We start from the raw sequence: 57,671 nt of genomic DNA on the forward strand, positions 1-57,671 counted from the left end.
GCTAAGCGGGTGCAAATATAAAACCCTTTTTTAACTCTCACAATAATTATTTAACTTTTATTTTAAAAAGATTTAATACCTCTCTAACATAATTACCAAACAATATACTTATGAACTTTCTAGCTAACTACGTTGCCGTTTTTAGCGGCTGCAAACTTACAACCTTTTCTGAAACTCACAATGTTTTTTTGACTCTTTTTTTAAAAGTTTTTTACCGCCTTTAAAATCTTAATCAATCAACCTGTTTATGAACGTTACCCGTTTAAAGTTTTACCTTTTTTAGCGGGGTGCAAATATAGATTCCTTTTTGGTTCTGACAACCTTTTTAACGAAGTATTTTTGATTATTATTCGAAAGTATTTTAATTAATTGATTTTTAATATTTTACAACACTTCTTTTTTATTAGATTTTACTGTGATTTATATATTTAGCTGGATAACACTTTACATCTCCATTAATATAGCGCCATTTGCTGTAATCCTTACTTGTATATTTTGTTACTTCTATTCAATTAAACTTGAGTTTTATTTCATTTTTTATGCTTTAAGCAATAAAATCCTCTTATGTGATAGAGAAAACAAATACAATCTATTTATTTTTCTTCTTCTATAATATGTTATACATATATTTTGCAGTAAAACTTACTACTATATAGATATCCTTTTTTAAGGATCTTATACTCTATCAACTTTAAAATTCATGTTCCTTATATATTGCAACATTATTAAAGACTAGATACCTCAACAGATTTAAAATTCACTTTTGAAGAAAACAAGCTTAACGGCCCAGCTCTGCGTTAGGGATTGAACGGCATGTTTGAGCTCTTTTTGTGTGGTTGCACCTATGCAACACAAAAAAGCGAGTAGTGAAAGCCCGACTCTTGATGCACGACTAAGGGTGCAGCAAGAGTAACGCCCAAATTATTCTAAAAGAAATATATCTATATATAATGACTAGGTTTAATATATTTACCGCATGTTTATGAATTCGACTTTTTTAAAACTTAATAAGCAGTCGTTGCTCCTTGCCCTTTTCTCTGTTTTACTCTATTGGGCTTTTGCTTATAGTTTGGTACGGACCGATTATGTTAAGCTTATTGGACTCTATGTTGCCTTGTTTGCGTTGTTTTACCGTTTGGTATCTGTTTTTAAAGACAACATTAGGCTTTTAACTTACTTGGCTTTTGGATTTAGGGTGATTTTTATTTTAGCTATACCGAACTTATCTCAAGATTTTTATCGTTTTATTTGGGATGGACGGATGATTTTAGCTGGTTTTAACCCGTATCTCTTTACTCCTGAATCGTTTATAAACTCAGGACAATTACCTGTGGCGCAAGCCGAGGCTTTGTATGCGGGAATGGGAGTACTTAATGGTAGCCATTTTACAAATTACCCACCGATTAATCAACTTTGTTTTTTTATTGCTGCCCTTTTTTCAGGAAAAAGCATTCTAGGTTCAGTGGCTGTTTTTAAGTTCCTTATTATAGCAGCAGATTTCGGAACGTTTTTTTATGGCAGCAAATTACTGAAACGACTCAATATTCCTGTTTATAATATTTTCTGGTATATTTTAAATCCGTTTATAATTATTGAACTTACCGGGAATTTACACTTTGAGGGTGTGATGATTTTCTTTTTAGTATGGAGTTTGTATTTACTGCATTGTGGAAGATGGCAATTTGCTGCCATAATTTTGGCTTTATCGATTAGTGTTAAGTTGATTCCTTTAATATTTTTACCATTGTTTTTTAAATGGTTTTTATTGAATACTGATGATGGTGCTATAAAAAAACCAAATTGGCTCAGCGGTTTTTGGAAGCTGACTGGATTTTACAGTATTGTTTTAATTACTACGCTCTTATTATTCTCGCCCTTTTTATCTGAAGCGTTTTTTAGAAACTATGCCAAAACGGTTGGCTTGTGGTTTCAGAACTTTGAATTTAACGCAAGTCTCTACTATATAGCTCGTGAAATTGGATATACGTTTAGAGGTTATAATGAAATTGGTACTATAGGAAAGGTGACTCCTGTTTTGGTTATTCTATTTATTTTGATTGTTACTTTTTTTAGGAAGAACAAAACTATGGTTGAGTTAATTTCGGCTATGTTGCTTGTTTTATCTTTTTATTACTTTACAGCAACTACTATACACCCTTGGTATGTTGCAACCCTTTTAATTTTGAGCGTTTTTACTAAATATAAGTTTCCGTTAGTATGGAGTTTTGTAATTATACTGAGCTATTTGGCTTATGTAAATATTGACAAAGCTGATAAATCGGAAAATTTATGGGTAATAGCTATAGAATATATTGTTGTGTACGCTGTTTTTATTTGGGAAGTATTCCTGAAGAAGGACATTAAAAAACTTAAAGCAACTTAAGAAGCTGTCTTTATTGTATGTTTTGATTCTGATTTTTGAATAAAAAAAATATCGATCACCATTTTCATGATGACCGATATAGTATGTTGAACAAGCTAAATACTTGTTTTAATTTATTCCTTATAATGTTTTAGCAACAGTATTTATTGCTGCAATAGTAAAATCTAAATCTTCGTAACTTAAGGCATCTGTAATAAACCAAGTTTCGAAAGCACTTGGCGCAATGTAAACACCTGCATTTAGTAAACCGTGAAAAAACGCTTTAAAAATATCGTTGTTTCCTTTTGCTGCTGAATTAAAATCGACAACCTCAGCGTCATCAAAATGAATAGAAATCATAGATCCTACTCTATTAATGGTGTGCGTGATATTATTTTCAGTTAAAACCTTAGCGATACCCGTATGCAAGTAAGCTGTTTTCTCTGCTAAACTTGTGAAAATTTCAGGCTTGTTGTTCAACTCAGTTAACATTGCTAAACCTGCAGCCATAGCCAACGGGTTTCCGCTTAATGTTCCTGCTTGATAAACGGGACCTATTGGCGCTAGGTAATTCATGATTTCGTTTCGAGCAGCAAAAGCCCCTACAGGTAAACCACCTCCTATTACTTTACCAAAACATGCAATATCTGCCTTGATATTATATAATTCTTGAGCACCACCTTTAGCTAAACGGAAGCCCGTCATGACTTCATCAAAAATTAAAAGGATATTGTTTGCAGTACAAACCGTTCTTAAAGCTTCTAAAAAACCTTTTGTTGGAGGTATACACCCCATATTACCAGCTACAGGTTCTATAATAACACAAGCAATTTCATTTTTATTCGCTTCTACTAATGCTTTAACATTTTCGATATCATTATAAGTAGCCAATAAGGTGTCTTTTGCCGTACCTTTTGTAACCCCAGGACTATTAGGCGTACCAAAAGTACTTGCTCCACTTCCAGCTTGAATTAAAAATGAATCGGAATGTCCATGATAACATCCCGCGAATTTTATAATTTTATCTTTCCCTGTAAAGCCACGTGCTAAACGCACTGCACTCATACAAGCTTCGGTACCAGAATTTACAAACCTAATTTTATCAATATTTGGCACCATAGAAACCGCTAATTCTGCAATTTGTGTTTCTATTTCGGTAGGCATCCCGAAAGATGTGCCTTTTTTAGCCTTTTCGATTACCGCATTTACAACAGGTTCGTGGGCGTGCCCTAAAATCATAGGGCCCCAAGAATTAATATAGTCTATTAATCGGTTGCCATCTTCATCATATAAATAAGCTCCTTTTGCTTCTTTTACAAAAATTGGCGTTCCACCAACACCATTAAACGCTCTAACCGGAGAGTTTACACCTCCAGGAATTACTTTTTCTGCCTCAGCAAACAAGGCGCTACTTCGTTTATAAATCATATATATTATTTTGGACTCACTGTTAAAATTTGTCCTATTTTTATGTTATTATCTTCTAGATCATTTAGTGTTTTTAACTCTTCAACGCTAATATTATGCATTTTGGATATATAATATAAGGTATCTCCCTTTACAACAACATGCGTTACTTGTTTTGGAACCTCGCGAATACTAACCACATTAGTTTTTGCGTTCACTTCAATTTTATTTCTTTCTTTTAAATTTGAAGAAGCTTTTCTACTATCATATTTATCCAAATTATAACGTTCGATTAAACTAATTAATTTAGCAGGATATTTAGGATCGGTTGCATAACCCGCAGCTTTTAAGCCCTTAGCCCAACCTTTGTAATCGTTTTTTTTCAATTTGAATAAACCAGCATAACGACTACGTTCTGATAAAAATAATGAGTGATCACGGAAAGAATTGCTAGCATCGTCATATTTTCTAAAACATTCTTGTGCGGCATCATCATCATGATAAATTCTATCTCCATCCCAAGTATGGCATTTTATACCAAAATGATTATTGGCTTCTTTAGCAAGACGTCCATTTCCTGAGGCCGATTCTAATATACCTTGCGCTAAAGTAATACTTGCTGGTATATTATAACGTTCCATTTCGTCAACAGCAACTCGTGCATAAGTTGCTATATATTCGTCTGTAGCATTTGCATATGTTGTAGTGGAAACTGTATTACCAGATGTTGTTCTAACCGCTTCCTTTTCATTGTTTTTTACAACACGCTCGGTTTTAGTCTTCTTCTTTTTAGTAACTACTGTTTTTTTAGATTTACAACTAAAACACACAGCTACAACACATAGCAACATTAAAAACTTCTTCATTCTTTCTCTAATTCAATTAATGGTAAATTTTTCTTTCTCAAATTAACGTTCATTCCTTTAATACCTTGTAAACCTCCAGTATGTATCGCTAATATTTTTGAACCTTTCGGGAATTTTCCTTTTTCAATTAAATCGAAAATACCATAGAGCATTTTACCCGTATAAACAGGATCGAGTGCAATGTTATTTTCTAACTTAAACCGGTTAATAAAACTGACCAATTCTGAATTTATTTTAGCATAACCACCAAAATGATACTTTAGAATTAATTCCCAATTTGTTTTGGTTGCAAATTTACTAATATCTTCTTGTAAAAAGTCGCCTTTTAAAGCCGGAAAACCCAAAATTTGTTGATTTGATTTTGAAGCATTGATAAGTCCTGAGATTGTTCCTCCAGTTCCAGCAGCACAACAGATATAATCGAAACTAGCGTCTTCAGCGGTTAAAATTTCCTCACAACCTTTTACAGCTAAAGTATTTGTACCTCCTTCCGGAATATTGTAGAATTCTTTAAATTCTTCTTTTAAGCTATTTATAAAATCTGTAGACGTTTTATTTCTATAAGCTTCACGCGATACAAACTTAAACTGCATACCACATGCCTTAGCATAGCTTAAAGTCGCATTGCTATCAATTTTATCAATTAGCTCCTCACCACGAATAACACCAATAGTTTTAAGTCCATAAATTTGACCCGCCGAAGCTACAGCTGCAATATGATTAGAATAAGCTCCACCAAAAGTAAGCAGCGTTTTACAACCTAAACCCTGAGCTTCAAGAATATTATATTTAAGCTTTCGGTATTTATTTCCTGAAACAAAATCGTGAATAGCATCTTCTCGCTTTAAATAAAGCTCTACAGTACTATTATCAGGCAACTTCACCCTTTGATTTACGCTATTTTCCAGTTGAAAAATCATGGTCTCAAAGATACTTTAAAAATCTCCAAAACCGGCGTTCATTCAAATAATGTAAATCCCCTTCGTTTAGATAAGCTTCTTTTTCAAAGGAAATATTTTTATAAGCCGTATGCCAATTTCTATATTGAATAAAACGAAGCACAAACTCTAAAACATACCATATATAGAAAGGAAGAATAAGCAGCTCTAGTTGTTGCTTTAAATGAATTTTTTCGTGATTAAGTAACACAGTATCATGCTTCATTTTTTTAGTTTTCAAAAACACGAATGGATATAAGGTAATACCAGAATACCCTTTTGGAACTAAATATTTAGAAATGAAAACCATATTATAGAGGAAACAAAAACCAATCCAAGATATAAAAGTTTTCAGAAATAAATAATTTGATTTTACGTTATCTTTGTAATCTATGAAAAAAATTATCCCAATTGAAGATGGCGATTTTTACTGGACACCGGAAGGTTACCGTTGTTTTACAGAGCAATACTTACTAAAACGAGAATATTGTTGCGAAAGCGGATGCCGCCATTGCCCTTATGGATTTAACGAGAAAACCAAGAATAGTAAACGTTAAAATAATTACAGCAGATTAAAAAACAATATATTGGTATGATTATTGATGCTTTAAAAAAACACAAAACCAACTTAAAATCAATGAAATAACTAAAAGTTGTACATTGAAAATAAAAACCAAAAAAAACGCTTCCTTATGAAAACATTTTTAAAAACATTACCGCTTTTAGCCTTGTTGATCGTGGTAACTTCGTGTAGTTCGGTTAAAGTTGCTGCCGATTATGACAAAGACGCTGACTTTAATAACTACAAAACATTTGCCTTTTTTAAAACAGGTATTGATAAAGCTGAAATTAGCGATTTAGATAAACGACGTATTTTACGAGCTATTGAAGCCGAACTTATTGCAAAAGGCTTTACAAAATCTGAAGATCCAGATTTATTAATTAGCTTATTTACAAAAGCCAACCAACGTGTTGACGTTTACAATAACTCTTGGGGTAGAGGCGCCTGGGGTTGGGGCGGTTACGGTGGCTTTGGTCCTGGATGGGGCTGGGGTTTTAATCAACCAAGCGTATCAACATCTACACAAGGTGTTTTATTTATTGATTTAATCGATGCCAAGAAAAAAGAATTAGTTTGGCAAGGTATGGGTAGCGGTTATTTAACCCAAAAGATGGAAAAGAAAGATGAGCGCATTAAAGAATTTGTTTCGGAAATTATGATGAAATATCCTCCGGAAGCGAATAAATAATTATAAAAAAAGGCGATTCTAAAATTAGAATCGCCTTTTTTTTATATCTCACTTTTCAATTCCTATTGCAAACTAAGTTTTAAAGCATCATAAGATTGAGAATCAATACCTACTAACCCGTATTTGACTTCGCCTTGCTTTATTGTTGACCCCTTTATATCAAAAATTTCTAATTCAGTTTTAAATTTTTTATTAGCAGAACTTGCTGCTATTAAGTTTCCTGCTGCTAAACCAGGTCCTAAAATTAATCCTACAGGCGTTGAACTCGTTGTTTCTTGCAACCCATACTCGTTTGTTTTAGTTGTGTAAAAATTAACTGGAGTTAATAATAAATAAAATAAATGTGTTGCTGGGCTTTGTTTTAAAGTTTTGAAAGTTTTCTCTTTATCTAAAACATAAATTTCATTTCCGTTTGCATAAACCAAGTTTAAATCTCTTCCGAAAACTAAATCTCTTTCAGAATTATTAGAAATTTTTACAGCTACCAATCGTATACCTTTTTTATCTTCTTTCTTAGAGTATTTTTTATCTAGTAAATCGTATTTATATTCTAATGTTACTCCTTCCGTTTCAGCTTTAGATACGTAGTTTAAGTTATTTGGCTCAATTACTCTATAACGTGACGCACAATTAAAAAAAGATAAAACAAAGACAAATACACAAAGTAGTTTAATAAATTTCATATAGGTTGGTTTATAAATTTGAGCGAAAATAAAACTATTATTAGTTTAACACCAATATCCATAGTAGAAATGAAAGAAGACCATTATTAAGCCCTGCACAATCAAAATAAATGAAACAAAACACTACATCAATGAATAATTCGTATTTTTACATAAGTAAAACCGTTTATATTTATGGATACATCAATAGAACCAAACGCTATTTTAAATCGTTTACCTAAACATTTAAAGCAATTTATAAAACCGCAAAACTATACCGATTACTCGGCAATAGATCAGGCGGTTTGGCGCTATGTGATGCGTAAAAATGTTAGTTTCTTAAAAACGGTAGCACACAAATCGTATTTAGACGGACTAAAACTTACAGGAATCTCTATTGATAGCATACCCAACATGTATGGCATGAATCGTATTTTAAAAGATATCGGTTGGGCAGCCGTAGCCGTAGATGGGTTTATTCCGCCAAATGCCTTTATGGAATTTCAAGCTTATAATGTTTTGGTTATTGCCAGCGACATTAGGCAATTAGAACATATTGAATATACTCCAGCTCCCGACATTATTCACGAAGGCGCGGGCCACGCCCCTATTATTGCAAACCCAGAATATGCCGAATATTTACGACGTTTTGGAGAAATTGGTTGTAAAGCCATTTCTTCAGCTAAAGATTACGAACTCTACGAAGCCGTTAGACACTTATCTATTATAAAAGAAGCATCGAATGCTAACGAAGACGCTATTGCTTCCGCAGAAAAAAAAGTAGAATACCTACAGCAAAATATGGGTACACCAAGCGAAATGTCTTTAATACGAAATTTACATTGGTGGACAGTAGAATATGGATTAATTGGCAGCATTGAAAACCCCAAGATTTATGGAGCCGGCTTACTATCTTCTATTGGGGAAAGCGCATGGTGCATTACCGATAAAGTAAAAAAATTACCGTACACAATCAACGCAACTTATCAAGATTTTGATATTACAAAACCACAGCCTCAACTTTTTGTAACGCCTAATTTTGCGCATTTAAGTTTAATTTTAGAAGAATTTGCCAATACCATGTCTGTTAGAAAAGGTGGTCTTTTGGGTGTGAAAAAGCTTATTGAATCTGAAGCTTTAGGATCTATAGAACTGAGTACAGGACTTCAAATTTCAGGCGTTTTCTCTGAAGTAAAAGATAGTGACGGACAAGTAATTTACATACAAACTAAAGGCAAAACAGCTTTAGCTTACCGAGAACAAGAATTGGTTGGTCACGGCACCAAAAATCATACTAACGGTTTTGGTTCACCTATCGGAAAATTAAAAGGTATAAACATTGCCATTGAAGATATGAGTCCGCGTGATTTAAGCGCCTACAATATATATGAAGAAAAAGTAACCACACTAGAATTTGAAGGTGGCGTAACCGTTTCTGGAGAAATTATTACCGGCAAGCGCAATCTTCAAGGTAAAATAATTCTTATCAGTTTTAACAATTGTACTGTAACGCACTTAGATACTACATTATTTAAACCAGAATTTGGCATTTATCATATGGCCGTGGGTAAAACGGTTGTGTCTGCTTTTTCTGGTCCTGCCGATTTAAATAGTTTTGATTTAATAACACATAAACCTTCATCTAAAACTATTCATATTAAAAAATCTAAAAAACGATTAGAACTCGAAAATCTCTATCAACAAATTAGAGACTATCGTGAAGGAAAAAACAAAACCATTTCGAGAACAAAAGTACTAGAAGAACTTATGGAAAACCACCCGACAGATTGGCTTCTAGCTATAGAAATTTTTGAATTGGCTTCTATTGAAAACGAAACCAAGCTTTGCAACAGTATTGTTAAACACTTAGAAACCGTAAAACAAAACCGACCAAACGTTGGGCAATTAATTGACGACGGATTAGAAATTGTTAGAACAACTAAACAGCTCGCTTAAACTTAACGGAAGCGTTTTAATGTGTTTTTCGTGAACTCACTAAGCACTAACTTCCCGCTAATTTTAGCGCGTTCGCTTAGTAAATCGTCCCAGTGATCGGTACCGACCCACATCACTTTTTTCATTTCCCTTACTGCTTCTTGGTTATAACTTGCTAACTTAGCTACCAACACTTTAACAGCATTATCGAGTTCTTCTACGGTTTCAAATACTTCAGAAAACAAGCCTTTTTCTTTTGCAAATTCCGAAGAAAAAAACGTTTCCGCATCTATAGTCATTTGCGACATGGCATTCTTGCCAATTTTTCTAGAAACAGCAGGCTCGATCACAAATGGACCAATACCAATACTTAATTCACTTAATTTAATAGAAGCATATTGGGTTGCTAAACAATAATCGGTTGCTGCTGCCAAACCAACACCTCCACCAACACTTTTACCTTGTACTCTGCCAATAATAAGCTTTGGACATTTTCGCATGGCGTTAATTACTTTTGCAAAACCAGAGAAAAACAAAAAACCTGTTTCTTCATCTTCAATCGCTATTATTTCATTAAAACTTGCTCCTGCACAAAATGTTCTATCGCCTCCACTTTTTAAAACAATTACATTTACATCATCATTTTCACCAGCACCTTTAATAGTTTGCGCCAGTAAATCTAAAATATCGCTTGGCATAGAATTTCTATTGGGATGATAAAACTCCACATATCCAACTTTATTCTCTATATTTAACGTAACGTATGGCTCCATGTTTATTTAATAAATTAAGATTTGAATATACATAAAATTATTAAGTAACAGCAGTTACATTCTTTTAATAAAACATAACCATATTTGCTTAAAATTATAAAAAATGGGACTATTAAATTTTCTTTTCGGAAACAAAAACAACGCTATAACCGAGTTTAAAGAAAAAGGTGCGATAATTATTGATGTGCGCACACCTGGCGAATACCAACAAGGCGCTATTGCAGGCTCTAAAAACATACCGTTACAAACTATAAACACTAAAATAGATTACATAAAAAAGCTTAACAAGCCCGTTATTACATGTTGTGCAAGCGGCGGACGCTCTGCAAATGCTGCAAAAATTTTAAAAACAAACAACATAGAAGCTACTAATGGTGGCGGCTGGAAAAGCCTACAGGGGAAACTATAATTTTAGATTAAGTAGTTCTTCTGTTTTGGTAATTGGCGTGCTGTTATATTGCAGTGTCCAGCCCAAAGAATTGGTTAAAATATAGAATTTAGAAAGCTCGCTTATTAAACGGTTTTGCGCATTACTCTTTAAATCTGATTTTTCTATTTTTTTGTCTAAAGATTTTTTTACAATAGCTTTAATATCATTATAATCTTTAGCTTCGAAGGGGTTTAAAAAATCGGCTTGTATATCGTAGTATTCAAAATCTGGACTAATTTTGATTTCTTCTTTTGGAATACTAATAATAGTTAATGTTTTAGTAGCCTCATCGACCTGAAATTCAATTTTACTTAAATCGTAGGCAATAGTAACATCGGCATTAACAACTACGAGTGCCTTTTTTTCTGAAGTTAAGTAGGCTCCGAAAATGTCTTTAGAGTTTTTGTAATTAAATACCTCACTAAAATGCCCTTCGGTTACTATTAGTTTTCCAACATTTTTTATTTGCTCTTGTATAAGTGCCGAGCTCTCTTTAAGCACTATTTTATCTTTTTGTTTTTCACCACAATATTTAAAGGTGAATAACACAACTAAAGTAATAACAACACCAAATAGAATTTTTCGCATATGGCTAAAATAAAAAAACATCAGTTTACTTCGACATATGAAGCCTAACTAATGTAATTTATGTTAGCAATTGCTAACAGTACAAATATAGACAACTACCGTTTCACTGGTGTTACATTAAGGTTAACAGTATTTTAAATTAATAAAAACATAATTCACTATTCTGAAAAGCATAGAAATAAAAAACACCATCTGCAAAAATTATAAAAAATCTGCAAGAATGGTGTTTCTAAATGAACTGATTAATAGCAATCTAAAATTAACTGAATCATCTTTATTTGTGGTAATTTTTCGACAAAACGTTATTTAAATAAGTTTAAAAGCAAACCAGTTTCCCGACAAACAGTACCCTTTTAGGTTCTAAAAAAATAATTACGGAAGGATGTTAAACCTAGACTACGTAAATAAGTGAATGATAAACTAAAAAACCATATGTACAAACTGATTTTGAAGCTGCTCTTTTTTAATTTCTAACTGTTTTAAAAATTTTAAATGAGCTTCGGAACTAGGATTAAAAGGTTTATGTTTCATCCCTTTTTGAACAACATCTACCTTATTCATTATTTTTGAAGCATCTGGAGACAACCAAACCTTTTGAAACTTCTCCCAAATATAGTTGATTGCTGTTGTGCTCGGGTGAATCATATCTTCCGCATAAAAACGATAATCTCTCAGTTCATCCATCATAATTTCATAGGAAGGAAAATAATAAGATTTATTTGATACTACAGCATGAATAGCCGCTAACAAATGCGCTTTACTTTGCGAGTTTTCAATAAAACCATCTTTTAAATGCCTTACTGGCGATACCGTAAAAATTACTGTTGCGTTATAGTTTACCGATTTAATTTGCGTTAAAATATTTCTAAGTGTATTCGAAATTTCGTCTACAGACAATAACACTTTTTTGAATTGTTTTTGAGGAACTTTATGGCAATTAGCAACTACTTTATCGGTTTCAATAAAATTATAAACCCAAGCTGTGCCTAGCGTAATAATGATGTGCGTGGCATTTTTTATATAATTTTCGGTAGCTGTTACCCGTGTATTAAGTTGGTTTATTAAATCAGTTTTAGATGAATGACTTAATTTTGAATGCGCATCGAAACAATGCCATTGTTCATTATGAAAAAACACATCACTTTCTGTGTATATTTTATGTTGAATAGCGCTTTCAATTAAATTATGAATTGCCTGGGGATGAAAAAGAATTCCAAATGGATTTTGACGACTTTTGAATTTGAAATACTCTAACTTTTCTCCGATATTTTCAGAAAAACAACTCCCAAACAAAAGCACTTCAGAATTATAATTTATTAAATCATTTTCATTCGAGACAAAAGGTATTTCGGTTTTCAATTTCATATAAATAATATAATTCTATGCTTCAAAAGTAAACATAAATGAACAAACCTATGTCGTTAGTTTATTTAAAAAGCTTACATTTGTTTAACAAAAACTAAAATACGTTGAACGAAATTAAAGACAACTTTACGATAAAAGACCTTGAAAATATTTCAGGAATTAAAGCGCATACTATTCGTATTTGGGAAAAACGATACAACTTATTAGCTCCAAAACGAACAGATACCAACATAAGATACTACACTACCGAGAGCTTAAAAAAGCTCTTAAACATTGTATTACTAAAGGATAACAACTATAAGATTTCTAAAATCGCAGAAATGCCTTATGATGTTATTCAGCACACTGCAAGAGAACTAGCCAACAAAAATGCCCTAAACCAGCATTCTACCCAAGCTTTTAAACTCGCCATGATACAATTTGATAGCGTATTATTCAACACCACATATGCCAAACTACTTCAACAAAACACCTTTAGTGAAGTTATAAAAACAAATTTAATCCCTTTATTAAATTTTATTGGACTGCTTTGGCAAACTAACACCTTAATACCTGCACACGAACACTTTATATCCAATTTAATAACCCAAAAAATACTAATTGAAACCGAAAAACTGGGTTATTCTAACTTAAGCGACACAACAACTTATGTGTTGTTTTTACCAGAAAATGAAATACACGAAATTGGTTTACTTTATATTAACTACGAATTATTATTAAAAGGATACAAAACCATATACTTAGGACGAAGCTTACCAATGGATAACTTAAATTCATTCATTAATAGCGATTCTAAAATGTGTTTTATAACATCCATTACCGTAAGCCCAAGTGTAGATTTAGTAGAAGGATACTTTAAAGATTTAGACAAAAACTTAGCACAAACACAGCACAAACTACTGGCAGCAGGTTATAAATTGCAGGAACTTGATGAATCAGCATTTAAATCGGACATTAAATTCTTCCCGAATATACTTCCTCTTTTAAAAGAAGTTTAATTAATTTAATTTTTGTTTAACTTATTTTGTATATTTGTTAAACAAAATGGAAAAACAAATACATATTATCGGATCCGGGTTCTCTGCCTTATCGGCGGCGTGCTATCTTGCTCAAGCAGGATACAACGTTGAAGTATTAGAAAAAAACGAATTAATTGGAGGCAGAGCACGCCAATTAAAAAAAGATGGTTTTACATTCGACATGGGACCAACTTGGTATTGGATGCCAGATGTATTCGAAAAATTCTTTGCCGATTTTGGCAAAAAGCCATCAGATTACTATGAATTGGAAAAGTTAGGCCCAGCTTACAAAGCTTACTTTGAAGATGGTGAAGCCCTTACAATCCCAGGAACTTTAAAAGAAATTTACGAACTTTTTGAGCGCGAAGAAGCAGGAAGCTCTAAACACTTAAAAGCGTTTTTAAAATCGGCTAAGTTTAATTACGATGTTTCTATAAACGATTTAGTGTACAAACCAGGCGTTTCTCCTTTAGAATTGGTGACTCCAACAACCATTAGTAAAATTACTCAGTTCTTTTCGAGCATAAGAACTCAGGTAAGAAAAGATATAAAAAGCCCTAAATTAATCGAAATCTTAGAATTTCCTGTATTATTTCTTGGTGCTAAGCCAAGTAATACGCCAGCTTTTTATAACTTTATGAATTATGCCGATTTTGGTTTAGGTACTTGGCACCCAAAGGGTGGCATGCATAAAGTAATTGAAGCTATGGAATTACTAGCAAAAAGCTTAGGCGTTTCATTCAAAACAAATGCTAACGTACAATCTATCGAGGTGGATGCATCTAAAAACATAAAAGGACTTACGGTTAATGGCGAGTTTATCCCTTCGACATTAATTTTAAGTGGTGCAGATTACCACCATACGGAAACATTATTACCGCCATCTTACCGTCAATATTCGGAAAAATATTGGGACAAGAAAGTTTTTGCTCCATCGTCTTTATTATTTTATGTAGGGTTAGATAAAAAATTAAAGAATGTATGTCATCATACTTTATTTTTTGATACAGATTTTGACACCCATGCTAAAACCATTTACGATAACCCGAGTTGGCCAGAAGAACCTTTATTCTATGCAAGTTTTCCGTCTATAACAGATGATACTTTTGCTCCGGAACACCAAGAAGCGGCAACATTTTTAATTCCGTTAGCTCCAGATTTAGAAGATACACCAGAATTAAGAGAAAAATATTTCAACATTATAATAAAAAGGTTAGAAAAATTAACCGGCCAAAACGTTACAGATCATATTCTATTTAAAGAAAGTTTCTGTGTTAACGACTTTAAAAAAGATTACAACTCTTATAAAGGAAACGCTTATGGTTTGGCTAATATTTTGACACAAACCGCATTTTTAAGACCAAAAATAAAAAGTAAAAAAGTTAAGAACCTATATTTTACAGGGCAGCTAACAGTTCCTGGACCAGGAGTTCCTCCAGCATTAATTTCTGGAAAAATAGCTTCTGATTTAATTTTGAAAAACGATAACTAGAAACAACAACTATGAAACAACTGTTTGACGAGGTTTCTTACTCTTGTAGTAAGTTGGTAACCCAAAAGTATAGCACTTCGTTTTCGTTAGCTACAAAAATGCTTTCGCCAAATATACGATCGGCTATTTATAATATTTATGGTTTTGTCCGTTTTGCTGATGAAATAGTAGACTCTTTTCATGAATATGATAAAGAACTTCTATTAAATAAATTTGAAGAAGATTATTACGCATCTAAAGCGCAAGGCATTAGCCTTAACCCTATTTTGAATGCTTTTATCCATACGGTGAATCAATATAAAATTCCAGATCATTTAACTCAGGCATTTTTAAAAAGTATGCGTGCCGATTTACACAAAACGGAATATACTACCGACGAAGAATACAAAGCTTACATCTATGGTTCTGCCGATGTTGTTGGCCTTATGTGTTTAAAGGTTTTTGTAAACGGAAACGATGAACAATATGAAGACCTAAAAGAAGCTGCAAAACGGTTAGGCTCTGCATTTCAAAAAGTAAATTTCTTAAGAGATTTAAAAGATGATATTAACGTTTTAAACCGTTCTTATTTTCCGAATATAAATCTAAAACAGCTCGATGCCATTTCAAAAAACATCATTATTCAAGATATTGAATCTGATTTTGAATTTGCCTATAAAAAGGGTATATTAAACCTACCTGCTGAAGCCAAGTTTGGAGTGTATATGGCCTATAGGTATTATAGAAAATTACTCAAGAAACTTAAAAATACGCCATCAGAAAAAATCATAAACACACGGATTAGAGTTTCTAACCCAATGAAAATAAACTTACTAGCACGAAGCTACGTTAAGTACAAGCTAAATTTAATGTAATGTACTACTTCTGTGTTTTACTCTTTTTATTTCAAAACTCGACCCCAAAACATATTGTTGAGTATCATGATATTAAAAGTAAAGCTCAAGAAATAGAATACATCGAAAAATATAAAAAAAGTGATAGTGCGGATATTCAGGCCTATGTTATTTCTTTAGAAATGAAACAAGCAGAATATAAAGTATTACCATGGCAAAAACTTAACACCTTTAGCAAAGGAAAAGCTAAGCTTGAGCAATTAATAACAAACGAACCAAAAAACGCCAATTTAAGATATGTGCGTTTGGTGATACAAGAACAATTGCCCAAGATGTTAAATTACAATTCTGATATAGAAAATGACAAACATTTTTTATCAGAACTTTTAAAAATAAAAGACAACAGCGATTATTTGGATACATACATTCTAAATTACACAACCCTATGATCATTTTAACCTTTATACTCACAACACTAATCACTTTCGTAATTATGGAAGGCGTTACTTGGTGCACACACAAATATATAATGCATGGGTTTGGTTGGTTTTTACACGAAGATCACCACCAACCGGGATACCCACACGTTTTCGAAAAAAACGATGCGTTCTTTATCATTTTTGCAACGCCTAGCATATTGTTGTTCTTTTTCGGGATTCGCCCACAGCTTAATTTTTTATTTTTTATCGGCTTGGGTATTTTATTATATGGCTTAGCTTATTTTTTAATACACGATGTATTGATACACAGACGCTTCAGTTGGTTTAAAAACACTCAAAATTGGTACTTGCGTGGTTTAAGAAAAGCACATAAAATACACCACAAACATTTAGACAAACCAGACGGTGAGTGCTTCGGGATGCTTTTTGTTCCTTTAAAATACTTTAAAAAAGTACAATAATGCCATACTTATATCTCATATTAACATTAGGGAGTTTAAGTATTCCCCTGCTGTATAGTGTTTTTGAAAAAAAATTTCACTTTATACAATACGCTAAAAGTGCCTTTTTAAGCATTTTATTAGTGGCAATACCTTTTATAATTTGGGATGTGCTTTTTACAAAATTTGGCATTTGGGGATTTAACGATTCTTACCATTTACCCATTGCACTTTTAGGTATGCCAATAGAAGAATGGTTATTTTTCTTTTGCATTCCTTATGCCTGCTTGTTTACACACGAAGTTTTAGCATATTATTTACCAAATTTTAAACTCTCGAAAGCAGCAACCGTAATAAGTGGCGGATTAATGCTCATTTTGATATTCGTTTTATTGTTATTTCATTTCGGAAAATGGTACACGACTTTAAATTTCATATTCTTTATAGCGCTATTAATCTATGGTTTAAAATTTCATTTGGAAGTATTACAACGATACTTCCTAAGTTTTTTAATCATTTTATTACCCTTCCTTTTAGTAAACGGCATACTAACAGGTAGTTTTATAGATGAACCCGTTGTATGGTATAATGACAACGAAAACTTAGGTTTTAGAATTTTTACGATACCATTTGAAGATGTTTTTTACGCCTTCAACTTATTATTTTCAATACAATTAATTTTTAATTCATTTAAACAAAAAGCACATGGAAAATAACAAACTAGTAAGATTTACTATTTTTTTGTGCATAAACATTTTAGCACTTGGTGTTGGTGTTCTATTGATGGATAACGGACAAACATCACCTTGGTACGCCTCGCTAAACAAAGCACCTTGGACGCCAGAAGGCTGGGTTTTTGGAGCTGCTTGGACCACAGTTATGATAACTTTTGCTATTTACATGGCAGCACTAAGCCTTAATTTCCCTTTTGGCTTTAAACCTTTAATGAAGCTCTACGCTTTGCAATGGTTTTTAAATGTATCATGGAATTACCTATTCTTTAATCAGCACCAAACGCTAATCGCTTTAATCTTTATTGTTTCACTATGGTTATTAATAGGTTATTTCACCTTCAACTATATAAAAACGATAAAGTATTACACAATATTTATAACTCCATATTTAATATGGATGACGATTGCAACCAGTCTAAACGCCTACATTGTATTTAACAATTAAAACAAAAACTCATGGCTAGAAAAAAAAATATTACAGCAGAAAAAATAATAGATTTATACATGTCTGCTTTATTGACAGACGAGAACATACCAAAAACAGTGTATGCATTTGCACATGCTAACAATTTTGAAGAAAACGATTTCTATAAATATTTTAGCAATTTTGATGTTTTAGAAAAACATATATTTTCACTTTTTTGCGAAAACACTTTGGCGCTATTAGTAGAAAATGAGGATTATACGCATTACGCACCAAAGGATAAGTTATTAAGCTTTTATTTCACCTTTTTCGAAATGCTAAACGCAAACAGATCTTATGTTTATTTAAAATTAGCACAAAATAAAAATAAGTTAGAAGCCTTGAAGCTATTATCTAAACTTAGGTCAACTTTTCTTAAATATATAGAAAGTGAGATTTACACCCATAGCGTAGATCTAAAAAACAAAACACTGAATTCTCTAAATAAAAAGGGCGCCAACGAAACCGCTTGGGCACAATTATTATTCACCATACAGTTTTGGCTAGAAGACACATCTCCAAATTTTGAAAAAACAGATATTTTCATAGAAAAATCGGTACAAGTTAGTTTCGATTTAAAAGAAATAAAACCACTAGAAAGCGTTTTAGATTTTGCGAAGTTTCTTTGGAAAGAAAAAACAATGTCCACATGAAAACAATAGATAAAATACCGACATCAAAAATACAACGTGCCACTAAACTAGTGAGTACAGGCCTAAAGGTTGGCGTAAATTACGCCAAATATTATGGTGAAAAAATGGTAAAAACAGAGGCTGAAGCTAAAGATAACTTAAATGAAGCTAATGCTACCGATATATACGATGGTTTAAAAAACCTGAAAGGTTCCGCATTAAAAGTGGCTCAAATGCTTAGCATGGAGAAAAACATTTTACCCAATGCTTATGTAGAGAAATTTTCTTTGTCGCAATTTTCTGTTCCGCCTTTATCAGCGCCACTAGTTGCTAAAACATTTAAAAAATATTTCAAAAAAACACCATCAGAAGTTTTCGATACGTTTACAGCAGAATCTGTAAATGCAGCCAGTATTGGTCAAGTTCACAAGGCCACAAAAGGAGACAAAAAACTTGCCGTTAAAATTCAATACCCAGGTGTTGCAGATAGTATTTCGTCAGATTTGGCCCTTGTGAAACCTATTGCCTTACGTATGTTCAATATTAAAGGTGAAGGTACCGACGATTATTTTAAAGAAATCGAGAATAAACTTATAGAAGAAACAAACTATACGCTCGAACTTCAGCAAAGTATTGAAATATCTGAAGCTTGTAAACATATTCCGAATTTAAAATTCCCGAAATATTACGAAGAATTTTCATCTAACAAAATCTTAACAATGGATTGGATGGACGGACTTCATATTTCAGAATTCACAAAACAGAATAATGATCCTGCGGTTTCAAATAAACTTGGTCAGGCTTTATGGGATTTTTACATGTTCCAAATGCATACCTTAAAAAAAGTACATGCAGATCCGCATCCTGGCAACTTTTTAGTATCGCCAGAAAATGAGTTAGTCGCTATCGATTTTGGTTGTATGAAAGAAGTGCCGCTAACTTTTTACACGCCTTATTTTGAATTAGCTGAAAAAGAAAACATTGAAGATCCAGCATTTTTTGAAGCGAAATTATATGAATTAGAAATTTTAAAACCCACGGATACACCCGAAGAAATTGTGTTTTTCAAAACCTTATTTCACGAAATGCTATCGCTTTTCACAACGCCTTTGCAACAAGAGGTTTTCGATTTTTCAAATCCTACCTTTTTCAACAAAATAGCAGAGCTAAGCACTAAATACGCACAAAGCACAGAACTTAAAAAAATGAATGGTAATCGTGGCTCGAAACATTTCATATATATCAATAGAACATTTTTCGGATTGTATAATTTAATGCACGATTTACAACCAAACCATATTATAATAAACAATTATAAAACCTTATAAATGTATTTTAGCCGTAACGATATAGACCAACTCGATCATATTTATAAAATAAATTTGATTAACAGTATTACGGGCTATAAACCTGCAAATTTAATAGCGACAAAATCTAAATCAGGAATAACAAATGTTGCTGTTTTTAGCTCCGTAGTACATTACGGTTCTGCACCACCTATTTTAGGTTTTGTACTGAGACCAACTACGGTAAGGCGCCATACTTACGATAATATTATAGAAACAGGTTATTACACCATTAATCATATTAACGAAGCTATAGTTGAAGATGCTCATCATACATCGGCTAAATACCCCAAAGATGTTTCAGAGTTTAATAAAACAGGATTAGAGGAGGAATACAATAACGATTTTTATGCGCCTTTTGTAAAGCAATCGACAATAAAAATGGGTATGAAATTTTTACAAAAAATAGATATAGAAGCAAATGGTACTATTTTAATTTTAGGTGAAATAACAGATCTATACATTAACGATGATCTTGTGGAGCATGATGGTTTTGCAGACTTAATGAAAGCTAACACAGCTGTTATTAATGGCTTAGACACTTACGCCATACCAACTAAAAATAAAAGATTAACCTACCAAAGACCTAAATAAATAATTATGAAAAAACTAGTCATTATTGGTGGCAGTAAAGGTATTGGCCAAGCCATTATAAACACCTTAAAAGACACGTATAGCATTGTAAACATAAGCCGTACGGCAATAGAAACATCTTCTACAATTACGCAACACACTTTAGATGTTTTAGAAGATGAGTTACCAGAAATAGATAGCATAGACGCTTTAGTTTATTGCCCAGGAAGTATCAATCTAAAAGCACTATCTCGCTTAGAATTAGACGACTTTAAAAACGATTTCAACATTAACGTTTTAGGTGCTATAAAAACTATAAAACATTATGAAAAAGCTCTAATAGAAGGTCGTGGAAGCGTGGTTTTATTCAGTAGTGTAGCCACACAAATGGGCATGCCTTTTCACGCTAGTATTGCAACAAGTAAAGCGGCTTTAGAAGGTTTAACAAAATCGTTAGCAGCAGAATATGCAACAAAAATACGTTTCAATATTATTGCGCCAACTATTACAGACACACCATTAGCTTCCAGACTATTACGTAATGAAAAACAAAGAGAAACCATGAGCGAACGCCACCCATTAAAATCTATTTTAGATCCTAATGAAGTAGCTGCACTAACCAAATACTTGTTATCTAGCGATGCTAAATCAATTTCCGGACAAACATTCCCAATAGATGCGGGAATAACTAGTCTAAAACTCTAAGTTTTTATTATGATTAATATAAAAAAACATTCTGGAATTTACACCTTAGAGGCTACACAAGAAATCGACATTCCGCTACATGAAGCTTGGTCTTTTTTTAGCTCTCCTAATAATCTAGAAAAAATCACTCCTTCAGAAATGGGTTTTAAAATCACATCTGAAGTTGATAAAAAGGCTTATGCCGGACAAATAATAACTTATAAAGTTGGTATTCTTCCAGGTATAAAAACAAATTGGGTTACAGAAATAACACAAGTTGAACACGAATCTTTCTTTATAGACGAACAGCGTTTTGGTCCATACAGAATGTGGCATCATGAACATTGGTTTTACAGCCAACCTGACGGAAAAACATTAATGAAAGATAAAATCTCATATAAAATACCTTTTGGAATTTTAGGTGATTTAGCTCAAACTCTTTTCATAAAAAAACAATTAAAAGGTATTTTCGAATACCGTTATAAAACCTTAGAAACCTACTTTAATGGAAAATAAAATAACTCTATTTTGGTTTCGACGCGACTTAAGACTAGAAGATAACACGGCTTTACATTATGCTCTAAAATCGAGTAATAATGTATTACCTATTTTTATTTTTGATGATGATATTTTAGACTCACTACCTAAAGACGATGCTAGGGTTTCCTTTATTCACAACACTCTAGAAAACATAAACAAAGAACTTACCGAGTTTAGATCGAGCCTTGTTGTAAAAAAAGGCTCGACTCTAGTAGTTTGGAAAGCTCTAATTGAAGAGCATAACATTGAGCGTGTATTTTTTAATAAAGATTACGAACCTTACGCCATAAAAAGAGACCTTGAAATCTCAAAATTATTAAAATCTAAGGGCATAGAAACAAAGTCGTTCAAAGACCAAGTAATTTTTGAAGAAAACGATATTCTAAAAAACGATAATACCCCATATACAATATATACACCATTTAAAAATAAGTGGTTAAAAAAATTCGATGAGAAAGCAGATGTATTAAATTATGAGATTGATAACACTCGATTTCACAAGATTAATTTAACTTTTCCTTCTTTAGAAGATATTGGATTTACTAAAAGTAAAATACTAGTAAAACCATATAATTTAACGGCTTTAGATCGCTATGATGAAGTCCGAAATTTTCCAGCACAAGATCAAACCTCATACCTTTCACCACATTTAAGATTTGGACTTGTTAGCACCAGAAACATGGTGAAATTAGCATTAAAAACAAATGCTATATTTTTAAGTGAACTTATTTGGCGCGAATTTTTCATGCAAATCCTCTTTCATTTTCCTAAAGTAGTTACCGAAAATTTCAAACAAAAATACGATGCGATACCTTGGCGAAATAACGAAGCAGACTTTAAAGCTTGGTGCGAAGGAAAAACGGGCTACCCCATGGTAGATGCAGGTATGCGCGAATTGAACAAAACGGGATATATGCATAATCGTGTACGCATGATTACTGCTGGATTTCTATGTAAGCACCTTTTAATAGATTGGCGTTGGGGCGAAGCATATTTCGCTGAAAAACTACTAGATTACGAACTCTCTGCAAATAACGGAAATTGGCAATGGGCTGCTGGCACAGGTTGCGATGCCGCACCTTACTTTAGAGTTTTTAATCCTGCCGAGCAGTTGAAAAAATTTGATAAAGATGCCATTTACATACGCCGTTGGGTTGAAGATTATGATGAATTAACCTATCCGCAACCTATGGTCGAACATAAATTTGCACGAGAACGTGCTATTTCTACATACAAAAAAGCGCTAAACCCTTAATTAAGGTTTAGCGCTTTTTTATTATTAACAATGGACTAAAACTATTCTGTTTTATCCAATATAAGCCTTTGCCCCATCTAATGCTTTTGTAATACCATCTGGATTTTTACCTCCAGCAGTTGCAAAAAATGGTTGTCCACCACCACCACCTTGAATATGTTTACCAAGTTCGCGAACTACTTGCCCAGCATTTAAGCCTTTACTTGCAACTAGTTCTTTTGAGATGTAACAAGATAATAATGCTTTTCCGTTTTGTTCGGTTGCAAATAATAAGAATAAATTATCAAACTGCGATCCTAAATCGAAAGCAACATCTTTTAATCCGCCAGCATCTAAATCTAATTTTTTGGCTAAAAACTGAACGCCATTAATTTCAGCTAATTCACTTCTTAATTCACCTTTTATATTTTTAGCTTTATCTTTTAATAAACCTTCAATTTGCTTTTTAAGGCTTGTGTTTTCATCTTGTAAATTCTGAAGTGCTTTTACAGGCTCTTTAGCATTGTTAAGTAAATCTTTCATTTCGAAGAATGTTCTGTTGTTTTCAGAATAAAAATCTTTTACAGCATCGTTAGTGATAGCTTCAATTCTTCTAATTCCAGCTGCAACAGCACCTTCTGAAACTATTTTAAAATGCCAAATATCACCTGTATTTTTAACGTGTGTTCCACCACAAAGCTCAATAGATTGTCCAAAACGAATAGCACGAACCGTATCGCCATATTTCTCTCCAAACAAACTCATTGCACCATCAGCAATAGCTTCTTCTTTTGGTACATTTCTTTTTTCAACTAAAGGCAACTTACCTTCTATTCTGGCATTTACAAAGTTTTCTACATCTTGCAATTCTTCTGTTGTTAATTTAGAAAAATGCGAGAAATCAAAACGCAAATACTTAGAGTTTACAGCCGATCCTTTTTGTTCTACATGAGTTCCTAAAATCTCTCTTAAGGCCTGATGTAATAAGTGTGTTGCTGTATGGTTACTCTCCGTACGATTACGTTGTTTTTCATCTACTACCGCTTTAAAGTTTTCGTTAATATGCTTTGGTAAATTTTTAGCAAAGTGAATAATAACGTTACTTTCTTTTTTAGTATCTAAAATATAAACCACATCGCCATGGGCGTCTTCCAAATAACCTTTATCTCCAACTTGCCCTCCGCCTTCTGGGTAAAACGGTGTTAAGTTAAATACTAACTGATACATTTCACCATCTTTTTTAGAAACAACTTTACGGTATCTTGTTAATTTTACATTAGCTTCAAGCGAATCATAACCAACAAATTCTTCTTCAGAATCGTTACTTAAAATCGTCCAATCGTCTGTAGACATTTCACTAGCTGCACGCGAGCGATTCTTTTGCTTTTGTAATTCTTCATTAAAGCCCTTTTCATCTAACTTCAATCCTTTTTCAGAAAGAATAAGCGCCGTTAAATCTATAGGAAAACCATAAGTATCATATAATTCGAAAGCTTTCTCTCCCGAAACTGTATCACCTTTTGTAGTTTCTACAATTCTATTTAATAACACCAAACCTTGATCTAATGTTCTTAAAAATGATTGTTCTTCTTCTTTTATAACATTTTCAATAAGTTGTTTTTGAGCTTTCAATTCCGGGAAAGCATCTCCCATTTTTTCGCTTAAAACAGTAACTAATCTATAAATAAAAGGTTCTTTTTTCTCTAAAAATGTAAATCCGTAACGTACAGCACGACGTAAAATTCTTCGAATTACATAACCTGCTCCAGTATTACTTGGCAACTGGCCATCTGCAATTGAAAACGCTACGGCACGAACGTGATCGGAAATCACACGAATGGCAACATCTACCTCTTCGTCCTTATTATATGTTTTATTAGTAACCGCTTCAATTTCGCGAATAATTGGCGTAAACACATCGGTATCATAATTAGATTGAACACCTTGTAAAACCATACAAAGACGCTCAAACCCCATACCTGTATCAATATGCTTATCTGGTAAAGCCTCTAAACTTCCGTTCGCTTTTCTATTGTATTGCATAAAAACTAGGTTCCATATTTCAACCACTTGTGGATGATCCATGTTTACCAAATCTTTACCTGAAATTTTAGCTTTTTCTTCCGCAGAACGAATATCTACGTGTATTTCACTACATGGACCACATGGACCTTGATCGCCCATTTCCCAGAAGTTATCCTTTTTGTTACCTTTTAATATGCGATCTTCAGAAATATATTGTTTCCAAAAATCGTAAGCTTCAGTATCCATGCTTAAATTATCGTCGTCGTCGCTACCTTCAAAAACAGTAACGTACAAAATATCTTTATCTACGCCATAAACATCAACTAAAAGTTCCCAAGCCCAAGCAATAGCTTCCTTTTTAAAGTAATCGCCAAAACTCCAGTTACCAAGCATTTCGAACAATGTATGGTGGTAGGTATCATAACCAACTTCTTCTAAATCGTTATGTTTTCCAGAAACACGCAAACATTTTTGCGAATCGGTAATTCTATTGTTTTTAGGCTGGGCATTCCCAAGAAAATACTCTTTAAAAGGCGCCATCCCTGCGTTTACAAACATAAGGGTTGGATCATCTTTTAAAACCATGGGAGCCGATGGCACAATACTATGCTTTTTATCTTCAAAAAAACTTAAAAACTTAGCGCGGATGTCTTGAGACTTCATATATAAAATATTCTCTTTTCAGTTATTTTCTATTAATTACAAAACAATTTTTATCTTTACTTTTCAGTTAAAAAAACTACAAACAGCGGTTTTATTATTCTATTAATAATAAATGATTAGCTTTGTTCGTTCTGCTTTTAAAATTTAAAGCACTGAAACAAAAATTGTAAAGCGCAAAAATAGTATAAAAATAGTAATGAGTAAGGTAAAATATTATTACGATTCTGATTCACTTTCTTACAGAAAGATTGAGCGCCGAAAAAGGACGACGTTTAAGTATGCTTTTATGTTTATTTTAGCATCGGCACTCTTTGGTTTTTTGTTCGTTTTTATAGCCAGTCAATACGTAGAATCGCCCAAAGAACGGTCTCTTGCGAGAGAATTACACAACATGCAATTGCAGTATGAATTGCTAAATAAAAAAATGAACGAAGCCGAAAACGTTTTGGCTAATGTTGCCGATAGAGACAACAATATTTATCGTGTTTATTTTGAAGCTAACCCTATTCCGGAAGCTCAACGACGTGCTGGTTTTGGCGGAATTAACAGATATAAAAACTTAGAAGGCTTTGATAACTCTAAACTTATTGTTGAAAGTAATAAACGCTTAGATATTTTACAAAAACAAATTGTTGTGCAATCTAAATCGCTAGATGAAATTGCTGTACTTGCTAAAGAAAAAGAAAAACTGCTAGCAGCAATACCAGCTATTCAGCCTGTGAATAACAAAGATTTAAAACGTATGGCCTCTGGCTATGGTATGAGATCGGACCCTTTTACTAAGGCTAGAAAAATGCACTGGGGTATGGATTTTACAGCTCCACGTGGTACACCTATTTACGCTTCCGGCGATGGAATTGTGGTTCGTGCAGATTCTGGATCTACAGGTTATGGAAACCATATTAGAATAGATCATGGCTTTGGATACATTAGTTTATATGCGCATTTATACAAATACAATGTGCGAAAAAACCAAAAAGTACAACGTGGTGATTTAATTGGATTTGTTGGTAGTACTGGACGATCGGAAGCACCACATTTACATTACGAAATTTTTAAAGACGGCGACCGCATAAACCCAATGAACTTCTACTACGGAAGTTTAACTGCGGAAGAATACAGCAAACTTTTAGAACACGCTTCATTAGAAAATCAATCTTTAGATTAATGCATATAGATTTACCAGAAAAGCGATATTATGCTATTGGAGAAGTGGCCAAAGCCTTTGGCGTGAACACCTCTTTAATACGTTTTTGGGAAAAAGAATTTGATGTCCTTAAACCTAAAAAAAATGCAAAAGGCAATCGAAAATTTACACCAGAAGATGTTAAAAACTTAAAGTTTATCTATCATTTGGTGAAAGAGCGAGGCTTTACGCTAGAAGGTGCGAAAACACATTTAAAGGAAGAAAAAAAAGAAGCACTAAGCAACTTTGAAATTATTAATACTTTAGAGAATATTAAAACACAACTTATCAAAATAAAAGAACATCTTTAAGTATCAACTAAAGATGTACTGAAGTTAAACTAAATTTTATATCTTAAAACAGTAACTTTTTAAGAAATATTGGGTCTAATATATTGAGAACTAAAATCAACATTCAAATTATTTTATCATGAAAAAATTTTTACCATTAATTATAATTGCAATTCTTGCCATTGGCGCATACTCTTGGGGTAAAGGATTTAACAATACCGCTGTAACTTTAAAAGAAACAGCAACTAAAACTTGGGCAAATGTAGAAAGTAGCTACCAACGTAGAAACGATTTAATTGGCAACTTAGTAAAAACAGTACAAGGTGCAGCCGATTTTGAAAAAGGGACATTACAAGCCGTTATAGAAGCACGAGCTAAAGCAACTTCTATTACTATAGACCCAACAAATATTACACCAGAACAATTAGCAAAATTCAACCAAGCACAAGGTGGCTTATCTGGAGCTTTAAAAAGTTTATTAGTAACTGTAGAGCGCTATCCTGATTTAAAAGCAAATCAAAACTTTTTAGAATTACAAAGTCAATTAGAAGGCACAGAAAACAGAATTAACGTTGCTAGAGATCGCTTTAACGCAACTGTAGAGCCATACAACATGCATATTAAAACGTTTCCTAATTCTATATTAGCAGGTTTATTTAATTTTGACCCATTAAATTATTTCAAAGCCGAAGCTGGAAGTGAAAAAGCACCAGACGTAGATTTTGAATTCTAATAAACGCATCTATTATATTTAATATTTCACCAAAGTAAACAAAACGAGCATGTCTAATAAAGTTGAAGCATTTTTAACAAGCGAAGAAGAACAAGACATTGTTGAAGCTATTCGTTTAGCCGAATTAAATACATCTGGAGAAATACGAGTTCATATTGAAAACACTTCTAATGGAGATGCTACACATCGTGCTTTAGAAGTGTTTCATTATTTAAAAATGGACAACACAAAATTGCAAAATGGTGTACTTATTTACGTCGCTATAGACGATAAAACGTTTGTAATTTATGGTGATGAAGGTATAAACAAAGTTGTTCCAAAAAACTTTTGGGACAGCACAAAAGATGTGATGCAATCGCACTTTAAATCTGGTAATTTTAAGCAAGGTATTATTGAAGGTATTCAAAAAGCCGGCGAACAGTTAGAATCTTTTTTCCCTTGGAAACATGATGATATCGATGAATTATCTAACGAAATTTCAAAAGGATAGTACAAAAACATGCAGCACTCAGTATCTAGTATTCGGTCGCAGTTTAAAATGAAAAATCTTTTTTTCGTTGTTTTACTCACTACACTTTTATACACTAATTTTTCTTTTGCGCAATATGAAATTCCTAAGACACCGGATTTTCAAACGAGTGTTTACGATTACTACAATCTTTTAAGTGCATCACAAAAAAGCAACTTAGAGCAAAAACTTATAAAATATTCCGACACCACTTCAACCCAAATAGTAGTAGCTATTATTGCTTCTACCGAAGGCGAAAATATTAACTATTTAGGTGCTAAATGGGGACAAGCCTGGGGAATTGGACAAGAGAAAGAAGATAACGGTGTGCTTATTTTATTGGCTCGTGATGACAGACGTATTGCCATTAACACAGGTTACGGCGTAGAGCATTTACTAACCGATGCGATGTCTAACAGAATTATTAACCGTGATATTATTCCATATTTTAAACAGAATGATTATTACGGCGGATTAAACAAAGGTGCCGATGTTATTTTTGAAGTCCTAACAGGCGAATATAAAGGCACAAGACAAACCTCTAACCAAGAAGGTATTCCGGTTGGTTTTATAATGCTATTAGTTTTTATATTTTTTATTATCCTTATCTCTATTTCCAAAAACAAACGCGGAGGTGGCGGCGGAAACAACAGAGGAAATCGATCTTCAGGTCCCGATATACTCGAGGCTATTATTTTGAGTAATTTAGGCCGTGGCAACTACCGAAGAGGCTCTTCTGGAGGTTTTGGTGGTGGCTTTGGAGGCGGAAGCTCTAGCGGAGGTGGTTTTGGCGGAGGCTTCGGTGGCGGAGGCTTTGGCGGAGGCGGTGCTTCTGGTGGCTGGTAAATTTATACCATAAAAAAAGGAAGGCATTGATTAACGCCCTCCTTTTCTATATTTATTAAAACAAATAGTTTTACTTCTTTAGAAGCCTACATTATTAATGTAAGCATCCACTTCCATATCATGACCAACAAAATCGGTAAAGGCTTTATTTAAGTCAACACTATTACCAACAGATAATATATATTTTCTAAAACGTTCTCCGTTTTCGCGATTCATACCACCGTTTGCTTTAATCCAATCGTAAGTATTATAATCTAATGTTTTACTCCACGTGTAAGCATAATATCCAGCAGAATAACCACTACCCCAAACATGTGCAAAGTAAGGTGTATGATACCTAGAAGGCACTTCACTTACTAGTAATCCATTTTTAGCTAAAGCTTCTTTTTCAAATTCTAAAACAGGTTTAAAATCTGCTTCGTTTTCTACAGTATGCCACATCATATCAATAACAGATGCTGCTAATAATTCTGTTACATCGTAACCTTTATTAAACATTTCAGCCTTCATTAACTTATCAATTAAAGCCTGAGGAATGGTTTCTTTAGTTTCGTAATGTATTGCATAGTTTTTTAAAACATCTGGCTCTAAAGCCGCATGCTCATTTATTTGAGAAGGAAACTCAACATAATCTCTAGGCACACTTGTACCAGATAAAGACACATATTGTTGGTTCGCAAATAAACCATGTAATGTATGGCCAAACTCATGAAACATAGTGGTTACGTTATCGAAACTTATTAAACTTGGGTTACCTTCAGTAGGTTTTATGTAATTAAATACATTAACGATTACTGGTTTTTGCTTTAAATAATGAGACTGATTAACAAAACTATTCATCCAAGCACCGCCTTTTTTAGTGTCGCGTGTGTAAAAATCTAAATAGTACAACGCTAAGCTAGACCCGTCTTTATCAAAAACTTCGTAAGTAATAACATCTGGATTGTAAACCGGTAAATCTGTACGTTTTTTAAACGTAATACCATACATACGTTCCGCAGCATAAAACACACCATTCTCTAAAACCGAGTTTAATTCGAAATAAGGTTCAAGTTCTTTTTGATCTAAATCGTACTTCGCTTTTTTAACTTGTTCTGCATAAAAACTCCAATCCCATGGTTCTAATTTAAAACCACCATTTTGAGCATCTATAATACTTTGTATATTGGCAGCTTCTTTTTTTGCTTGAGCCACAGATGCTTTGCCTAATTCTGATAATAGATTTAAAGCACGATCTGGAGTTTTAGCCATTTGGTTTTGAAGTTTCCATTCTGCATAATTTTTCTTTCCCATTAATTGGGCTTTTTGCATACGTAAAAGTGCTATTTCTTCAACAACTTGTCTAGTATCAGCGTCGTTACCCTTTTCAGCTCTTGTAAACGAAGCCTCAAATAATTTTTGACGTGTTTCTCTATTTTTCAATACAGCTAATAAAGGCTGTTGCGTAGTATTAGATAATCCAAGAATATATTTCCCTTCGTGTCCAGCTTCTTCGGCTTTAAGTTTTGCTCTTTCAATATCATCAGAACTTAAGCCATCAAGCTCTTCGGCAGTATCAACAACCAAAGCCGCTTCTTTACGTGCTTTTAGCAACTTACTATTAAACTCAGTTTTTAAAACGGAAAGTTTTTTATTAATTTCCATCATCTTTTCCTTGTCTTCAGCAGACAAACTAGCGCCTGCCATTTCAAAACGCTTTAAATAGTAATCTACTAGCTTTAAATCTTCACCTTTTAAAGTTGAAAGATCTAATGCTTTTATGCGATTATAAATTTTAGAATTAAGATAAATATTATCGGAGTGCGATGAAAATATTGGTGCATACTCCTTCTCTATGGCTTGTAATGTAGGGTTGGTGCTAGAACCTGTAAGATTGTAAAATACATTTGTTGCTCTACCCAAAACTTCTCCACTTAACTCGATAGCCAAAACGGTATTTTCGAATGTTGGAGTTGCTGTATTATTGGTTATTGCATCAATTTCAGAATCGTGTAATTTTAGACCTTCTTTAAAAGCGGGTACAAAATCTTCATCTTTAATTAAATCAAACTGAGGTGCTTGATATTGTAATGTACTTTTTTGAACTAAAGGATTCTGGTTCTCATCTATTTTTTCTTTGGTTTTAGACGTACAAGAAAATAAGACAACATTAACAAGAACCAAGCATATAGCATGATGCTTTGTAAGGTGATTTATCATTGTTTTAGATTAAGTTATTAGTATATAAAAATACATAACTTAATCTAAAAACAACGTTATAAAATTATTGGTTTTTGATTTACTTTTTACGCATGTAAACGCTTACCGGAACACCTTTAAAATCAAACTTTTCACGAAGTTTGTTTTCTAGAAAACGTTTGTAAGGTTCTTTTACGTATTGTGGTAAGTTACAGAAAAACGCAAACTGCGGCTGCGGTGTTGGCAACTGCATAATGTATTTAATTTTAACGTATTTAGCTTTGTATGCTGGTGGTGGGTAGTTTTCAATAAGTGGTAAAAACACCTCGTTAAGCTTACTTGTTTTAATCTTTTTAGATCGGTTATGGTAAACCTCAACAGCTGTTTCAATAGCTTTAAAAATACGTTGCTTTGTTAACACAGAGATAAAAACAACAGGCACATCTGTAAAGGGTTCCATTTGTTGTTTAATAACGCGCTCGTACTCTTTCATAGATTTGTGGTCTTTCTCTACTAAATCCCACTTATTAACAAGAATAACAATACCTTTTCTGTTTCTTTGGGCTAACCAAAAAATATTTTGAACCTGACCGTCGAAACCACGAGTGGCATCTAAAACAACTAAACATACATCGGCATGTTCAATAGCACGAACAGATCGCATTACAGAATAAAATTCTAAATCTTCTTTCACTTTAGACTTTCTTCTAATTCCAGCAGTATCTACTAAATTAAATTCGAATCCAAAACGATTATATTTTGTATCAATAGAGTCACGAGTTGTTCCTGCAACATCTGTAACAATATATCTATCTTCTCCTATTAAAGCATTTATGAATGATGATTTTCCTGCATTAGGACGGCCAACTACCGCAAAACGAGGTAACACTTGCTCTTCAACTTCTTCCTTTTCAGGTAAAGCTTCAACTAAAGCATCTAATAGATCTCCGGTTCCACTACCATTTATACTTGCAATGGTATAATATTCACCTAAACCTAAAGAATAAAACTCTACAGCATCTGCCGCACGTTTACCGTTATCAACTTTATTTACAACAAGAAAAACAGGTTTGTTTACTTTACGTAACAACTCTGCAACATCCTCATCCATTCCAGTAACACCAGTTTCAACATCTACCATAAAAATAATGGCATCGGCTTCATCTATTGCTAATTCAACTTGTTTATCAATTTCTGCTTCAAAAACATCATCACTACCTAAAACGTATCCGCCGGTATCAATTAACGAAAATTCTTTACCATTCCAATCACTTTTACCGTAATGACGGTCTCTTGTAACACCACTAACGGCATCTACAATTGCCTCACGACGTTGTATTAAACGATTGAAAAAAGTTGATTTGCCAACATTTGGTCTTCCTACTATTGCTACTATATTACTCATAAGTTTTGTTTTTATGCATTACATATCCTGTAAGCGGCTGCAAAGATAGTGTTTAGTTCGATAGAAAAGAGTATTTTACTTTCCTAATGAATTAATTATGAATACACCACTAAACGAAATTGTACTTAGACCTCGGTTTAAAATGGAACTACCAAGAACAAACACCTCGGTTTTAAAGGACTTTGAAGATAGCAAGACCTTACAGTCTGATTTTATTGTATCTACAGTTGACGATCATGTATTTATTAAACTCCCTAAAGAAAAACAACATTTTTGGTCGCCGCAACTGCATTTAGAGATAAATGAAGTGGATAAAAACACTAGTTTATTGCGTGGTTTGTTCGGGCCAAGCCCAACCGTTTGGACCATGTTTATGTTTTTTCATTTTGCTATTGCCATGCTTTTTATTGTGTTTAGCATTTGGGCCTATAGCAATTGGGCTTTAAAAGCTCCTTACCAAACACAAATTATAGGTTTGGTTGTTTTAACAGGAATTTGGTTTGTGCTGTATTTTGCCGGTAGAGTGAGTAAATTTTCTAACCAAACGGAAATGAATGCCTTATATAATTTTATGAATAGTATTTGTAAGGCATAAAAAAAGCTCTAATTGCTACCAACCAAAGCTTTTAAACTAAACTAACTCAAACTTTTTCAAAATACCAATGTTTTGAATGGCACAAAGATGCGGTTCAAGTTTTAACTAAAGGTTACCTAATTAAAAAGATAACGTTAGTTTTTACTGATTATATCCAAAACGTCTTAACTGCTTTTGGTTACTTCTCCAGTTTTTATTCACTTTTACATACAGTTCTAAGTGAATTTGTTTACCGAAAAACTTTTCTAAATCTTTTCTAGCCTCTACACCTACGCGCTTTAAAGCCGTACCTTTATGGCCAATTATGATACCTTTTTGAGTTTCGCGCTCTACCATAATTACAGATCGCATTCTAATAATTTTTTCTTCCTCGAAAAACTCCTCTGTCTCTATTTCTACAGCATAAGGAATTTCTTTTTTATAATGAAGAAGAATTTTTTCACGAATAGTTTCATTTATAAAGAAACGCTCTGGCTTATCCGTTAATTGATCTTTTGGATAAAAAGCTGGCGATTCTGGCAATAACTCGATAATTCTATGAAATACTTCTTTCACTTGAAAACCTTGTAAAGCCGAAATAGGAATAATTTCTGCATTTGGCACTTTCTCTGCCCAAAGTTGCACTTGAGTTTCTAATTGTTCCTGATCTGATATATCAATTTTATTCAAAAGTAATAAAACAGGGATTTTAGACGCTTTAATTTTATTAAAGAACGCTTCATCTTTTAAAGCTTGCTCTCCAATTTCTACCATATAAATTAATATATCTGCATCTTCAAAGGCCGATTTTACAAACCCCATCATAGATTCTTGCAACTCGTAAGCTGGCTTAATAATACCAGGAGTATCACTTAATACCACCTGAAAATCGTCTCCATTTACAATACCTAAAATTCTATGGCGTGTAGTTTGTGCCTTAGAAGTGATGATAGATAATTTTTCACCTATAAAGGCATTCATTAGTGTTGATTTTCCAACGTTTGGATTACCAATAATATTTACAAAACCTGCTTTATGGTTCATAGTCTTCAATTTATTAAGTTGCAAAGTTACAACCTTTATTTTTTTGAATTTACTAAAACAAAAAAGACTGCCATTTTCAGGCAGTCTTTTTTATATATTTAAACGTTTCATTCTAATTATAAGTTGAAAACTTCAACACTATAATTAAAAGAATATGTTTTAAATTACTTAACGATTTCTAATAATTCAACATCGAATACTAAAACATCGAAAGGCTTAATTTTTCCACCTCTTGGAGTTGCTCCGTAACCTAATTCTTGTGGTACAAAGAATTTATATTTAGAACCTACAGACATTAACTGTAAACCTTCTGTCCAACCTGGAATAACTTGAGTTACACCAAAAGTAGCTGGAGTTCCACGATCTACAGAACTATCAAAAATAGTTCCATCGGTTAACGTACCATGGTAATGTACTTTTACTTGAGAAGCTGTTGTTGGCTTTTGGCCTGTTCCTTCTTCTTCAACAATATATTGTAATCCGCTTTCTGTTACTTGAACACCATCTTTAGATTTGTTTTCTTCTAAAAATTTCTCACCAGCTAATTTAACTTCACCAAACTCAGCTTCTGCTTTTTTAGCAGCTTCTTCTTTTTGTTTAGCAATATCAGCTTGTTGCTTTTTTTGGAAATAAGCTTGTACTACTTTTTGAGCTTCTGCTTGATCTATTAAAATATCAGTAGAATCAATAGCGTTCATAAACCCTTGGATAAACAACTCGTTATCAAACTCAGAGAAACTAGTTTTTACATTTCTAGCAACGTCCATACCGATAGCATAACTTACTGAATCTAATTCTGTTTTTACAGGCTTTTTTGTAACTCCTGTGTTATTACAAGATGCCATTAATGCTGTAAGAGCAACTAGGCTTAAAACTTTAATTGTTTTCATTTTTTTGTGTTAAATTAATTTGCAGTCAAATGTAATAAAATTATAATAGCTACAAAATAGCTTTAAGCTCTATTTAACAAAAAACATTAAGCTTATACGTACACGGGATTTAAGAAATGATACCTAATTTAAGGTAGAAAGTTTATAAAATAAAAAAGCCTGCTATTAGCAGGCTTTTAGAATTAAAGTGGGGAGAGTAGGATTCGAACCTACGAAGACGTAGTCAGCAGATTTACAGTCTGCCCTCGTTGGCCGCTTGAGTATCTCCCCAAAACTGACCGCAAATATATTACTGTTTATCAATTCTACAAAACAAATTTCGTTTTTTTTACAATTCGTATCGAATTCTAAAAGTTAAGAAGCGTGGTTGTATATAATATTCGGTGGCACTTACAGAAATTGTGCCCACATTACTTTGATTTTGAGACCTGGTATTTAATAAGTTAGTCGCTTTAACTTCATATTCCCATTTGCTATCTTCATCTTTTTTATAAGCTAAAGAGGCATCCCAAAATTCATAAGAATTTATTGTTTTTTCTTCATCTGAAAAATTATTATATGAATAATCGGTCTTAAAAGTGAAGCTTTTTAAGATTAAAGCATCAAATTCTATCGATGGCGCCTTAGTAAAAAACTTTGTTCTTTGCGTTCCTTGATCGTTATCTTGAATGCTGTAACGATACCCTAATTCAAAATTTGGAGCTTCTTTAAAATTAGTTCTTAATTCGCCTCTATAGGTTTGCGAATAGGTTTCGTTAGCAAACGGCAAATTATTTACAAGCTGGTTGTATTTAGTGTAACTTAAATTACCAGTAGCTGTTGCTCTAAACTTACCTATTGTTTTTTGAACTCGAGCATTAGCACTAGCGCTTTCATCGGCTAGATTGGAATTGTAAGGACTACTTACTCTAATAACACTTCCGATAGGTAATTCTGAATTTGTTCTAATTCTATCTACTGTTTTACTATAATTTAATCGCGCCGAAACATTGGTGTAATTAAACATATTAAAACTGAAATACGATAAATTGAAGTTATGAGCCAAAGCACTTTCCAACTCCTGATTTCCAGAAAAAACCGAACTATAATCGTTTAAAACTAAACCTCTAGCTAATTGATTAACATCGGTAAAGTTGGTTTGCATATCGTAATTAAAAATAATACGTTCACTCTTTTTTAACTGAATCAACATATTAAAATCTGGTAGTAATCTAAAAAAGTCATCAGTATAACTTATATCAAACTGGTCATTTTTCGCACTATAAGCATGTGCAGAAAAACCGGGCGTAAATGTAAAAATTCCAGATTTTAAACGGTAATGCGCTCCTGCATAAACATCGGTAAACGTGTAAGCGATATCGTTTACATCCAAGCCATCGTTTATAGTTGGAGTTGAGTCAAAATCGGTATCGTTATCTAAAGTTTGAAATATATTAGAATCGAAATCTTGTTTACTATAAATGGTTCCAACGGTAAAATTAATATCACTTTTTTGATTTATAATATTCCAGTAATCAACCTTAGCATCCATTTGATTAGATTTTACGCGCTTATCCTGATTGATATCATATTGAATTTGATCTCTATCGAAACCTAAATTACTTGCCGTATCATCGTAAGCATCACTCGGGTTTATTGGATCGTCTAAATCATTATCATTATTAGTCGGGTCGTTTTCTAGAATAGCATTGTAAAAAGGGTCTTCATCTTGCCATAAATGTTGCACTTCTAAAGCAAAAATATTTTTTTCATTTAAAGTGTAGTAGTAATTTAAATTTTGATTGATACTAAAAGGAGAGGAACTTTCTAACTCACTAACATCTCCAACACGAGATGATAATACAAATTGATCTTGCGACTCCTTAGACGTTCTTGCCAACACATCGTAATCTAATTGATTACTTCCGTTTGGCTTATACTTTGCACTAAACTTCAACATAGCCATATCGCTACGTTGGCGCGTATTGCTTTCTTTATTTTCATCACGAGAAGCATCATCCAAAAATTGCACATCGCTAATTTCTGTTAAATCTGTTCGGTTACTTAACAGAATGGCGAAACCACTTAAATCTAAAGTTGATTTAGGCGAATAGCTAAAATTAGCAGCTCCAAATTTGGTATTAATATTTTTAGCTCTATTATTCTGAAGTGATAAGAACCCTAAATTATTACTACCTAAATCTATGTTTGTTCCACTACTTCTACTCGGCGATCTAAAACCACCTGTAAAGTTGAAATAATCGCGACGTGTAAACGCTATTTCACCAATATTATTTAAATCTCCAATTACATTTATACTGTATTCCGGACTGTAATAAAACAACTTAGGTTGAAATAAATACAATAAATCATTATCTGAAGTACCACCACCAGCAGTAACATTTCCGAACCAAAAATTCTTTTTACCTTGTTTAAGTCTAATGTTTATAGCAATGTTATCTTGGTTATTGGTTACTCCACCTAATTGGCCAACTTCGGCATAATTTTTAAGAACCTCAACCTTATCAATGGCATTTGCAGGAATGTTTTGAGTGGCTAGTTTAGAGTCTCCATCGAAAAACTCCTTACCTTCAACCATAACTTTACCAACCTTTACGCCTTCTACTTCTATTTCACCATCATCATTAATCTCTACACCTGGTAGTTTATCTAAAACATCACCTAATTTTCGTTCTGTTCCAGACTTAAAAGAATCTGCATTATAAACAATAGTATCTCCTTTAATAGTTACAGGCATTTCATAAACCAACTCTACGGCATCCAGCGTATTATCTTCTACTAAAACAAAATCTTGAATCATTGCACCTTCTTTGGTAATAACCTCAGCCTGTCCCGTTCTCATACCTATATAACTCACTTGAATATTATACTTGGCATTTTTCTCTACTGAAAGTTTGTAACGACCATCTGGGTTTGTAATACCATAAGCATCTAGCTTTTGCGTATCTTGATTTATAGCAATAACATTTGCTAATTCCAACGGTTCACCAATACTATCTCTAACAACACCTTCCAGTTTAACTTGAGCAAAGGTTGTACTTACCGCTAAAAGCAGCGCAAAAACGATTAAATTTTTCACAGAATAAATTTTCGATTAATTACTATAATAAAATGATTGTTACTAGCGTCTTCCGCCGCCGCCACGATTTCCACCTCTACCGCCACGCATAGCTTGCATTTCTTCCATTTTTTTCTTCACAATGGCATCATATTCTGCTTGCGTTACTTCTTTTCCTTTAGATGGCACTTTCATTTCATCTTTTTCTGAAGGATTTAAAACAATTTTAGAACACAGAATTGTAGTTTTATCTGCGTTAATCTCTAGAATTAAACCAGGTAATCCCCAATATTTATCAGGCCCTTGGTTTACAGGAATCTGAGGTGTATACCAAGCTGTAACCATAATCTCTTTAGGCTTTTCTTCTTCATCCTTTTTATCTTCATCTCCAGATGGTCTTCTTCCAAAGTTACTAATATCGAATCCTGAAGCTTTCTTTACTGCTGTAGCTTTAAAACAAGTATATTGCCCAATGGTTTTAGTTTCCGAACCTAACTCCCATTTCAACTGTTGTAATTCATCTTTTATTAAAAACTGTTTTCCAAAAAACTCTTGTTCTTGCAAAAGCTCTTGGTCTCTAACATTTTTATATTGATCGCCACCAGTAAAACTCATAGCTCCAAAACGAGGACCTCTTCCTGTACTTGGTGCTTCTAAACGTTCTTCTTCCTTATATATAGATTCCGATTGGTTAAAAGTTAGAATAAAAGTTTTCTCTAGCATACTTTTCATTCGACCAGCAATTTCTTTTTTACGCTCTTCACTTAGTTGTCCACCACCAAAATTACTCATATCTACAGTAGTTTTAGACTCGTAGTATGCTTTACCTTGAAAGTCTTTTTGAGCAAAAGATAGTACCGTTACAAAAAGTAAACATGCGGTTAATGCTGGTTTTAAAATCTTAAAATTCATTATTCTTATATTTTTGTTTTGTTACTAAAATTAAACTTTAATTTTAGCTTAGACTAAAACAAACACCCAATAGTTTAATCTTGAAATGTTAAAATAATCTTAAAATAAATACAGTTTTTAATGCCTGAGAAATTGATTCAATTTTTGTAATTTTCCAATCGAATGAAACACGCCACATTAATACTTTTTTTATTTACCCTTTCAATTTTCTCTCAAGAACCTATTGAAGCAACGCTAATTAAAAAAACCTTGCTTAATGCTGAGTACTTAGTTTCCGTTAATAATTTTGGTACCTCATTCTATATAAACAACAACGTACTTTATAAAACTCAAGAAGATAAAACCCTAAATTACAACAACCTACAATTGGGAAACATTGAGAGTGCTAACACTTTTAATCCTTTAAAAATTAATCTCTTTTACAAAGATTTCAACACCCTAATAATTCTCGACAACCGCTTATCGGAAATTTTTAAAACCGATTTTAATGCTATTAGCGACTATAAAAATGTTTCGCACGCTTCCACAGGGCATGATAACACCGTTTGGATTTTTAACCAAGACAGCCAAAAACTTGAACTTTTCGATTATAAATCAAGAATATCTCGAGCATATACACAACCCGTGCAAAGCCAAGTTTTAGACTTAAAAAGCAACTTTAATTATTGCTGGTTACTTACTAAAAACCATTTATACACCTATAATTATTTTGGGAGTTTAATAAAAAAAATAGACAACAACGGTTACACTGCTATTGCGACACACAATGAAAACTTGGTGATAATGAAGGGAAGCAACTTGTTTTATCTCAATAAAAGCGACGAACAGCCTGTACCTATTCTTCTTCCTAATTTAATAATAAATCAGTTTTTTGTAATCAATGAAACCTTGTATATTTACACCCACAAAACTTTATACGAGTTTCATTTAAAAATAAAATAACACTATGCATATTGCTATTGCCGGAAATATAGGCGCTGGAAAAACCACTCTCACAAAACTGTTAGCAAAACATTACAATTGGGAAGCTCAATTAGAAGATGTGGTAGATAACCCTTACCTAGACGACTTTTACAACCAAATGGAACGCTGGAGTTTTAACCTGCAAGTGTATTTTTTAAATAGTCGTTTCCGTCAAGTTTTACAAATTCGCGAAAGCGGAAAAGCCATTATACAAGATCGTACTATATACGAAGATGCTCATATTTTTGCCCCTAACTTACACGCTATGGGTTTAATGACGAATCGTGATTTTGAAAACTACAAATCGCTTTTCGAATTAATGGAATCTCTTGTACAAGGTCCGGACATATTAATTTATTTGCGTAGCACCATCCCTAATTTAGTATCTCAAATACATAAACGCGGTCGTGATTACGAAAACTCTATAAGCATAGATTATTTAAGCCGATTAAACGAGCGTTACGAAGCTTGGATACACGGTTACAACAAGGGAAAACTTTTGATAATTGATGTAGATCATTTAGATTTTGTTGATAAACCTGAAGATTTAGGTTTTGTAATAAACACTATTGATGCTGAAATAAACGGGCTGTTTTAGAACAACCTGTTTTTCAAGATATGTATTTGTTTTAAATTGAGGTTTAGTTGTTAATATTACAACACAAATCCGCTTTTTCGAGCATGCTCAATAGCTTCTTCGCTAGTTTCAACCAATAAAACAGGTGTCGTTTTATAATCATTAAACAACCCAGAAACACGTAGCATTTTCTTTTTGTGCTTAACACTGCGCAAATAAATAGCTAAAATTCTATTGGGGAATACCTGAGCAATTTCAATATAAATATCCGGATCGTGCTCTCCACAATCACCAATTAAAATAAACTTTAAGTCTGGGTAAGATTTTAATAAATTAATAATCTCTTTTTGCTTCTCAGGCTTCTCATCTTTAGGTTTTCGTTTAAAAACACTCGGAAACTTTCTAAGAATAATGGGTCCGTTTGGAAAATTATTTTGCTTTAAAAAATAATCTAAATAGCGATACAAGTTCCATGGACTATGGCTTACATAAAAAATAGGATTTGCTTCATGTTCCTCTTTCCCTTTATGCAATAACTTATAAAATGCAGCGGCACCTTCTAAAGGCAATCGCTTTCCGGCAGATTTTAAAAACGTATTAAAAAGCACGCGCCATTTAAACATAGAAACAATACCGGTGTGTAAAATAGTATCATCTATATCGCTAATAACACCAAAATTAGCACTTTTACAAGGAATAAGCATATGAGCCGAAAACTTGTTTTCTGATTGAATTAAACGTTTAACAATCTTATTTTTAAAAGAAAATTCAAACCTAACCCAACCTTCATCATCTTGATATTCACTAATATCATCAACAATTTCATCTAACAAAAAATAACCTCTTTCGTCCGTTTTGGTGTAAAACACATGATTGTCTCCAAGGCTAACACTAAGCTCCGCATGTTTTACTTCATCTGTTTCAAAACGTTTCCAAGCATTAATTAGCAGTTTTAAAACACTTTTTTGCTCTAAATTAATGCTTTCATCTTCTATAGCTCGCCCACGCAAATACACACGGTTGCTGGTACCGTAAGTTTGAAATGCTATAATTTGAACAGGATCTTTTTTAAACATATAGATTGTAAAAATACAAAAAACCACTCTTCCACGTGGTTTTTCAAAATTACTAAAAAAAGAAGTCTAACCTAATTTAAAACCTCTTCTTCAACTTTATTTATATCTTTTTCTAATTCAATTAAAACACCTTTAGCATCTTCACCTAAAGCAGCAAGGCTTTTCTTTACTTCATCTTTGGTTCCTTCAAAATTCTCGTAAGTTGTAGAACCTTCTCCATTTTTTGTAGTTACCGTTTTCACTATGGCTTTAACAGTACCGTCTTCATTTTTATGAACTTCAACATTCACTTGTTTTTTAACCTCAACTTTTTCTATAATTTCCGTGTTATTTACATGAGCCACAACACTATCGGTAGATAATGCTATACTTGGTGCAATAACCAAAGCTACAACCGACATCAACTTTAAAAGAATGTTTAATGATGGTCCAGAGGTATCTTTAAAAGGATCTCCAACGGTATCACCTACAACAGCGGCTTTATGCGCATCGGTTCCCTTTTTACCTTGCTCCTCTATAGTTTTTTTAGCATTATCCCATGCACCACCAGCGTTAGATTGAAAAATAGCCATAAGTACACCACAAGTGGTTACACCCGCCAAAAGGCCACCTAACATTTCGGCTCCACCTATAAAACCAACAGCTACAGGTACTGCAATAGCTAATAACCCAGGAAAAACCATTTCTTTTATAGATGCCTTTGTAGAAATATCTACACATTTATCGTATTCGGCATAACCATCGGCTGCATCAAAAATAGCACGATCTTCTTTGGTGGCCTTCGTCATATCCGAATCGTATTTACGCATCACAGCTAAAGCCGCTTTTAACTGCGGAATATCTCTAAACTGACGACGCACCTCTTCTATCATAGCCATTGCAGCACGACCAACCGCATTCATTGACAAGGCAGAAAACACAAATGGAAGCATACCACCAACTAATAACCCTGCCATGATTGTTGGTTGAGACACATCGATTGCGGTAACATTAGCTGTTTTCATGAAAGCCGCAAATAACGCTAACGCTGTTAAGGCTGCGGAAGCAATAGCAAAACCTTTACCTACTGCTGCAGTTGTATTACCAACAGCATCTAGTTTATCTGTACGTTCACGAACTTCACTTGGCAACTCTGCCATTTCTGCAATCCCGCCGGCATTATCACAAATTGGTCCATAAGCATCCACTGCTAACTGAATACCTGTATTTGCTAACATACCAACCGCTGCAATTGCAATACCGTATAATCCAGCAAAGTGATGCGATACAATAATAGCCGCAGCAATTAAAAGAATTGGAATAGCGGTAGACATCATCCCCACACCTAAACCTGCAATAATATTTGTTGCAGCTCCAGTTTCCGATTGTTCTACTATAGACATTACTGGTCTTTTACCTGTAGCTGTGTAATATTCTGTTACTTTACCAACAGCTAAACCTGCGACTAAACCAGCAATAGTTGCCCAAAAGACACCCATAGCTCCAAATGGCAATCCTTCTACAGATTCAGGCAACAAGGCATTAATAATAAAATAAGATGCTATAACCATTAAACCTGCAGAACCAAATTCTCCAATGTTTAATGCTGTTTGTGGATTTCCTCCATCTTTTACTTTTACAAAAAAGGTTCCTAATATAGACATTACAATACCAACAGCTCCTAATACTAAGGGAAGGTAAACCGCACCCAAACCATTAAAATCCGGAGTTAAAATAAATGCTCCTAAAACCATAGTACCAATAATAGACCCTACGTAAGATTCAAATAAATCGGCTCCCATACCTGCAACATCACCAACGTTATCACCAACATTATCTGCAATAGTTGCTGGGTTTAATGGATGATCTTCAGGAATACCTGCTTCAACCTTACCAACAAGATCGGCACCAACATCGGCTGCTTTAGTATATATACCACCACCAACACGAGCGAATAAAGCAATAGATGAGGCTCCCAAAGAAAAACCTGAAAGCACATTTAATACCATCGCTAAATTTTCTGCACCAGGCCACAAGTTTTGATAAATCATAAATAAGCCACTTAAGCCTAAAATTCCTAAACCAACAACTCCAAGTCCCATTACGGCTCCACCAGCAAAGGCAACTTCTAAAGCTCGCCCCAAAGATGTTCTAGCGGCTTGTGTGGTTCTTACATTCGCTTTGGTAGCAACCTTCATACCTATAAATCCTGCAAGTGCAGAACATATAGCTCCAATAACAAACGAAACGGCTACAATACCGCTCGATCCAACTTCCGATATACCTTTGAAGTATAACAAAATGGCTACGGCTACCACAAAAATTGATAAAATTTTATATTCTGCTTTTAAAAAAGACATGGCGCCATCGGCAATATTTTTGGCAATCCGAATCATTTTTTCATCGCCTTGGTCCTGCTTAGTCACCCAAGCACTTTTAATAAAGACGAACACTAATGCACCTACCCCGAAGAGTGGTAATAATTTGATTATTAATTCCATAAGAGTTAGTTGATTTTTGGTTGTTGTTAATTTTACCAAGCTAAAAATAAGGAAATATAATTAATAAAAAAAGCCACCTTTAGTTAAAGATGACTCATTTATTTTACGATATTTTAAGAATACACTAATTAGATAGTAAAAGTGCGTTTTTTCTTGTGCTCGCTTTTATCATAACGATCTACACATTCATGGTAAATTTTAATTGCTTGTTCAGCATTTCCCCAACCACCTGTATCAACTTTTTTCTTCTCTAAATCTTTATAAACTTGGAAAAAATGTTCTATTTCTTTTAATCTGTGTGGGTTTAAATCAGCTATATCCATTTTGTTACTCCAAATAGGATCTGATACCGGTACACAAATAATTTTTTCGTCTGGTCCTTTTTCATCCGTCATGTAAAACACACCAATTGGACGAACTTCCATTACAACCATTGGAAATGTTGGCTGATGACCTAAAACTAGCACATCTAAAGGATCTTTATCTAACGCTAGAGTTTCTGGAATAAATCCATAATCACCAGGATACATCATTGAAGAAAATAACATACGATCAAAACGAATTTTGTGTAATGTAAAATCGTATTCGTATTTATTTCTACTCCCTTTAGGTATTTCAATTAAAACATCAAAAGTTAACGGTTGTTGTTTCTTGCTCATATTAAATCTTATTTTATTTTTCTTCTAAAAGAGAAGAATCTTAATTTTCTGTAATCAAGGTACAAATGTACTGAACACGAAAGCAGTAAACAAGATAAAAACACGTGTTTTAATACTAAATTGAAAGCTTAATTCTAATTTTACCTTATATTAATTAAGAATTAAAAAGATACACATTGTAATTCAATTCGTGTTTTATTTGAAAATCCGGGCTATTTCTCCATAAACCCCTTACATTAATTACAAAACTTATCCATAATTAGTATCTTGTGTTTTTTTAAAACCAATGATATATAAGCGTCATAATATGAGACTACTCCCAATTTTAATCATAACTATTTTAGTTAATTTCAATTTAACGGCACAAACCCAACCGTGGCAAGGTAAATTCGAACCTATCGATAATTTAATTGCTCCACCAAACACTTACAGAACAGCTAGTGGTGCTCCCGGCAGAGATTATTGGCAGCAACGCGCTAACTATAACATTAAAGCGACTATAGACGAAAAAACCAACACCCTTTCAGGGGAAGAAACCATAACCTATTTTAATAATTCTCCAGATGAATTATCATACTTATGGCTTCAATTAGAGCAAAACGTAAACAAAAAAGAAAACGAAGATTTTGGTAGTATTAATAATGAAGTAAAAGATTTTATTACCACCCGGAAAATGCAATTTCTAACCCGCGCTATCGATTTTCCTGCTGGCTACTCCATAAAAGAAGTAAAGGATACAAATAATGACAATCTAAAAATATTGATTAACAACACCATGATGAAGGTTAAGTTAAATGCGCCTTTAAAATCTGGTGAACAAATTAGTTTTTCAATCTCGTGGTCTTACCCAATAACAGATAGAAGTATGTATACGCTTTCGCGAGAAGGGTATGAATACTTTCCGGAAGATGATAACAGTGCCTTTTTAATTGCACATTGGTTTCCTAGAATGGCCGTATATAGCGATACTGAAGGTTGGCAAAACCAACAATTTCAAAAACTTGGTGAGTTTGCTTTAGAATTTGGAGATTACGATGTTGAAATTACAGTACCTGCCGATCATGTTGTTGCTGCAACTGGTACGCTAGAGAACAGCGAATCTGTATTAAACAAAACACAACTTAAACGCTTAAAGCAAGCCAAAGCTTCTTTTGACAAACCGGTAATCATTATTACTGAAGAAGAAGCCGACCTTAATAAGAAAACAAAATCTAACAATAAAAAAACTTGGAAGTTTAAAGCTGAAAATGTACGTGATTTTGCTTTTGCTTCATCTAGAAAATTTATGTGGGATGCACAAGCTGTAAAACTACCAAGCCATACAGTTATGGCTATGTCACTTTACCCAAAAGAGGGCTTACCTGTTTGGCAAGAAGTCTCTACAAAAGCGGTAAAAAACGCCTTAGAGGTTTACTCTAACGCTACTTTCGATTACCCTTATCCTGTTGCTATTTCGGTTAACACATCTAACATAGGTATGGAATTCCCAATGATTAGTTTCAACGGAGGCCGCCCAACAAATGGTAAAATAAGCGAAAAGGCTAAAGCAAGCATGATTGGTACAATTATACATGAAGTAGGGCACAATTGGTTCCCTATGATTGTAAGTTCTGATGAGCGTAAATGGATGTGGATGGACGAAGGATTAAACACCTTTTTACACCAACGTACTTTAAAGGAAAGATACCCTTCTTACAGCCACGTAACTCCGAAAAAAATTGTTGCTTTTATGATGGGAGATAAAAACATACTACGCCCAATTATGACAAATTCAGATAATGAATTATTCAACCAATTTGGAGCGAATTTCTATATGAAACCAACTGTAGGATTACAAATGCTGCGTAACTCTATTATAGGTAAAGACTTATTTGACGAAGCTTTTAGAGAGTACGCCAACCGTTGGAAATACAAACATCCAAACCCAGGAGATTTATTTAGAACCCTAGAAGATGCAACTGCTACCGATTTAGATTGGTTTTATAAAGGATGGTTTTTTACAACCGACCACGTTGATCAAAAACTGCATAATGTAAAATGGTTTACAGTAAAAGAGGAAAACACAAAAACTTCTGAAAATAATAACAATGAAGCAGAAATGGTTGATGACGTTTTTACAGATTTCTCGAACGGGCCACAAGTTATAAATATGACATCTACACCAGATAGAGGATATGGTCAATTTACATCACGCTTAGATGAAAAAGAATTACGCAAACAACTTTCTGGTAAAAACATTTACGAGGTTACGGTAAAAAATATAGGCGGTTTAATAATGCCCGTTATTATTGAATGGGTTTACTCTGATGGATCTTCGGAAATTGATAGAATTCCGGCTCAAATTTGGAGAAGAAATGAATATGAAATTAAAAAGACTTTTATAAAAGCTAAAACAGTTGTTAAGGTGAACTTAGACCCTAACTTTGAGCTTGCCGATACGGATATGAATAATAACACATTCCCGAAAGCAGATTCAACTTCCGACTTTGATCGCTTTAAAGCAAAAAAATCAAACTAAATTAATTTTAAAATACATCGCATAAAAAAGCCAACTAAATTATTTAGTTGGCTTTTTTTATAATCTTAAAATATAGCTTAAATCTAAGCTTCTTTTTCTTTCTTCTTAAAACTCATAATTACCAAAATTATCATTCCGGTAGTAACCGATAAATCGGCCATATTAAAAACACCTGTTCTAAAAACACCTCCTAAATCAATAAAGAAAAAATCGGTTACAGAGCCGTAAACTACACGGTCGTAAACATTAGCAATACCACCACCTATAATGCTAGCAAAAGCAAAAAGTGATAAATTATCTAAACTTGTATCTTTTAAAATATGACGAAGTACAAATGCTAAAACAACAATAGGTAGAATTAACAATAAAATGATTCTTAAGGTTGGATTTAAATCGCTACCCATACCTAAAAAAGCACCGGTATTTTCAACATTCATTAAAATAAAAGCATCTCCAATTAAAGAAATACGTTCACCCGGATGAATATCTGTACGACCAACAATAGTATTTCTAACCCATATTTTCGAAATTTGATCGACAGCAATGGATAAAACAATAACTAGAATAATGTAAATTGAGCGTTTTGTAAGTTTCATCTACTTATTTGTATCTAACGTTGCAGAAGCTGTTTCCGAAGCTCTATTTATTTTTTTAACTAAACCTTGTAAAACTTTACCTGGGCCAACTTCAGTAAATAAGGTAGCACCATCGTTTATCATTTGTTGTACAGATTGTGTCCAACGTACAGGAGCTGTAAGTTGTGAAATTAAATTTGCTTTAATTTCCGACTCATCAGTAATAGCAGTTGCTGTTACGTTTTGATAAATTGGGCAATTTGGCTTGCTAAACGTTGTGTTTTCTATAGCTGCCGCTAACTCCTCACGAGCTGGCTCCATCATTGGTGAGTGAAATGCTCCACCAACTGGTAATACTAAAGCACGTCTTGCTCCAGCTTCTTTTAAAGCCTCACAAGCTTTGTTTATTGCTTCAACTTCTCCCGAAATCACTAATTGACCTGGGCAGTTGTAATTTGCAGCAACAACAACACCATCAATTTCTTCACATACTTTTTCTACTACAGCATCTTCTAAACCTAAAACGGCAGCCATAGTACTTGGTTCTAATTCGCAAGCTTTTTGCATCGCGATAGCACGTTGAGACACCAGTTTTAATCCGTCTTCAAAAGTTAATGCGCCACTAGCTACTAATGCTGAAAATTCACCTAAAGAATGTCCTGCAACCATATCTGGTTTAAAGCTTTCGCCTAGCGTTTTTGCTAAAATTACTGAATGTAAAAATATAGCCGGTTGTGTTACTTTAGTTTCTTTTAAAGCTTCTGCAGTTCCTTCAAACATAATGTCTGTAATAGGAAACCCTAAAATCTCATTAGCTTTTTCGAATAAACTTTGTGCTAAAGGAGAGTTTTCATAAAGGTCTAAACCCATTCCTGAAAATTGTGCCCCTTGGCCTGGAAAAATATATGCGTTCATAATTGGTTCTTTTATTAGTGTTGCAAAAATAGTAATTATTGGCTATTATCAATAGTTTTAATGATTTTAGCGGGATTAACAATAAAATAAATCCTGCCTAGCAATCTATAAATTACCCGTTGCTGCTTCCGCACAACGTTCACCATCCATAGCCGCAGAAACAATACCTCCTGCATAACCTCCACCTTCTCCGCAAGGAAATAAATTGGAAATTTGAGGATGTGCTAAACTCTCTTTTCGAGGAATAGAAACTGGTGATGATGTTCTAGACTCTACACCAACCACATTGGCTTCTTCTGTATAATAACCATTCATTTTTTGTCCGAATGCTTGAAACCCTTTTCGTAACCTACTCCCAATTAATTTCGGTAAAAGCGAATGTAAAGGCGCCGAATTTAATCCCGGTTGGTATGATGTATCATTTAAACTTGAAGATAAATTACCTTCTACAAAATCGGTTAAACGTTGTGCTGGCGCTACTTGACTTCTTCCTCCGGCTGTAAAGGCCAAACGTTCTAAATTCTTCTGATATTCTAAACCTTTTAACGCTCCAAATTGTTCGTATTTAGGTAAATCTTTATTAACATCTATTTCTACTACAATACCCGAATTGGCATATAGATTATTCCGCTTAGACGGCGACATACCATTTACAACAACTTCTCCATTTGCTGTAGCTGCCGGCACAATAAATCCGCCAGGACACATGCAAAATGAATATACACCACGTTCGTTAACTTGCTGTACTAATCCGTAAGATGCAGCTGGTAAAAGTTCATGACGAGCGCCAGAACAATGGTATTGGATAGAATCTATAATATGTTGCGGGTGTTCTACACGAACGCCCATAGCAAAGGATTTGGCCTCTAAAGCAATATCTTTTTTATCTAGTAAATAAAAAATATCTCTTGCCGAATGCCCTGTTGCTAGAATTACCTTATCCACAGGCATTTCTTCTTTATTTAAAAGTTGAATCGCTGTTATACTATTATCTTTAATAACAAAATCGGTAACTCGGGTTTCAAAATGAACTTCTCCACCATAATTTAATATAGTTTCTCGAATATTTTGAACCACTTTCGGAAGCTTATTTGTTCCTATATGTGGGTGTGCATCGACCAAAATTTGATCGGTAGCACCATGAAAAACTAAATTCTCAAAAATACGGCGTACATCACCACGCTTTAAACTTCGAGTGTAAAGCTTTCCATCACTGTAAGTTCCTGCTCCACCTTCACCAAAGCAATAGTTAGAATCTTCGTTTACAAAATGATCTTGATTTATCGCCTTTAAATCACGACGACGATCTTTTACATTTTTCCCGCGTTCTAAAACAATAGGTTTAAAACCAAGTTCTATACAACGCAACGCCGCATACATACCTGCAGGACCGAAACCAATAATATGAACCGGTTTTCCTTTAGATACATCTTTATAATCAAAAGTATAATCGGATGTTTTTGGTAAGGCTTCGCGAATATAAACAGCTACTTTATAGTTCAACATAATCTTAGCCTTTCGAGCATCAATAGATTTTCTTAAAACTTTTACTCCTGTAATATCTTTTCGATCTATTTCTAACTTTAAAGCAGCCTTTAAAACTAGAATATCACTACGTTCTTCTTCTTTTAATGTAATACGAAGTTGAATTTCTTTCACCATAAATATTGAAGTTCTCTAAAGCAACAAACTATTTGCTTTTCTATTTTCTTTCGTAAGTTAAAAACGTAAATTCATAATCGTGCTTATCATCTTTATTATGAAATTTATGAGCAGTTTCTTTCCATATTGAAGAATCTACTTCCGGAAAAAAAGTATCGGCATCAAAGCTTTCATGTACACGTGTTAATTCAATTTTATCAGCAACCTCCATAGCTTGCTTATAGATTTCACCACCACCAATAATATAGGGCTGCGCATCGCTTTTAGAAGCTTTTATAGCTTCTTCTAAACTATTAACTAATATTACACCATCTGGCGCTTTATAATCGGTTTGCCTTGTAATAACAACATGTGTACGGTTTGGTAATGGCTTTGGGAAACTCTCAAATGTTTTACGCCCCATAATGATATGATGGCCATTTGTTAAGCTTTTAAATCGTTTTAAATCGTCACTTAAATGCCAAATAAGTTTATTACCTTTTCCAATGGCATCATTTTCCGCTGCAGCGACAATAATAGTAAGTTCTTGTTTACCTGTGTTTATAGCTTCTTTTACTTTTTGTTTACTTTTGAAAACCTCACTTTTCACAATAAGCTTTTCTTCTTTAACTAATGTACTTTTTAAAGTTTCTATGCGCACTTGTTGTTTTGCTACAAGTTTTTCTAGTTGTTCTTTTTCCCAAGCTTTACCCATAAATTTATGAGTAACAACTACATTAATTAAATGATATACAAAGAAAAATGACCAAGCTAAAATAGCATACAAAAACCATTCTTTACCAAAAAATGTAACCTCTTTACCAATACCTAAAACCGTATTAGCAATTATTAAAAAAACGGCACCAAGAAGAAATATTACAAAATGAATGTACAATCCTTTCTTTTGCCTAATGCGTTTTTGAGCATTTTCTATAAGCTCTAATTGGTCTTTATCGATTTGTGGAGTGGGTCTTTTTTTTCCGAACATGATGTAAAAATAATAGATGTAAAGTTATAACATTTTAATGATATGCCGAAGTTTATTTAATTAGTCGTATTTTAGAGAAACACAAGCCTATTAAGCTTTAAAACTAATTGAAAATCAAGCAAAAAGGCGATTTTACCATTGCTAATAATATAAAATTCAGCCTAATTTTATTATTTACCGTGAAATAATTAGAACCCATATTAATAAATTGATAATTTTTTGATGTTAAGGCGTTTAAATGATAATGAGTTAATAAACTTTTATAAATTTGTATAATAAAACAACATATTTTACTATGGCTATTAAAAAACAATATTTAAAAAGCAAACCAGTTTGTAAAGTTACTTTTACTGTAGAAGCTGAGGCGGCAAAAAAAGTTTCTATTGTTGGGAGCTTTAATGAATGGAACGAAAAAGCAACACCGTTAAAAAAATTAAAGAACGGAACATTTAAAGGCACTGTTGATTTAGATGCTGAGAACTCTTATGAATTCAAATATATAGTTGACGGAGATTACGTTAATGATACTGCAGCAGATTCTTATGTTTGGAGCGATTATGCTTCTGCTGAGAACAGCGTTGTTAGTGTATAATTACATAACAATACGATATAAAAAAGGGTTTCTAAATATTTAGAAACCCTTTTTTATGCTTTATATTTTGCAAATTTTAAATTGCTACTTTTCCTTTTATATGTGGATGTGGATCGTAACCCTCTAAAGTGAAATCATTAAAATCGAAATCGAAAATATCTTTAATTTCAGGATTCATTTTCATTGTTGGTAACGGACGAATATCTCTAGATAATTGCAACTCTAATTGCTCGTAATGGTTACTGTAAATATGCGCATCTCCAAAAGTATGGATAAACTCTCCAGCCTCGTAACCGCAAACCTGAGCCATCATCATGGTGAATAAGGCATAAGAAGCAATATTGAATGGTACACCTAAAAAGATATCTGCACTGCGTTGATAAAGTTGACAAGACAATTTACCATTAGCTACATAAAATTGAAAAAACGCGTGACACGGAGGTAACGCAGCTTTTCCGTTAGCTACATTCTCGCTAAAAGATTTTGAATTATCTGGTAAAACAGAAGGATTCCAAGCAGACACCAACATTCTACGACTATTCGGGTTGGTTTTTAAACTATGGATTACTTCTTTAATTTGATCTATTTCATCACTATTCCAGTTACGCCATTGGTGACCGTAAACAGGGCCGAGATCTCCATTTTCATCTGCCCATTCATTCCAAATACGCACACCGTTTTCGGTTAAATATTTGGTATTGGTATCACCTTTTAAGAACCAAAGCAGCTCATAAATGATAGATTTTAAATGTAGTTTTTTGGTGGTTACCATCGGAAAACCTTCACTTAAATCGAAACGCATTTGGTACCCAAAAACACTTTTGGTTCCTGTACCTGTACGATCTCCTTTTTCATTTCCGTTTTCTAAAACGTGTTTTACTAAGTCGTGATATTGTTTCATATATGTAAATTTTCCACGAAAGTGGAAACTTATAAATTAATAAATAAGAGCAAACTACAATGTAATTTGAGCGCAGACGAAATTAATCAAATTGTTGAAAATGGATATTATTTCGATTTAATAAATATTAGAAAGTTATTAACTAAGCTAATGTAATTCCCTTTCGGGGAAATGTCACGGTTAACCTATCTACCCAATAATCATTCCAGCAATAGTCGCCGAAATTAAAGAAGCAATAGTACCACCAACAAGCGCTTTCATACCAAATTTAGATAAGGTTTTACGTTGCCCTGGAGCAAGAGAACCAATACCACCAATTTGGATACCTATAGAAGCAAAATTAGCAAAACCACAAAGCATGTAAGTTGCCATGATTATCGATTTCTCGTAACTTAAATGCGTAGCATTTGCCGCATTTTTTAAATCACGTAATTGTATGTATCCAATAAACTCGCTGGCTGCCAATTTAATACCTAAAAGTTGCCCCATTAAAGCCATATCTTCTTTAGCTACACCAATAAGCCACATAAGCGGTGCAAAAGCATAACCTAAAATAAGTTCGATAGATAGTTTAGCGTATGATGTGTTACTAGCAATCCAACTGTTTACAGATGTTACATCTCCAACCCAGCCAAGAATACCGTTAAACATAGCTATAAAAGCCACAAACACTAATAACATAGCACCAACATTAACGGCTAGTTTTAAACCTTCGGTAGTTCCGTTTGCAATAGCATCTAAAAAGTTAGATCCTATTTTTTCTTGAGAAACAGAAACATCGGTATTTACTTCTTCTGTTTGAGGGAATAATATTTTTGAAATTACAATAGCACCTGGCGCTGCCATAACAGAGGCTGCTAACAAGTGTTTTGCATAGAATAATCTTAAATCAGCATCATCTCCACCTAAAAAGCCAATGTATGCCGCCAATACAGCTCCCGCAACAGTTGCCATACCACCAATCATTACCAATAGCATTTCAGATTTGTTCATTTTCTCCAAATACGCCTTAATTAAAAGTGGTGCTTCGGTTTGGCCTAAAAAGATATTTCCGGCAACACTTAAACTTTCGGCTCCCGAAATTTTTAATGTTTTAGAAAGCAACCAAGCCATAGCCTTTACGACGCGTTGAATGATACCTAAATAAAATAAAACAGATGTTAATGCAGAAAAGAATATAATAGTTGGTAGCACTTGGAACGCGAAAATAAATCCGAACGTATCCATATCTACCACTAAACCTTCGAAAAGAAACTTACTTCCAGCTCTTGTAAAATCGAGTACGTTTACAAATAAGCCTCCAATAAATTCAAAAATAGTTTTTATGAATTCTACTTTTAAAACGCCAATAGCAATTAAAAGTTGAAAAGCTAAACCGACAACAACAATTTTCCAGTCGATAGCCTTTCTATTGCTACTAAAAAGAAACGCTACAAAAATAAGCGTAACCATACCTAAAACACCACGCCATAAACTGTTTAAAGTAAACCCCTGGCTAGGTATTATAGTTGCAGTTGCTACTTGTGGTTCTGGTTGCACAGACTCGGCAACTTGAGCGACATTTAATTCTGCTTTAGTAACCACTACCGAATCTTGCAGAGCATTGCTAACAGAATCTGTAGTTTGGCTAATTTCGGCAGTTATTGTTTCGTTTACATCCTGTGCCGTTAATGTTGTAGTTAGAACTAAAAAAAAAGCAACAGTAATCAAAAACAACTTATTCATATTATAGACTTAGGTATTATTCTCTTTTGGAAATTTCATCACGAATATGTGCTGCCTTTTCATAATCTTCATTCGAAACGGCTTCTTCTAGTAAGTTGTGAAGTTCTTCGATAGATTTTGCTTTGTAGTTTTCTCCTGGTTCTTGAGGCTCAAGCTCATTTGCAACCAACTCATCCATCAAAATATTATCTTCCGTATCATCATCCTCTTTTTTAGGATTCACTTTTAAGTAAATACCTGCTTTATCAAGAATGTTTTTAAACGTAAAAATTGGAGCTTGAAAGCGAAGTGCTAAAGCTATAGCATCACTAGTTCTGGCATCTATTATTTCTTCAATTTTATCGCGTTCGCAAATTAAACTTGAATAAAAAACGCCATCTACAAGCTTATGGATAATAACTTGTTTTACAACAATATCGAAGCGGTCTGCAAAATTTTTAAATAAATCATGTGTTAAGGGTCTTGGAGGACTAATTTCTTTCTCTAAAGCAATAGCAATAGATTGAGCCTCGAAAGCCCCAATAACTATAGGGAGTTTGCGGTCGCCATCTACTTCATTTAAAATTAATGCATACGCACCATTTTGGGTTTGACTATAGGAAATCCCCTTTATGTTTAATCTTACTAAACTCATAATTAATAAAAACGCAAAGAACTGTTTAAATTAGGACTTTACCAACTGCATGATGGATAAATTCTAATTTAATCAGTTCTGAATATTATTACAATTTAAAAAAAAATATGTTATTGCTGCGCTTTAAAAGCTTTTAATTTCTCGATGAGTTCTGGAATAACCTGAAAAGCATCTCCAACTACTCCGTAATCGGCTGCTTTAAAAAACGGTGCTTCTGGATCTGTATTAACTACAACTTTCACTTTAGAGGCATTAATACCTGCTAAATGCTGAATAGCACCAGAGATTCCGATAGCGATATACAAATTAGATGCTACAGGTTTTCCTGTTTGCCCAACGTGTTCACTATGTGGTCTCCATCCTAAATCTGACACTGGTTTAGAGCAAGCTGTTGCTGCACCTAAAACTTCGGCCAATTCTTCAATCATACCCCAATTTTCAGGACCTTTTAATCCACGACCACCAGAGACTACAATTTCTGCATCTGCAATAGTTACTTTATCTGTGGCTTTATCTACAGACTCAACGTTTACAGCAAATTCTGGAATGGCAGGCGAAAAATCTTCCGCGGAAGCACTACCACTATTTTCTACTAAACCAAATGCATTATTAGAAACTCCAATAATTTTAACTTCGGTGTTTATTTGCGTGTTTTCGAAAGCTTTATTTGTAAAAGCGGGACGTTTAACGGTAAACGGACTTGTGCTAGATGGTGCTGCAACAACATTAGAAGCATAACCTGCATTTAACCCTACCGCTAAAAGTGGCGCTAAATATTTACTATCGGCACTAGAGCTGATAATAATAACTTTAGCACTTTCGTTTTCGGCCGCTTGCTTAATAACATTTGCATAAGCATTGGCATTAAAACTATTTAATTTATCATTATTAACATGTAACACTTTATCTACTCCGTAATTCCCTAAAACAGATGTGTCTGCGGCATTTACGCTAATAGCTGTAACCGTTGTGCCTAATTGGTCTGCAACGGCTTTTGCATAAGAAGCAACTTCTAACGCTGCTTTTTTAAAGTGACCTTGTTCTGATTCTGTATATACTAAAACTGACATAATATATTCTTTATTTTTTTAATTTCCACGGAAGTGAAAATCTCATTAATGATTTTGTAAACTTGAAAAGACTCTGAAATTAAACTCAGACTAACTCCTTTTCTCTAAATAACCTTAGCTTCATTATGAAGTAAGCTTACCAACTCGTCTAAATTATCTGGAGAAACCAAAGTAACTGCACCTTTTGGAGCTGGTTTTTCAAAAGAAACAGATTGTGTTTCAGGAGAAGCTTCTACAGGTTCTGATACTGTTAATGGTTTTTTACGAGCCATCATAATACCACGCATATTTGGAATACGTAAATCACTTTCTTCTACCAATCCTTTTTGTCCACCAACTACTAATGGTAAACTTGTAGAAACGGTTTCTTTACCACCATCGATTTCTCTAACCGCTTTAGCGCTTGTACCGTCTATTTCTAAACCAATACAGCTATTTACAAAATTTGCATTAGTTAAAGCCGCAAGCATACCAGGCACCATTCCGCCATTGTAATCAATAGATTCACGACCAGCAATAACTAAATCGTAACCACCATTACTAACAACATGAGCTAATTGCTTAGCTACAGAAAAAGCATCGGTAGCTACTGTATTTATGCGTATTGCAGCATCTGCACCAATAGCCAAAGCTTTACGTAATGTAGGCTCGGTTTCTGGACCACCAACATTTACAACATCTACACTGGCACCTTGTTTTTCCTTAAACCACATGGCACGTGTTAATCCAAATTCATCATAAGGGTTTATTACAAATTGTACGCCATTGGCATCAAACTTAGTATTGTCTTCTGTAAAATTAATCTTAGAAGTGGTATCGGGAACGTGGCTAATGCACACTAATATTTTCATAATAATCGCTATTTAGTAAGAATATGTTTGTTTGAGTTTACGAAGTTAATTATTTTATTTCGAAAAATACTATGCATGCATAATAAATTTTTGTTTTTATTTTTTAGAAATCAACTAGTTTTTATCTAGAAACAAAACTAAAACTTTTTATAAACACCTTTAAACAAAGGTATAAACAATTATTTAGA

55 protein-coding genes and 1 tRNA gene are annotated in these 57,671 nt (G+C 33.5%); 28 read left to right on the forward strand and 28 right to left on the reverse strand.

The features are described 5' to 3' along the window. Positions 1-976 precede the first annotated feature (976 nt). On the forward strand, positions 977-2,383 hold the full coding sequence (locus tag V6246_RS07780) for a mannosyltransferase (RefSeq protein ID WP_341559905.1): 1,407 nt from the start codon (positions 977-979) through the stop codon (positions 2,381-2,383). Positions 2,384-2,503: 120 nt separating this feature from the next. On the opposite strand, the gene hemL is transcribed toward V6246_RS07780, so the two are convergent. Genes hemL through V6246_RS07800 form a run of 4 tightly spaced genes read right to left on the reverse strand, consistent with a single transcriptional unit; the run spans position 2,504 to position 5,799 of the window. Next, positions 2,504-3,790 carry a glutamate-1-semialdehyde 2,1-aminomutase gene (gene hemL / locus V6246_RS07785; protein WP_341559906.1) on the reverse strand — a complete coding sequence of 429 codons (1,287 nt, stop codon included), beginning with the start codon at positions 3,788-3,790 and terminating at the stop codon, positions 2,504-2,506. A 5-nt stretch (positions 3,791-3,795) separates the two neighbouring features. Then, positions 3,796-4,635, reverse strand: coding sequence for a glucosaminidase domain-containing protein (locus tag V6246_RS07790; protein WP_074937195.1), 840 nt, complete (start codon positions 4,633-4,635; stop codon positions 3,796-3,798). Beyond that, positions 4,632-5,555: a 1-aminocyclopropane-1-carboxylate deaminase/D-cysteine desulfhydrase gene (locus tag V6246_RS07795; protein ID WP_341559907.1), complete on the reverse strand. Its 924-nt coding sequence runs from the start codon at positions 5,553-5,555 to the stop codon at positions 4,632-4,634. The genes V6246_RS07790 and V6246_RS07795 overlap by 4 nt, the downstream gene beginning before the upstream one ends. Positions 5,556-5,559: 4 nt before the next feature. Next, complete coding sequence (locus V6246_RS07800) at positions 5,560-5,799, reverse strand: hypothetical protein (RefSeq protein WP_317164211.1); 240 nt, start codon at positions 5,797-5,799, stop codon at positions 5,560-5,562. Positions 5,800-5,965: 166 nt separating this feature from the next. On the opposite strand from V6246_RS07800, the gene V6246_RS07805 reads away from it, so the two are divergent. Together V6246_RS07805 and V6246_RS07810 are read left to right on the forward strand one after the other, a co-directional pair. Further along, positions 5,966-6,130, forward strand: coding sequence for a DUF5522 domain-containing protein (locus V6246_RS07805; RefSeq protein ID WP_341559908.1), 165 nt, complete (start codon positions 5,966-5,968; stop codon positions 6,128-6,130). A gap of 135 nt (positions 6,131-6,265) precedes the next feature. After that, the gene (locus V6246_RS07810) at positions 6,266-6,823 is read left to right on the forward strand and encodes a DUF4136 domain-containing protein (RefSeq protein ID WP_341559909.1); all 558 of its coding nucleotides are present in this window, start codon (positions 6,266-6,268) and stop codon (positions 6,821-6,823) included. Between the two features lie 62 nt (positions 6,824-6,885). Here the strand turns inward: V6246_RS07810 and V6246_RS07815 are convergent, their stop codons facing one another. Beyond that, complete coding sequence (locus V6246_RS07815; protein WP_341559910.1) at positions 6,886-7,506, reverse strand: hypothetical protein; 621 nt, start codon at positions 7,504-7,506, stop codon at positions 6,886-6,888. 174 nt (positions 7,507-7,680) lie between these two features. On the opposite strand from V6246_RS07815, the gene V6246_RS07820 reads away from it, so the two are divergent. Then, positions 7,681-9,441, forward strand: coding sequence for an aromatic amino acid hydroxylase (locus V6246_RS07820; RefSeq protein ID WP_341559911.1), 1,761 nt, complete (start codon positions 7,681-7,683; stop codon positions 9,439-9,441). A 2-nt stretch (positions 9,442-9,443) separates the two neighbouring features. On the opposite strand, the gene V6246_RS07825 is transcribed toward V6246_RS07820, so the two are convergent. Then, positions 9,444-10,193 (reverse strand): enoyl-CoA hydratase/isomerase family protein, encoded by a 750-nt coding sequence (locus V6246_RS07825; protein WP_341559912.1) that lies wholly within the window; start codon positions 10,191-10,193, stop codon positions 9,444-9,446. 103 nt (positions 10,194-10,296) lie between these two features. Between V6246_RS07825 and V6246_RS07830 the strand changes: the two genes are divergently transcribed. Then, the gene (locus V6246_RS07830) at positions 10,297-10,602 is read left to right on the forward strand and encodes a rhodanese-like domain-containing protein (RefSeq protein WP_341559913.1); all 306 of its coding nucleotides are present in this window, start codon (positions 10,297-10,299) and stop codon (positions 10,600-10,602) included. Here V6246_RS07830 and V6246_RS07835 read toward each other — a convergent pair. Together V6246_RS07835 and V6246_RS07840 are read right to left on the reverse strand one after the other, a co-directional pair. Beyond that, positions 10,597-11,211: a DUF4230 domain-containing protein gene (locus tag V6246_RS07835; protein ID WP_341559914.1), complete on the reverse strand. Its 615-nt coding sequence runs from the start codon at positions 11,209-11,211 to the stop codon at positions 10,597-10,599. The genes V6246_RS07830 and V6246_RS07835 overlap by 6 nt on opposite strands. Positions 11,212-11,631: 420 nt before the next feature. Then, on the reverse strand, positions 11,632-12,576 hold the full coding sequence (locus V6246_RS07840; protein WP_341559915.1) for a GSCFA domain-containing protein: 945 nt from the start codon (positions 12,574-12,576) through the stop codon (positions 11,632-11,634). A 104-nt stretch (positions 12,577-12,680) separates the two neighbouring features. Here V6246_RS07840 and V6246_RS07845 point away from each other — a divergent pair, with 104 nt between their 5' ends. The 13 genes from V6246_RS07845 to V6246_RS07905 are packed head-to-tail and all read left to right on the forward strand — an operon-like array spanning position 12,681 to position 23,027. Further along, a complete protein-coding gene (locus V6246_RS07845; RefSeq protein WP_341559916.1) occupies positions 12,681-13,574 on the forward strand; it encodes a MerR family transcriptional regulator in 894 nt (297 codons plus the stop codon). A gap of 46 nt (positions 13,575-13,620) precedes the next feature. Further along, positions 13,621-15,087: a phytoene desaturase family protein gene (locus tag V6246_RS07850; RefSeq protein ID WP_341559917.1), complete on the forward strand. Its 1,467-nt coding sequence runs from the start codon at positions 13,621-13,623 to the stop codon at positions 15,085-15,087. 11 nt (positions 15,088-15,098) lie between these two features. Next, positions 15,099-15,941: a phytoene/squalene synthase family protein gene (locus V6246_RS07855; protein WP_341559918.1), complete on the forward strand. Its 843-nt coding sequence runs from the start codon at positions 15,099-15,101 to the stop codon at positions 15,939-15,941. Next, positions 15,941-16,369: a hypothetical protein gene (locus tag V6246_RS07860; RefSeq protein WP_341559919.1), complete on the forward strand. Its 429-nt coding sequence runs from the start codon at positions 15,941-15,943 to the stop codon at positions 16,367-16,369. Before V6246_RS07855 ends, V6246_RS07860 begins: the two co-directional genes overlap by 1 nt. Further along, positions 16,366-16,821: a sterol desaturase family protein gene (locus V6246_RS07865; RefSeq protein ID WP_341559920.1), complete on the forward strand. Its 456-nt coding sequence runs from the start codon at positions 16,366-16,368 to the stop codon at positions 16,819-16,821. The genes V6246_RS07860 and V6246_RS07865 overlap by 4 nt, the downstream gene beginning before the upstream one ends. Further along, complete coding sequence (locus V6246_RS07870) at positions 16,821-17,516, forward strand: lycopene cyclase domain-containing protein (protein ID WP_341559921.1); 696 nt, start codon at positions 16,821-16,823, stop codon at positions 17,514-17,516. Before V6246_RS07865 ends, V6246_RS07870 begins: the two co-directional genes overlap by 1 nt. Further along, complete coding sequence (locus V6246_RS07875; RefSeq protein ID WP_341559922.1) at positions 17,506-17,979, forward strand: TspO/MBR family protein; 474 nt, start codon at positions 17,506-17,508, stop codon at positions 17,977-17,979. The genes V6246_RS07870 and V6246_RS07875 overlap by 11 nt, the downstream gene beginning before the upstream one ends. A gap of 11 nt (positions 17,980-17,990) precedes the next feature. Beyond that, the gene (locus V6246_RS07880; protein WP_133967253.1) at positions 17,991-18,650 is read left to right on the forward strand and encodes a TetR family transcriptional regulator C-terminal domain-containing protein; all 660 of its coding nucleotides are present in this window, start codon (positions 17,991-17,993) and stop codon (positions 18,648-18,650) included. Then, on the forward strand, positions 18,647-19,957 hold the full coding sequence (locus V6246_RS07885) for an ABC1 kinase family protein (RefSeq protein ID WP_042502673.1): 1,311 nt from the start codon (positions 18,647-18,649) through the stop codon (positions 19,955-19,957). Before V6246_RS07880 ends, V6246_RS07885 begins: the two co-directional genes overlap by 4 nt. Continuing rightward, a complete protein-coding gene (locus V6246_RS07890; RefSeq protein WP_341559923.1) occupies positions 19,958-20,569 on the forward strand; it encodes a flavin reductase family protein in 612 nt (203 codons plus the stop codon). Positions 20,570-20,575: 6 nt separating this feature from the next. Beyond that, a complete protein-coding gene (locus V6246_RS07895; RefSeq protein ID WP_042496738.1) occupies positions 20,576-21,253 on the forward strand; it encodes an SDR family NAD(P)-dependent oxidoreductase in 678 nt (225 codons plus the stop codon). A gap of 9 nt (positions 21,254-21,262) precedes the next feature. After that, complete coding sequence (locus V6246_RS07900) at positions 21,263-21,748, forward strand: SRPBCC family protein (RefSeq protein ID WP_042496736.1); 486 nt, start codon at positions 21,263-21,265, stop codon at positions 21,746-21,748. Continuing rightward, entirely contained in the window at positions 21,738-23,027 is a 1,290-nt protein-coding gene (locus V6246_RS07905; RefSeq protein WP_341559924.1) for a cryptochrome/photolyase family protein, read from the forward strand. Before V6246_RS07900 ends, V6246_RS07905 begins: the two co-directional genes overlap by 11 nt. Before the next feature lie 51 nt (positions 23,028-23,078). On the opposite strand, the gene alaS is transcribed toward V6246_RS07905, so the two are convergent. Beyond that, entirely contained in the window at positions 23,079-25,694 is a 2,616-nt protein-coding gene (gene alaS / locus V6246_RS07910) for an alanine--tRNA ligase (RefSeq protein WP_341559925.1), read from the reverse strand. 196 nt (positions 25,695-25,890) lie between these two features. On the opposite strand from alaS, the gene V6246_RS07915 reads away from it, so the two are divergent. The 5 genes from V6246_RS07915 (at position 25,891) to V6246_RS07935 (ending at position 29,257) form a co-directional block, all read left to right on the forward strand. Next, positions 25,891-26,862, forward strand: a complete 972-nt coding sequence (locus V6246_RS07915) for a M23 family metallopeptidase (protein ID WP_341559926.1) — start codon at positions 25,891-25,893, stop codon at positions 26,860-26,862. Beyond that, the gene (locus tag V6246_RS07920) at positions 26,862-27,191 is read left to right on the forward strand and encodes a MerR family transcriptional regulator (protein WP_042496730.1); all 330 of its coding nucleotides are present in this window, start codon (positions 26,862-26,864) and stop codon (positions 27,189-27,191) included. The genes V6246_RS07915 and V6246_RS07920 overlap by 1 nt, the downstream gene beginning before the upstream one ends. A gap of 118 nt (positions 27,192-27,309) precedes the next feature. Then, complete coding sequence (locus tag V6246_RS07925) at positions 27,310-27,903, forward strand: LemA family protein (protein WP_159018418.1); 594 nt, start codon at positions 27,310-27,312, stop codon at positions 27,901-27,903. A 49-nt stretch (positions 27,904-27,952) separates the two neighbouring features. Beyond that, a complete protein-coding gene (locus V6246_RS07930; protein WP_159018419.1) occupies positions 27,953-28,393 on the forward strand; it encodes a TPM domain-containing protein in 441 nt (146 codons plus the stop codon). Positions 28,394-28,402: 9 nt separating this feature from the next. Next, positions 28,403-29,257, forward strand: a complete 855-nt coding sequence (locus V6246_RS07935) for a TPM domain-containing protein (protein WP_445818992.1) — start codon at positions 28,403-28,405, stop codon at positions 29,255-29,257. A gap of 78 nt (positions 29,258-29,335) precedes the next feature. Here the strand turns inward: V6246_RS07935 and V6246_RS07940 are convergent, their stop codons facing one another. Both V6246_RS07940 and der read right to left on the reverse strand, forming a co-directional pair. Further along, positions 29,336-31,456: a M3 family metallopeptidase gene (locus tag V6246_RS07940; protein ID WP_341559927.1), complete on the reverse strand. Its 2,121-nt coding sequence runs from the start codon at positions 31,454-31,456 to the stop codon at positions 29,336-29,338. 79 nt (positions 31,457-31,535) lie between these two features. After that, on the reverse strand, positions 31,536-32,840 hold the full coding sequence (der, locus tag V6246_RS07945; RefSeq protein ID WP_159018422.1) for a ribosome biogenesis GTPase Der: 1,305 nt from the start codon (positions 32,838-32,840) through the stop codon (positions 31,536-31,538). Between the two features lie 97 nt (positions 32,841-32,937). Between der and V6246_RS07950 the strand changes: the two genes are divergently transcribed. Beyond that, complete coding sequence (locus V6246_RS07950) at positions 32,938-33,435, forward strand: GTP-binding protein (protein WP_341559928.1); 498 nt, start codon at positions 32,938-32,940, stop codon at positions 33,433-33,435. Between the two features lie 141 nt (positions 33,436-33,576). Here V6246_RS07950 and era read toward each other — a convergent pair whose 3' ends face one another. The 5 genes from era to V6246_RS07975 all read right to left on the reverse strand — a co-directional run bounded on the left by era (position 33,577) and on the right by V6246_RS07975 (position 39,318). Beyond that, complete coding sequence (era, locus tag V6246_RS07955) at positions 33,577-34,458, reverse strand: GTPase Era (protein WP_042502661.1); 882 nt, start codon at positions 34,456-34,458, stop codon at positions 33,577-33,579. 164 nt (positions 34,459-34,622) lie between these two features. Continuing rightward, positions 34,623-35,348: an FKBP-type peptidyl-prolyl cis-trans isomerase gene (locus V6246_RS07960; RefSeq protein WP_341559929.1), complete on the reverse strand. Its 726-nt coding sequence runs from the start codon at positions 35,346-35,348 to the stop codon at positions 34,623-34,625. A 188-nt stretch (positions 35,349-35,536) separates the two neighbouring features. Then, positions 35,537-35,618: transfer RNA gene (locus tag V6246_RS07965), tRNA-Tyr, on the reverse strand. Between the two features lie 58 nt (positions 35,619-35,676). After that, positions 35,677-38,427 carry a TonB-dependent receptor gene (locus V6246_RS07970; RefSeq protein WP_341559930.1) on the reverse strand — a complete coding sequence of 917 codons (2,751 nt, stop codon included), beginning with the start codon at positions 38,425-38,427 and terminating at the stop codon, positions 35,677-35,679. 42 nt (positions 38,428-38,469) lie between these two features. Further along, positions 38,470-39,318, reverse strand: coding sequence for a GLPGLI family protein (locus tag V6246_RS07975; RefSeq protein ID WP_341559931.1), 849 nt, complete (start codon positions 39,316-39,318; stop codon positions 38,470-38,472). 162 nt (positions 39,319-39,480) lie between these two features. Between V6246_RS07975 and V6246_RS07980 the strand changes: the two genes are divergently transcribed. Then, on the forward strand, positions 39,481-40,260 hold the full coding sequence (locus tag V6246_RS07980; protein WP_341559932.1) for a hypothetical protein: 780 nt from the start codon (positions 39,481-39,483) through the stop codon (positions 40,258-40,260). Positions 40,261-40,264: 4 nt separating this feature from the next. Continuing rightward, positions 40,265-40,879: a deoxynucleoside kinase gene (locus tag V6246_RS07985; protein WP_159018428.1), complete on the forward strand. Its 615-nt coding sequence runs from the start codon at positions 40,265-40,267 to the stop codon at positions 40,877-40,879. A gap of 56 nt (positions 40,880-40,935) precedes the next feature. Here V6246_RS07985 and V6246_RS07990 read toward each other — a convergent pair whose 3' ends face one another. The 3 genes from V6246_RS07990 to V6246_RS08000 form a co-directional block, all read right to left on the reverse strand. Further along, positions 40,936-41,934: an App1 family protein gene (locus V6246_RS07990; RefSeq protein ID WP_341559933.1), complete on the reverse strand. Its 999-nt coding sequence runs from the start codon at positions 41,932-41,934 to the stop codon at positions 40,936-40,938. 71 nt (positions 41,935-42,005) lie between these two features. After that, positions 42,006-44,414 carry a sodium-translocating pyrophosphatase gene (locus V6246_RS07995; RefSeq protein ID WP_341559934.1) on the reverse strand — a complete coding sequence of 803 codons (2,409 nt, stop codon included), beginning with the start codon at positions 44,412-44,414 and terminating at the stop codon, positions 42,006-42,008. 128 nt (positions 44,415-44,542) lie between these two features. Next, complete coding sequence (locus V6246_RS08000; protein ID WP_042502653.1) at positions 44,543-45,073, reverse strand: inorganic diphosphatase; 531 nt, start codon at positions 45,071-45,073, stop codon at positions 44,543-44,545. 307 nt (positions 45,074-45,380) lie between these two features. Here V6246_RS08000 and V6246_RS08005 point away from each other — a divergent pair, with 307 nt between their 5' ends. Further along, positions 45,381-47,591, forward strand: coding sequence for a M1 family metallopeptidase (locus V6246_RS08005; protein ID WP_341559935.1), 2,211 nt, complete (start codon positions 45,381-45,383; stop codon positions 47,589-47,591). Positions 47,592-47,674: 83 nt separating this feature from the next. On the opposite strand, the gene lspA is transcribed toward V6246_RS08005, so the two are convergent. The 4 genes from lspA to V6246_RS08025 all read right to left on the reverse strand — a co-directional run bounded on the left by lspA (position 47,675) and on the right by V6246_RS08025 (position 51,710). Beyond that, positions 47,675-48,187, reverse strand: a complete 513-nt coding sequence (lspA, locus tag V6246_RS08010; protein WP_341559936.1) for a signal peptidase II — start codon at positions 48,185-48,187, stop codon at positions 47,675-47,677. Next, positions 48,188-49,081: an ACP S-malonyltransferase gene (fabD, locus tag V6246_RS08015; RefSeq protein ID WP_341559937.1), complete on the reverse strand. Its 894-nt coding sequence runs from the start codon at positions 49,079-49,081 to the stop codon at positions 48,188-48,190. 105 nt (positions 49,082-49,186) lie between these two features. Then, positions 49,187-50,743 carry an NAD(P)/FAD-dependent oxidoreductase gene (locus V6246_RS08020; protein WP_341559938.1) on the reverse strand — a complete coding sequence of 519 codons (1,557 nt, stop codon included), beginning with the start codon at positions 50,741-50,743 and terminating at the stop codon, positions 49,187-49,189. 40 nt (positions 50,744-50,783) lie between these two features. Then, positions 50,784-51,710 (reverse strand): dihydrofolate reductase, encoded by a 927-nt coding sequence (locus V6246_RS08025; RefSeq protein WP_341559939.1) that lies wholly within the window; start codon positions 51,708-51,710, stop codon positions 50,784-50,786. A gap of 295 nt (positions 51,711-52,005) precedes the next feature. On the opposite strand from V6246_RS08025, the gene V6246_RS08030 reads away from it, so the two are divergent. Next, on the forward strand, positions 52,006-52,302 hold the full coding sequence (locus V6246_RS08030; protein WP_304405701.1) for an isoamylase early set domain-containing protein: 297 nt from the start codon (positions 52,006-52,008) through the stop codon (positions 52,300-52,302). A 76-nt stretch (positions 52,303-52,378) separates the two neighbouring features. On the opposite strand, the gene V6246_RS08035 is transcribed toward V6246_RS08030, so the two are convergent. From V6246_RS08035 to V6246_RS08055, 5 genes are all read right to left on the reverse strand, one after another. Beyond that, complete coding sequence (locus V6246_RS08035) at positions 52,379-53,203, reverse strand: thymidylate synthase (RefSeq protein ID WP_341559940.1); 825 nt, start codon at positions 53,201-53,203, stop codon at positions 52,379-52,381. A gap of 189 nt (positions 53,204-53,392) precedes the next feature. Further along, positions 53,393-54,928: a NupC/NupG family nucleoside CNT transporter gene (locus V6246_RS08040; protein WP_341559941.1), complete on the reverse strand. Its 1,536-nt coding sequence runs from the start codon at positions 54,926-54,928 to the stop codon at positions 53,393-53,395. 16 nt (positions 54,929-54,944) lie between these two features. After that, complete coding sequence (locus V6246_RS08045; RefSeq protein ID WP_042502640.1) at positions 54,945-55,562, reverse strand: bifunctional nuclease family protein; 618 nt, start codon at positions 55,560-55,562, stop codon at positions 54,945-54,947. Positions 55,563-55,672: 110 nt separating this feature from the next. Continuing rightward, on the reverse strand, positions 55,673-56,632 hold the full coding sequence (locus V6246_RS08050) for an electron transfer flavoprotein subunit alpha/FixB family protein (protein WP_074937055.1): 960 nt from the start codon (positions 56,630-56,632) through the stop codon (positions 55,673-55,675). Positions 56,633-56,736: 104 nt separating this feature from the next. Then, positions 56,737-57,483: an electron transfer flavoprotein subunit beta/FixA family protein gene (locus tag V6246_RS08055; RefSeq protein ID WP_042496682.1), complete on the reverse strand. Its 747-nt coding sequence runs from the start codon at positions 57,481-57,483 to the stop codon at positions 56,737-56,739. Between the last annotated feature and the right edge of the window lie 188 nt (positions 57,484-57,671).

The organism is Algibacter sp. TI.3.09 (assembly GCF_038154905.1).
Taxonomy (GTDB): Bacteria; Bacteroidota; Bacteroidia; order Flavobacteriales; family Flavobacteriaceae; genus Algibacter.

Excerpts from the sequence above, each read along its gene's own strand:
- V6246_RS07805 (WP_341559908.1), top strand. The coding sequence starts at position 5,966 with ATGAAAAAAATTATCCCAATTGAAGATGGCGATTTTTACTGGACACCG.
- V6246_RS08020 (WP_341559938.1), bottom strand. The coding sequence starts at position 50,743 with ATGGTGAAAGAAATTCAACTTCGTATTACATTAAAAGAAGAAGAACGT.
- V6246_RS07980 (WP_341559932.1), top strand. The coding sequence starts at position 39,481 with ATGAAACACGCCACATTAATACTTTTTTTATTTACCCTTTCAATTTTC.
- alaS (WP_341559925.1), bottom strand. The coding sequence starts at position 25,694 with ATGAAGTCTCAAGACATCCGCGCTAAGTTTTTAAGTTTTTTTGAAGAT.
- V6246_RS07885 (WP_042502673.1), top strand. The coding sequence starts at position 18,647 with ATGAAAACAATAGATAAAATACCGACATCAAAAATACAACGTGCCACT.
- era (WP_042502661.1), bottom strand. The coding sequence starts at position 34,458 with ATGAACCATAAAGCAGGTTTTGTAAATATTATTGGTAATCCAAACGTT.
- hemL (WP_341559906.1), bottom strand. The coding sequence starts at position 3,790 with ATGATTTATAAACGAAGTAGCGCCTTGTTTGCTGAGGCAGAAAAAGTA.
- V6246_RS07890 (WP_341559923.1), top strand. The coding sequence starts at position 19,958 with ATGTATTTTAGCCGTAACGATATAGACCAACTCGATCATATTTATAAA.
- V6246_RS07925 (WP_159018418.1), top strand. The coding sequence starts at position 27,310 with ATGAAAAAATTTTTACCATTAATTATAATTGCAATTCTTGCCATTGGC.
- V6246_RS08050 (WP_074937055.1), bottom strand. The coding sequence starts at position 56,632 with ATGTCAGTTTTAGTATATACAGAATCAGAACAAGGTCACTTTAAAAAA.
- V6246_RS07800 (WP_317164211.1), bottom strand. The coding sequence starts at position 5,799 with ATGAAGCATGATACTGTGTTACTTAATCACGAAAAAATTCATTTAAAG.
- V6246_RS08035 (WP_341559940.1), bottom strand. The coding sequence starts at position 53,203 with ATGAAACAATATCACGACTTAGTAAAACACGTTTTAGAAAACGGAAAT.
- V6246_RS07935 (WP_445818992.1), top strand. The coding sequence starts at position 28,403 with ATGCAGCACTCAGTATCTAGTATTCGGTCGCAGTTTAAAATGAAAAAT.
- der (WP_159018422.1), bottom strand. The coding sequence starts at position 32,840 with ATGAGTAATATAGTAGCAATAGTAGGAAGACCAAATGTTGGCAAATCA.
- V6246_RS07875 (WP_341559922.1), top strand. The coding sequence starts at position 17,506 with ATGGAAAATAACAAACTAGTAAGATTTACTATTTTTTTGTGCATAAAC.
- V6246_RS07825 (WP_341559912.1), bottom strand. The coding sequence starts at position 10,193 with ATGGAGCCATACGTTACGTTAAATATAGAGAATAAAGTTGGATATGTG.
- V6246_RS07820 (WP_341559911.1), top strand. The coding sequence starts at position 7,681 with ATGGATACATCAATAGAACCAAACGCTATTTTAAATCGTTTACCTAAA.
- V6246_RS07780 (WP_341559905.1), top strand. The coding sequence starts at position 977 with ATGTTTATGAATTCGACTTTTTTAAAACTTAATAAGCAGTCGTTGCTC.
- V6246_RS07985 (WP_159018428.1), top strand. The coding sequence starts at position 40,265 with ATGCATATTGCTATTGCCGGAAATATAGGCGCTGGAAAAACCACTCTC.
- V6246_RS07860 (WP_341559919.1), top strand. The coding sequence starts at position 15,941 with ATGTACTACTTCTGTGTTTTACTCTTTTTATTTCAAAACTCGACCCCA.
- V6246_RS08030 (WP_304405701.1), top strand. The coding sequence starts at position 52,006 with ATGGCTATTAAAAAACAATATTTAAAAAGCAAACCAGTTTGTAAAGTT.
- V6246_RS07940 (WP_341559927.1), bottom strand. The coding sequence starts at position 31,456 with ATGATAAATCACCTTACAAAGCATCATGCTATATGCTTGGTTCTTGTT.
- V6246_RS07795 (WP_341559907.1), bottom strand. The coding sequence starts at position 5,555 with ATGATTTTTCAACTGGAAAATAGCGTAAATCAAAGGGTGAAGTTGCCT.
- V6246_RS07840 (WP_341559915.1), bottom strand. The coding sequence starts at position 12,576 with ATGAAATTGAAAACCGAAATACCTTTTGTCTCGAATGAAAATGATTTA.
- V6246_RS07850 (WP_341559917.1), top strand. The coding sequence starts at position 13,621 with ATGGAAAAACAAATACATATTATCGGATCCGGGTTCTCTGCCTTATCG.
- V6246_RS07905 (WP_341559924.1), top strand. The coding sequence starts at position 21,738 with ATGGAAAATAAAATAACTCTATTTTGGTTTCGACGCGACTTAAGACTA.
- V6246_RS07865 (WP_341559920.1), top strand. The coding sequence starts at position 16,366 with ATGATCATTTTAACCTTTATACTCACAACACTAATCACTTTCGTAATT.
- V6246_RS07900 (WP_042496736.1), top strand. The coding sequence starts at position 21,263 with ATGATTAATATAAAAAAACATTCTGGAATTTACACCTTAGAGGCTACA.
- V6246_RS07995 (WP_341559934.1), bottom strand. The coding sequence starts at position 44,414 with ATGGAATTAATAATCAAATTATTACCACTCTTCGGGGTAGGTGCATTA.
- V6246_RS07990 (WP_341559933.1), bottom strand. The coding sequence starts at position 41,934 with ATGTTTAAAAAAGATCCTGTTCAAATTATAGCATTTCAAACTTACGGT.
- V6246_RS07915 (WP_341559926.1), top strand. The coding sequence starts at position 25,891 with ATGAGTAAGGTAAAATATTATTACGATTCTGATTCACTTTCTTACAGA.
- V6246_RS07830 (WP_341559913.1), top strand. The coding sequence starts at position 10,297 with ATGGGACTATTAAATTTTCTTTTCGGAAACAAAAACAACGCTATAACC.
- lspA (WP_341559936.1), bottom strand. The coding sequence starts at position 48,187 with ATGAAACTTACAAAACGCTCAATTTACATTATTCTAGTTATTGTTTTA.
- V6246_RS07870 (WP_341559921.1), top strand. The coding sequence starts at position 16,821 with ATGCCATACTTATATCTCATATTAACATTAGGGAGTTTAAGTATTCCC.
- V6246_RS07815 (WP_341559910.1), bottom strand. The coding sequence starts at position 7,506 with ATGAAATTTATTAAACTACTTTGTGTATTTGTCTTTGTTTTATCTTTT.
- V6246_RS07880 (WP_133967253.1), top strand. The coding sequence starts at position 17,991 with ATGGCTAGAAAAAAAAATATTACAGCAGAAAAAATAATAGATTTATAC.
- V6246_RS07855 (WP_341559918.1), top strand. The coding sequence starts at position 15,099 with ATGAAACAACTGTTTGACGAGGTTTCTTACTCTTGTAGTAAGTTGGTA.
- V6246_RS07950 (WP_341559928.1), top strand. The coding sequence starts at position 32,938 with ATGAATACACCACTAAACGAAATTGTACTTAGACCTCGGTTTAAAATG.
- V6246_RS07930 (WP_159018419.1), top strand. The coding sequence starts at position 27,953 with ATGTCTAATAAAGTTGAAGCATTTTTAACAAGCGAAGAAGAACAAGAC.
- V6246_RS07920 (WP_042496730.1), top strand. The coding sequence starts at position 26,862 with ATGCATATAGATTTACCAGAAAAGCGATATTATGCTATTGGAGAAGTG.
- V6246_RS08045 (WP_042502640.1), bottom strand. The coding sequence starts at position 55,562 with ATGAGTTTAGTAAGATTAAACATAAAGGGGATTTCCTATAGTCAAACC.
- V6246_RS07790 (WP_074937195.1), bottom strand. The coding sequence starts at position 4,635 with ATGAAGAAGTTTTTAATGTTGCTATGTGTTGTAGCTGTGTGTTTTAGT.
- V6246_RS07895 (WP_042496738.1), top strand. The coding sequence starts at position 20,576 with ATGAAAAAACTAGTCATTATTGGTGGCAGTAAAGGTATTGGCCAAGCC.
- V6246_RS08055 (WP_042496682.1), bottom strand. The coding sequence starts at position 57,483 with ATGAAAATATTAGTGTGCATTAGCCACGTTCCCGATACCACTTCTAAG.
- V6246_RS08005 (WP_341559935.1), top strand. The coding sequence starts at position 45,381 with ATGAGACTACTCCCAATTTTAATCATAACTATTTTAGTTAATTTCAAT.
- V6246_RS07960 (WP_341559929.1), bottom strand. The coding sequence starts at position 35,348 with ATGAAAACAATTAAAGTTTTAAGCCTAGTTGCTCTTACAGCATTAATG.
- V6246_RS07835 (WP_341559914.1), bottom strand. The coding sequence starts at position 11,211 with ATGCGAAAAATTCTATTTGGTGTTGTTATTACTTTAGTTGTGTTATTC.
- V6246_RS07975 (WP_341559931.1), bottom strand. The coding sequence starts at position 39,318 with ATGAATTTTAAGATTTTAAAACCAGCATTAACCGCATGTTTACTTTTT.
- V6246_RS08000 (WP_042502653.1), bottom strand. The coding sequence starts at position 45,073 with ATGAGCAAGAAACAACAACCGTTAACTTTTGATGTTTTAATTGAAATA.
- fabD (WP_341559937.1), bottom strand. The coding sequence starts at position 49,081 with ATGAACGCATATATTTTTCCAGGCCAAGGGGCACAATTTTCAGGAATG.
- V6246_RS08025 (WP_341559939.1), bottom strand. The coding sequence starts at position 51,710 with ATGTTCGGAAAAAAAAGACCCACTCCACAAATCGATAAAGACCAATTA.
- V6246_RS07810 (WP_341559909.1), top strand. The coding sequence starts at position 6,266 with ATGAAAACATTTTTAAAAACATTACCGCTTTTAGCCTTGTTGATCGTG.
- V6246_RS08040 (WP_341559941.1), bottom strand. The coding sequence starts at position 54,928 with ATGAATAAGTTGTTTTTGATTACTGTTGCTTTTTTTTTAGTTCTAACT.